This window comes from Lentibacter sp., from assembly GCF_965658795.1.
GTDB lineage: Bacteria > Pseudomonadota > Alphaproteobacteria > Rhodobacterales > Rhodobacteraceae > Lentibacter.
Window position 1 is genome coordinate 1 of record NZ_CBFHTG010000008.1, and the last position, 54,760, is coordinate 54,760.

The 54,760-nt window shown below is 58.5% G+C and carries 56 protein-coding genes and 1 riboswitch (1 of these 57 cut by a window edge); of the genes, 26 read left to right on the top strand and 30 right to left on the bottom strand.

The annotated features are described in order from the left end of the window. The first annotated feature begins 372 nt into the window (after positions 1-372). Positions 373-822: a hypothetical protein gene (locus ACTG3X_RS07420; RefSeq protein ID WP_439110615.1), complete on the top strand. Its 450-nt coding sequence runs from the start codon at positions 373-375 to the stop codon at positions 820-822. Between the two features lie 502 nt (positions 823-1,324). Here the strand turns inward: ACTG3X_RS07420 and ACTG3X_RS07425 are convergent. Beyond that, positions 1,325-2,770, bottom strand: coding sequence for an aldehyde dehydrogenase family protein (locus tag ACTG3X_RS07425; RefSeq protein ID WP_439110616.1), 1,446 nt, complete (start codon positions 2,768-2,770; stop codon positions 1,325-1,327). Positions 2,771-2,913: 143 nt separating this feature from the next. Here ACTG3X_RS07425 and ACTG3X_RS07430 point away from each other — a divergent pair, with 143 nt between their 5' ends. From ACTG3X_RS07430 to ACTG3X_RS07455, 6 genes are all read left to right on the top strand, one after another. After that, positions 2,914-3,567 carry a peroxiredoxin gene (locus ACTG3X_RS07430; protein ID WP_439110617.1) on the top strand — a complete coding sequence of 218 codons (654 nt, stop codon included), beginning with the start codon at positions 2,914-2,916 and terminating at the stop codon, positions 3,565-3,567. 121 nt (positions 3,568-3,688) lie between these two features. Further along, positions 3,689-4,108, top strand: a complete 420-nt coding sequence (locus ACTG3X_RS07435) for a hypothetical protein (protein WP_439110618.1) — start codon at positions 3,689-3,691, stop codon at positions 4,106-4,108. Beyond that, positions 4,105-4,722: a MotA/TolQ/ExbB proton channel family protein gene (locus ACTG3X_RS07440; RefSeq protein ID WP_439110619.1), complete on the top strand. Its 618-nt coding sequence runs from the start codon at positions 4,105-4,107 to the stop codon at positions 4,720-4,722. The genes ACTG3X_RS07435 and ACTG3X_RS07440 overlap by 4 nt, the downstream gene beginning before the upstream one ends. A 28-nt stretch (positions 4,723-4,750) precedes the next feature. Then, positions 4,751-5,077, top strand: coding sequence for a biopolymer transporter ExbD (locus ACTG3X_RS07445; RefSeq protein WP_439110620.1), 327 nt, complete (start codon positions 4,751-4,753; stop codon positions 5,075-5,077). Positions 5,078-5,080: 3 nt separating this feature from the next. Beyond that, positions 5,081-5,476, top strand: coding sequence for an ExbD/TolR family protein (locus ACTG3X_RS07450; RefSeq protein WP_439110621.1), 396 nt, complete (start codon positions 5,081-5,083; stop codon positions 5,474-5,476). Next, positions 5,473-6,258 (top strand): TonB family protein, encoded by a 786-nt coding sequence (locus ACTG3X_RS07455; protein ID WP_439110622.1) that lies wholly within the window; start codon positions 5,473-5,475, stop codon positions 6,256-6,258. The genes ACTG3X_RS07450 and ACTG3X_RS07455 overlap by 4 nt, the downstream gene beginning before the upstream one ends. Positions 6,259-6,314: 56 nt before the next feature. On the opposite strand, the gene aqpZ is transcribed toward ACTG3X_RS07455, so the two are convergent. Together aqpZ and pnp are read right to left on the bottom strand one after the other, a co-directional pair. Continuing rightward, complete coding sequence (aqpZ, locus tag ACTG3X_RS07460; RefSeq protein WP_439110623.1) at positions 6,315-7,010, bottom strand: aquaporin Z; 696 nt, start codon at positions 7,008-7,010, stop codon at positions 6,315-6,317. A 149-nt stretch (positions 7,011-7,159) separates the two neighbouring features. Continuing rightward, entirely contained in the window at positions 7,160-9,295 is a 2,136-nt protein-coding gene (gene pnp / locus ACTG3X_RS07465; protein ID WP_439110738.1) for a polyribonucleotide nucleotidyltransferase, read from the bottom strand. A gap of 273 nt (positions 9,296-9,568) precedes the next feature. Here pnp and ACTG3X_RS07470 point away from each other — a divergent pair, with 273 nt between their 5' ends. After that, the gene (locus tag ACTG3X_RS07470) at positions 9,569-10,261 is read left to right on the top strand and encodes an SGNH/GDSL hydrolase family protein (protein WP_439110624.1); all 693 of its coding nucleotides are present in this window, start codon (positions 9,569-9,571) and stop codon (positions 10,259-10,261) included. Positions 10,262-10,334: 73 nt separating this feature from the next. Here the strand turns inward: ACTG3X_RS07470 and rpsO are convergent, their stop codons facing one another. The 5 genes from rpsO to hemC form a co-directional block, all read right to left on the bottom strand. Next, a complete protein-coding gene (rpsO, locus tag ACTG3X_RS07475; RefSeq protein ID WP_439110625.1) occupies positions 10,335-10,604 on the bottom strand; it encodes a 30S ribosomal protein S15 in 270 nt (89 codons plus the stop codon). Between the two features lie 135 nt (positions 10,605-10,739). Continuing rightward, positions 10,740-11,702: a calcium-binding protein gene (locus tag ACTG3X_RS07480; protein ID WP_439110626.1), complete on the bottom strand. Its 963-nt coding sequence runs from the start codon at positions 11,700-11,702 to the stop codon at positions 10,740-10,742. Positions 11,703-11,777: 75 nt separating this feature from the next. After that, entirely contained in the window at positions 11,778-12,056 is a 279-nt protein-coding gene (locus ACTG3X_RS07485; protein ID WP_439110627.1) for a DUF5665 domain-containing protein, read from the bottom strand. A 15-nt stretch (positions 12,057-12,071) separates the two neighbouring features. Then, entirely contained in the window at positions 12,072-12,578 is a 507-nt protein-coding gene (locus ACTG3X_RS07490) for a DUF1643 domain-containing protein (RefSeq protein ID WP_439110628.1), read from the bottom strand. Continuing rightward, positions 12,575-13,537: a hydroxymethylbilane synthase gene (gene hemC, locus ACTG3X_RS07495; RefSeq protein ID WP_439110629.1), complete on the bottom strand. Its 963-nt coding sequence runs from the start codon at positions 13,535-13,537 to the stop codon at positions 12,575-12,577. The genes ACTG3X_RS07490 and hemC overlap by 4 nt, the downstream gene beginning before the upstream one ends. 98 nt (positions 13,538-13,635) lie before the next feature. On the opposite strand from hemC, the gene hemE reads away from it, so the two are divergent. Continuing rightward, entirely contained in the window at positions 13,636-14,670 is a 1,035-nt protein-coding gene (gene hemE, locus ACTG3X_RS07500; protein WP_439110630.1) for a uroporphyrinogen decarboxylase, read from the top strand. A gap of 53 nt (positions 14,671-14,723) precedes the next feature. Here the strand turns inward: hemE and ACTG3X_RS07505 are convergent, their stop codons facing one another. The 11 genes from ACTG3X_RS07505 to xdhA all read right to left on the bottom strand — a co-directional run bounded on the left by ACTG3X_RS07505 (position 14,724) and on the right by xdhA (position 27,451). Continuing rightward, the gene (locus ACTG3X_RS07505) at positions 14,724-15,767 is read right to left on the bottom strand and encodes a cytochrome-c peroxidase (protein ID WP_439110631.1); all 1,044 of its coding nucleotides are present in this window, start codon (positions 15,765-15,767) and stop codon (positions 14,724-14,726) included. Positions 15,768-15,870: 103 nt separating this feature from the next. Continuing rightward, positions 15,871-16,749, bottom strand: a complete 879-nt coding sequence (gene hemF / locus ACTG3X_RS07510) for an oxygen-dependent coproporphyrinogen oxidase (protein WP_439110632.1) — start codon at positions 16,747-16,749, stop codon at positions 15,871-15,873. 10 nt (positions 16,750-16,759) lie between these two features. Continuing rightward, entirely contained in the window at positions 16,760-17,563 is an 804-nt protein-coding gene (locus ACTG3X_RS07515; RefSeq protein ID WP_439110633.1) for an SDR family NAD(P)-dependent oxidoreductase, read from the bottom strand. Positions 17,564-17,622: 59 nt separating this feature from the next. Next, positions 17,623-18,618: a class I SAM-dependent methyltransferase gene (locus ACTG3X_RS07520; protein WP_439110634.1), complete on the bottom strand. Its 996-nt coding sequence runs from the start codon at positions 18,616-18,618 to the stop codon at positions 17,623-17,625. 31 nt (positions 18,619-18,649) lie between these two features. Next, entirely contained in the window at positions 18,650-18,967 is a 318-nt protein-coding gene (gene clpS, locus ACTG3X_RS07525; RefSeq protein ID WP_439110739.1) for an ATP-dependent Clp protease adapter ClpS, read from the bottom strand. Between the two features lie 163 nt (positions 18,968-19,130). Next, positions 19,131-20,837, bottom strand: a complete 1,707-nt coding sequence (ade, locus tag ACTG3X_RS07530) for an adenine deaminase (RefSeq protein ID WP_439110635.1) — start codon at positions 20,835-20,837, stop codon at positions 19,131-19,133. After that, positions 20,818-21,588: a hydroxypyruvate isomerase family protein gene (locus tag ACTG3X_RS07535; RefSeq protein ID WP_439110636.1), complete on the bottom strand. Its 771-nt coding sequence runs from the start codon at positions 21,586-21,588 to the stop codon at positions 20,818-20,820. The genes ade and ACTG3X_RS07535 overlap by 20 nt, the downstream gene beginning before the upstream one ends. 3 nt (positions 21,589-21,591) lie before the next feature. Further along, positions 21,592-22,887: a guanine deaminase gene (gene guaD / locus ACTG3X_RS07540; RefSeq protein WP_439110637.1), complete on the bottom strand. Its 1,296-nt coding sequence runs from the start codon at positions 22,885-22,887 to the stop codon at positions 21,592-21,594. Next, on the bottom strand, positions 22,884-23,699 hold the full coding sequence (xdhC, locus tag ACTG3X_RS07545) for a xanthine dehydrogenase accessory protein XdhC (protein WP_439110638.1): 816 nt from the start codon (positions 23,697-23,699) through the stop codon (positions 22,884-22,886). Before xdhC ends, guaD begins: the two co-directional genes overlap by 4 nt. Continuing rightward, entirely contained in the window at positions 23,696-25,990 is a 2,295-nt protein-coding gene (xdhB, locus tag ACTG3X_RS07550; protein ID WP_439110639.1) for a xanthine dehydrogenase molybdopterin binding subunit, read from the bottom strand. The genes xdhC and xdhB overlap by 4 nt, the downstream gene beginning before the upstream one ends. Then, positions 25,991-27,451 carry a xanthine dehydrogenase small subunit gene (xdhA, locus tag ACTG3X_RS07555; protein WP_439110640.1) on the bottom strand — a complete coding sequence of 487 codons (1,461 nt, stop codon included), beginning with the start codon at positions 27,449-27,451 and terminating at the stop codon, positions 25,991-25,993. It abuts the gene before it with no gap. A 150-nt stretch (positions 27,452-27,601) separates the two neighbouring features. Here xdhA and ACTG3X_RS07560 point away from each other — a divergent pair, with 150 nt between their 5' ends. Further along, positions 27,602-28,507: a LysR substrate-binding domain-containing protein gene (locus ACTG3X_RS07560; protein ID WP_439110641.1), complete on the top strand. Its 906-nt coding sequence runs from the start codon at positions 27,602-27,604 to the stop codon at positions 28,505-28,507. Here the strand turns inward: ACTG3X_RS07560 and cueR are convergent. Then, on the bottom strand, positions 28,504-28,887 hold the full coding sequence (gene cueR, locus ACTG3X_RS07565; RefSeq protein WP_439110642.1) for a Cu(I)-responsive transcriptional regulator: 384 nt from the start codon (positions 28,885-28,887) through the stop codon (positions 28,504-28,506). The two genes, ACTG3X_RS07560 and cueR, sit on opposite strands and share 4 nt — an antisense overlap. Before the next feature lie 73 nt (positions 28,888-28,960). Between cueR and ACTG3X_RS07570 the strand changes: the two genes are divergently transcribed. Then, complete coding sequence (locus tag ACTG3X_RS07570) at positions 28,961-29,392, top strand: c-type cytochrome (RefSeq protein ID WP_439110643.1); 432 nt, start codon at positions 28,961-28,963, stop codon at positions 29,390-29,392. Between the two features lie 3 nt (positions 29,393-29,395). Here ACTG3X_RS07570 and ACTG3X_RS07575 read toward each other — a convergent pair whose 3' ends face one another. From ACTG3X_RS07575 to dapD, 3 genes are all read right to left on the bottom strand, one after another. Next, the gene (locus ACTG3X_RS07575) at positions 29,396-30,394 is read right to left on the bottom strand and encodes a type I glyceraldehyde-3-phosphate dehydrogenase (protein ID WP_439110644.1); all 999 of its coding nucleotides are present in this window, start codon (positions 30,392-30,394) and stop codon (positions 29,396-29,398) included. 1 nt (position 30,395) lies between these two features. Continuing rightward, positions 30,396-30,770: a hypothetical protein gene (locus ACTG3X_RS07580; RefSeq protein WP_439110645.1), complete on the bottom strand. Its 375-nt coding sequence runs from the start codon at positions 30,768-30,770 to the stop codon at positions 30,396-30,398. Between the two features lie 314 nt (positions 30,771-31,084). Next, a complete protein-coding gene (gene dapD / locus ACTG3X_RS07585; protein WP_439110646.1) occupies positions 31,085-31,912 on the bottom strand; it encodes a 2,3,4,5-tetrahydropyridine-2,6-dicarboxylate N-succinyltransferase in 828 nt (275 codons plus the stop codon). A gap of 168 nt (positions 31,913-32,080) precedes the next feature. Between dapD and ilvD the strand changes: the two genes are divergently transcribed. Beyond that, positions 32,081-33,910: a dihydroxy-acid dehydratase gene (gene ilvD, locus ACTG3X_RS07590; RefSeq protein ID WP_439110647.1), complete on the top strand. Its 1,830-nt coding sequence runs from the start codon at positions 32,081-32,083 to the stop codon at positions 33,908-33,910. A gap of 100 nt (positions 33,911-34,010) precedes the next feature. Here the strand turns inward: ilvD and ACTG3X_RS07595 are convergent, their stop codons facing one another. Next, positions 34,011-34,700, bottom strand: a complete 690-nt coding sequence (locus tag ACTG3X_RS07595) for a GNAT family N-acetyltransferase (protein ID WP_439110648.1) — start codon at positions 34,698-34,700, stop codon at positions 34,011-34,013. Beyond that, complete coding sequence (locus ACTG3X_RS07600) at positions 34,693-36,081, bottom strand: aminotransferase family protein (protein ID WP_439110649.1); 1,389 nt, start codon at positions 36,079-36,081, stop codon at positions 34,693-34,695. Before ACTG3X_RS07600 ends, ACTG3X_RS07595 begins: the two co-directional genes overlap by 8 nt. A gap of 386 nt (positions 36,082-36,467) precedes the next feature. On the opposite strand from ACTG3X_RS07600, the gene ACTG3X_RS07605 reads away from it, so the two are divergent. The 3 genes from ACTG3X_RS07605 (at position 36,468) to ACTG3X_RS07615 (ending at position 39,648) form a co-directional block, all read left to right on the top strand. Next, the gene (locus ACTG3X_RS07605; RefSeq protein WP_439110650.1) at positions 36,468-37,466 is read left to right on the top strand and encodes a taurine ABC transporter substrate-binding protein; all 999 of its coding nucleotides are present in this window, start codon (positions 36,468-36,470) and stop codon (positions 37,464-37,466) included. A 107-nt stretch (positions 37,467-37,573) separates the two neighbouring features. Next, positions 37,574-38,383, top strand: a complete 810-nt coding sequence (locus ACTG3X_RS07610; protein ID WP_439110651.1) for an ATP-binding cassette domain-containing protein — start codon at positions 37,574-37,576, stop codon at positions 38,381-38,383. Then, a complete protein-coding gene (locus tag ACTG3X_RS07615) occupies positions 38,380-39,648 on the top strand; it encodes an ABC transporter permease (protein WP_439110652.1) in 1,269 nt (422 codons plus the stop codon). Before ACTG3X_RS07610 ends, ACTG3X_RS07615 begins: the two co-directional genes overlap by 4 nt. 105 nt (positions 39,649-39,753) lie before the next feature. Here ACTG3X_RS07615 and ACTG3X_RS07620 read toward each other — a convergent pair whose 3' ends face one another. Together ACTG3X_RS07620 and ACTG3X_RS07625 are read right to left on the bottom strand one after the other, a co-directional pair. Next, positions 39,754-40,608, bottom strand: coding sequence for a DUF481 domain-containing protein (locus ACTG3X_RS07620; protein WP_439110653.1), 855 nt, complete (start codon positions 40,606-40,608; stop codon positions 39,754-39,756). A 149-nt stretch (positions 40,609-40,757) separates the two neighbouring features. Then, entirely contained in the window at positions 40,758-41,672 is a 915-nt protein-coding gene (locus ACTG3X_RS07625; protein WP_439110654.1) for a LysR family transcriptional regulator, read from the bottom strand. A 172-nt stretch (positions 41,673-41,844) separates the two neighbouring features. Between ACTG3X_RS07625 and ACTG3X_RS07630 the strand changes: the two genes are divergently transcribed. The 3 genes from ACTG3X_RS07630 to ACTG3X_RS07640 are packed head-to-tail and all read left to right on the top strand — an operon-like array spanning position 41,845 to position 43,489. Further along, complete coding sequence (locus ACTG3X_RS07630) at positions 41,845-42,030, top strand: hypothetical protein (protein WP_439110655.1); 186 nt, start codon at positions 41,845-41,847, stop codon at positions 42,028-42,030. A 25-nt stretch (positions 42,031-42,055) separates the two neighbouring features. Beyond that, positions 42,056-42,214 (top strand): hypothetical protein, encoded by a 159-nt coding sequence (locus ACTG3X_RS07635; protein ID WP_439110656.1) that lies wholly within the window; start codon positions 42,056-42,058, stop codon positions 42,212-42,214. Positions 42,215-42,244: 30 nt separating this feature from the next. Then, complete coding sequence (locus ACTG3X_RS07640) at positions 42,245-43,489, top strand: glycerate kinase type-2 family protein (protein ID WP_439110657.1); 1,245 nt, start codon at positions 42,245-42,247, stop codon at positions 43,487-43,489. 53 nt (positions 43,490-43,542) lie between these two features. Here the strand turns inward: ACTG3X_RS07640 and ACTG3X_RS07645 are convergent, their stop codons facing one another. Continuing rightward, positions 43,543-44,034 (bottom strand): invasion associated locus B family protein, encoded by a 492-nt coding sequence (locus ACTG3X_RS07645; protein ID WP_439110740.1) that lies wholly within the window; start codon positions 44,032-44,034, stop codon positions 43,543-43,545. Positions 44,035-44,239: 205 nt separating this feature from the next. On the opposite strand from ACTG3X_RS07645, the gene ACTG3X_RS07650 reads away from it, so the two are divergent. Together ACTG3X_RS07650 and ACTG3X_RS07655 are read left to right on the top strand one after the other, a co-directional pair. Further along, complete coding sequence (locus tag ACTG3X_RS07650; RefSeq protein ID WP_439110658.1) at positions 44,240-45,238, top strand: asparaginase; 999 nt, start codon at positions 44,240-44,242, stop codon at positions 45,236-45,238. Between the two features lie 104 nt (positions 45,239-45,342). Further along, positions 45,343-45,501: riboswitch (FMN riboswitch) on the top strand. Between the two features lie 86 nt (positions 45,502-45,587). Further along, positions 45,588-46,043 (top strand): 6,7-dimethyl-8-ribityllumazine synthase, encoded by a 456-nt coding sequence (locus tag ACTG3X_RS07655; protein WP_439110659.1) that lies wholly within the window; start codon positions 45,588-45,590, stop codon positions 46,041-46,043. A gap of 71 nt (positions 46,044-46,114) precedes the next feature. On the opposite strand, the gene ACTG3X_RS07660 is transcribed toward ACTG3X_RS07655, so the two are convergent. Further along, positions 46,115-46,957 carry a TIGR00730 family Rossman fold protein gene (locus tag ACTG3X_RS07660; RefSeq protein WP_439110660.1) on the bottom strand — a complete coding sequence of 281 codons (843 nt, stop codon included), beginning with the start codon at positions 46,955-46,957 and terminating at the stop codon, positions 46,115-46,117. A 78-nt stretch (positions 46,958-47,035) separates the two neighbouring features. Between ACTG3X_RS07660 and ACTG3X_RS07665 the strand changes: the two genes are divergently transcribed. The 5 genes from ACTG3X_RS07665 to ACTG3X_RS07685 all read left to right on the top strand — a co-directional run bounded on the left by ACTG3X_RS07665 (position 47,036) and on the right by ACTG3X_RS07685 (position 53,455). After that, on the top strand, positions 47,036-47,956 hold the full coding sequence (locus ACTG3X_RS07665; protein ID WP_439110661.1) for a threonine/serine dehydratase: 921 nt from the start codon (positions 47,036-47,038) through the stop codon (positions 47,954-47,956). 48 nt (positions 47,957-48,004) lie between these two features. Beyond that, positions 48,005-49,468 (top strand): PLP-dependent aminotransferase family protein, encoded by a 1,464-nt coding sequence (locus tag ACTG3X_RS07670; protein ID WP_439110662.1) that lies wholly within the window; start codon positions 48,005-48,007, stop codon positions 49,466-49,468. A gap of 119 nt (positions 49,469-49,587) precedes the next feature. After that, entirely contained in the window at positions 49,588-51,363 is a 1,776-nt protein-coding gene (xsc, locus tag ACTG3X_RS07675) for a sulfoacetaldehyde acetyltransferase (protein ID WP_439110663.1), read from the top strand. 77 nt (positions 51,364-51,440) lie between these two features. Beyond that, positions 51,441-52,391, top strand: a complete 951-nt coding sequence (locus tag ACTG3X_RS07680) for a phosphate acyltransferase (RefSeq protein WP_439110664.1) — start codon at positions 51,441-51,443, stop codon at positions 52,389-52,391. Then, a complete protein-coding gene (locus ACTG3X_RS07685; protein WP_439110665.1) occupies positions 52,391-53,455 on the top strand; it encodes an acetate/propionate family kinase in 1,065 nt (354 codons plus the stop codon). The genes ACTG3X_RS07680 and ACTG3X_RS07685 overlap by 1 nt, the downstream gene beginning before the upstream one ends. 7 nt (positions 53,456-53,462) lie before the next feature. Here ACTG3X_RS07685 and ACTG3X_RS07690 read toward each other — a convergent pair whose 3' ends face one another. Next, positions 53,463-54,314, bottom strand: coding sequence for a phosphate acyltransferase (locus ACTG3X_RS07690; RefSeq protein WP_439110666.1), 852 nt, complete (start codon positions 54,312-54,314; stop codon positions 53,463-53,465). A 36-nt stretch (positions 54,315-54,350) separates the two neighbouring features. Here ACTG3X_RS07690 and ACTG3X_RS07695 point away from each other — a divergent pair, with 36 nt between their 5' ends. Further along, positions 54,351-54,760: the beginning of a citrate/2-methylcitrate synthase gene (locus ACTG3X_RS07695; protein ID WP_439110667.1), read on the top strand. Its footprint extends 724 nt past the window's final position; only the first 410 of its 1,134 coding nucleotides appear in the window; the start codon lies at positions 54,351-54,353; its stop codon lies beyond the right edge, outside the window.

Sequence of the window (54,760 nt, forward strand, 5' to 3'; positions counted from 1 at the left end):
CCCCGACGGCGGCAAAGGCATACGCGTCTTCGCCAAAGCGCCCTTCTAGCGGCCTGCACCTGACGCAAGTTTCCCAGCCTACCTCTGATACGCTCGTATCGTTTGAACGCAGAACCGAGTATCCGCCTTGCGCAGGAAGCGGTCTTTGCAAAGTTTGACCGTTGCGCCAAAGCGGTCATTGGGCGACAATGCAGCGAAAGTCGGCAGTGAGCCCAATGTGCATGATGCTGCGTTTTTCACCAATGGCTGCCTTTGCGTTTGATAAGAAAGAAGTGCTTACACCTAGCGGGGGTTCAGTCTGGGTTCAGGTGCCATAATTTGGCCTTCCTTGTCATTTATCTGAACGCAATGAAACGACGGAGGTGTAATGCGATGGAACAGACAATCGAAGAGCGACCAGCAAAATTTGGATTGGTTGGCTTCATGCTGGGTATTGCTAGCCTCGTCGTTATTCTCATACAACTTTCTGCATTTTTTGAGCCGCAAGAGAAGAGTAGCGGTTCGATTATTGGTGAGATAGCAGCGGACATAAAGCAATCAGCCGCACGTGCATTGACAGGGGATTCAGCCCCAGAGCCCACTCCGGCACCTCAAGATTACAGCCAGTTAGTCACAATTGCCGCGCTCTGCGTGGCAGGTCTAGCGGTCGTACTTGGCGGCATAGGACTATACAGAAATGAACCACATCGGCTTTCATATATGGCCGTTGGCATCGGCGTTTCAGCCTTTGTTATGCAGTATGTGTTCTGGATGGCGATCCTGATTTGCGGAGTGGCCTTGCTCATTAGTATTATTGGTAATCTCGACAGTATTTTCGGCTAGGCGCAGAAAAAGTCATCTACAAAACCGACCTTCGTCGTTCAGTACTTGATGTCCGCTTCGTCCGCATCGAGACCTTTCCGCTAGCCTAGCGCATGTGTCCGCTTTTGCCTTCCGCGCCGTGCCGCCACACGTCCGCCTCGGGCTGAAAGCGGTCATCTGACACTTCCTGTCACGATCGTTGCAACCCGGAGTCAGGGCCTGCTTTCACGCGGGCATTTTAGGTCAGGTGCAGAACACGAGAGCGTTTCCCGCTTTCCTTGAAACAAGGCATCGCCAATGTCGCGAGAACGTCGAAGGCGTGGCAGGGTTTTGGTGATCCAAAACAAACAGGACACACTTCAGAGCGCACGCAGCGTTAACCTGAGTCTGTTAACAGGTCTTAACGTTTGGGCGGTGCACAGGGGGTGCACGCTTTGTGCACGCATGTCACCCCCCGCTTTTTCGCCGCCAGAGCGTGGTTAACCACACCGCGCGCTGGCTTTGTTTTGAGGTCCGAAGCGGGTTAGCCCGCCTCGTTTGACCAGCCTGCAACGGCCTTCACTTCGAGGAAATCTTCCAGCCCCCAAGTGCCGCCTTCGCGGCCATTGCCTGACTGTTTCATCCCGCCAAAAGGCGCGCCTGCGCCACGGCTCTGACCGTTCATTTCCACCATGCCGGAGCGCAAGCTGCGCGCCATACGGTTGAGCCGCGCGCCGTCTTGTGTCTGCACATAATTGGTCAGGCCATAGACCGTGTCATTGGCCATTTGCACGGCCTCTTCCTCGGTCTCAAACGCCATGATCGACAGCACAGGCCCGAAGATTTCTTCGCGCGCGATTGTCATATCAGGGGTCACATCGGCAAAGACCGTCGGGCGCACATAATAGCCTTTGTTCAGCCCCTCTGGGCGGCCCGTGCCGCCCGCCACAAGGCGCGCGCCTTCATCGATCCCTGTCTGGATGAGATCCTGAATTTTGCCCCACTGCACCGCATTGACCACAGGCCCAATGTGGCGGCCTTCTTGGCTGGCGGGGCCAACCGAGACTTTGGCCGCAACTTCTGCAGCAGTTTCAACGGCTTGGTCATAGATCTCGCGCTGCACAAGCATACGGCTTGGCGCGTTGCAGCTCTGGCCTGTGTTGTTCATCATGTGCAAAACACCGCGCTTCACGGCCTTTTCATCGGCATCTGCAAAGACAAGATTTGCGCCCTTGCCGCCCAGCTCAAGGCTCACGCGCTTGAGCGTATCCGCCGCTGACTTGCTGATCAGCTTGCCCGCGCGTGACGAGCCTGTGAAGCTGACCATGTCGACATCTGCGTGGGCTGTCAGCTGGCTGCCAACGCCTGCGCCATCGCCGTTCACAAGGTTGAAAACGCCCGCAGGGAAGCCCGCTTCATGCATCATTTCGGCAAAGAGCATCGCATCAAGCGGTGTCTCTTCCGAGGGCTTGAGCACCATGGTGCAGCCCGCAATAGCCGCCGCGCCGACCTTGAGCGTGACCTGGTTCATCGGCCAGTTCCAAGGCGTAATCAGCGCCGCAACGCCGACCGCTTCATGGATGATACGGTCGTTTGGCGCATGGTCTCCCAAGGGGCCTTCAAACTCGAATGTCTTTGCTGCGCGGATGAAGTTCGAAAGGTGCCAGCTGCCCGCAGTCGCCTGTGAGCCTTTGGCCATATCAATCGGCGCCCCCATCTCTTGCGAGATAACCGCCCCCATCTCTTCACTGCGCGCCTGATACACCTCAAGCAGCTTTTCAACCTTGGCAATACGCTCTGCCACAGGCGTCGCCATCCAGCCCGGCAAGGCGGCTTTTGCAGCGGCAACCGCCGCGTCGCTATCGGCCTGACCACCCAATGAAATCACAGCGAAAGGCTCTTCTGTTGAAGGGTCGATGACGTGGTGGTCCTTGCCATCTTGCGGCTTGACCCACTGGCCGTTGATGTAAAAGTCGCGTTTCTCGATCATCTGAACTCTCCCAAGAATTTTGAGGCACTTTGTCACCCCGTCGCATTCGCTGCAAGTCACCCCTTACACTTGGACGCAACGTGAATATATACATTCGGAAAGTCGAATTTATCGACCGAGATTCACACATAAGGAGTTACGCTATGGGCCTTCGTATCAACGACATCGTTCCAAATTTCACCGCAAACACAGATCAGGGCGAGATCAAGTTTCACGACTGGATCGGTGACAGCTGGGCGATTCTCTTCTCGCACCCGAAAGATTTCACACCCGTTTGCACAACCGAGTTTGGCGCTGTGTCACAGCTTGGCGCAGAATGGGAAAAGCGCGGTTGCAAAGTGATTGGTCTTTCCGTTGACAGCGTCGAAGAGCACCACGGCTGGAAGAAAGACATCGAGAGCTATTCAAGCGCGAAAGCGGGCTTCCCCATCATCGCAGATGAAGACCTCGCCGTGTCAAAAGCCTTTGATATGCTGCCCTCAGAAGCCTACCTACCCGATGGCCGCACAGCCGCCGATAGCGCTTCAGTCCGCTCTGTCTTCATCATCGGCCCAGACAAGCAGCTCAAGCTGTCCATGACATACCCGATGAACGTGGGCCGCAACTTTGCCGAAGTTCTGCGCGCGCTCGACGGCCTGCAAATGGCCAACGGCAACGGCGTGGCAACACCCGCCGACTGGAACATCGGCGATGATGTCATCATCCCGACATCCGTGTCAGACGAAGATGCAAAAGCCAAGTTTGGCGCTTTTGAAACAGTCTTCCCCTACCTGCGCAAAACCGCAGCCCCCAAGTAAGACACAGCCTGCGCGCCGCCAACAACGCGGCGCGCAGCACCCCACCCGATTAAGTCTTTAAGCGCAGAGCCGTTTCGGGCACTCTCACAGCGATTCTTCCGAACCGTGATGTGAGACCAAGATGCGCACGCTCCTTTTCCTCGTAATGGCTCTGTCTGTAACAGTGGCGCAGGCCGATGAGGCCCCTGTCGGGGCGCACCTCGACATCGAACTGAACGCGGCCACACAGACAGATACAGGCTGCCAGCTGTCTTTTCTCATCATCAACGGCCACGACCAAGACATTGCCAAAGCGGTCTATGAAACTGTGCTTTTTGACACCGCAGGCGCGGTCGCCCAAATGACCCTTTTTGATATGGGCGAGTTGCCCGCAGCCCGCCCTCGCGTGCGCCAGTTCGTCCTGCCCAATACATCCTGCGACGCGCTCGGGAAGCTGCTGTTCAACGGCGCACAGATCTGCGAAGCCGAGAGCCTTTCGGCCAGCGCTTGCACAGCGGGCCTCACCCTTCGCAGCCGAACTGCGCTGGAGGTTATAGGATGACCACGCTGATGACATCGCTCAGCCAAATTGCCGCTTTGGGCGGCCCTGTTGTGCTCATACTGCTCGCTGTTTCGGTGCTTACACTCGCGCTCATGCTCTACAAGCTCTGGCAGTTTCGGGCGTCTTCGGTCGGGCGCCACCATGCACTGCGCCAAGCACTGATAGCTTGGGATGACGGCAACACAGCAAAGGCCCACGACACGCTTGCAACGTCAAAGAGCTACCTTGCCCCGCTCATCGCCGATGGCTTTGCCAGCGCCCCGCGCGCGCGGCTCACAGCCGAGGCCGAAGCACGCTTTGCAAAGCTCGAGAGCGGCTTTCGCGCCATGGACACTGTCGCGCAGCTTGCGCCGCTGCTGGGCCTCTTTGGCACAGTTCTGGGCATGATTGACGCCTTTCAATCTCTCCAATCAGCAGGAAGCCAGGTTGACCCGTCCCTACTCGCTGGCGGCATCTGGGTTGCCCTGCTGACAACAGCTGTTGGCCTCGCCGTTGCCATGCCCACCGCCGTTGCCTTGAGCTGGTTCGAAGCTCGGATGGACGTCGAGCGGGTATTTGCTGACATGGCCATCCAAACCATTTGCGCCCCAAAAACGCGCCCAGCTGATGCTTAGAGCCGTTCGCAGGCGCAGACGACTTTCGATGACATCCCTTATCGATGTTATCTTTCTGCTTTTGCTGTTCTTTATGTTGTCATCCACATTTTCGCGGTTTGCCGAGGTCGAGCTTTCGGCCTCTGGCGCAGGAAGCGCCAGCGCCGACACGCCGCCTCTTTTTGTACAGCTCAGCCCCGAAAGCCTCACGGTCAACGGCACGTCACAGAGCCTCGAAGGCCTCAGTTTGCCCGAAGGGGCAAGCCGCGTGCTGATTGCCCTGAAAGCCGACGTGACGGCCCAGAGGCTCACCGATCTGCTGGTCGCTCTGCGCGGCATTGGCGGGCTGTCGGTCACTGTGCTGACAGCGGGGTGAGATATGGCAAATCCGCTGCGCAAACCCAGGAGCCCCACCCGCCTCGAGCCCACAATCGCACTGATCAATATTGTCTTTCTCATGCTGATCTTCTTTCTGATCGCAGGCACAATAGCTGCGCCCCTCAGTTCGGATTTAAAGCTTGTCAACACCGCCGATCTGGACGGGGCCGAGCCGCCCGATGCGCTTGTCTTATCCTCTGAAGGCGCTCTGAGCTTTCAGGGAGACCCCATCAGCCCTGCTGAGTACGTTGCAGGCCTAAGCCAAGCAGAGCGCGCAACAGTCCGCCTTGTGCCTGACCGCGCCGCGGCGGCAGCAGACCTCGTGAGGATCGGCGCTGAACTGCGCAATGCAGGCGCTTTGTCGGTGCGCATCGTGACTGAAAGAGCCGTGCAATGATCGCATCATCCGTCACAGCAAAGGCGCTTACATTTGGTCTCGCTCTGGCGCTACATGGCGCAGTGCTGTGGGGGATATCCCGCCCTGCACAAGACGCCAAAACAGAGGGGGCCAGCGCCGCAATCGAAACGCGCTTGGGTGACAGCTTTGCCGACATGACAGCTGGTGTGCTCACACCAGTGCCCACGCAGACCGCAGCCATACAGCCCACACAGCAAATGAGCGCGGCCAAACCCGTAAGCGCCCTGCCCGCTGCACGCCCCACGGTACAGGCGGCACCCCCCAGCCAACCCGCAACGGCTCAAGCCCTTGCAGAGCCCAGCCCGGCGCAGTCACTCCGCCCCGCAGCAAGACCCAAGTCTGTTGAAGCGAAGGCCCCACCTAAGGCTAAGCCAAAACCCGCGAAACCAAAAACAAGCGCTAAAAAAACCACTGTCAAAGGCGCAAGTGACGGCAAAGCAAAAGCCGCCGTAAAACAGAAGTCGACGGGAAGCGCCGCGACAAAGGCAAAGGGCAATGCGGCAGCACAGAACTATCCCGGCCGCGTCATGCGTAAAATCTCCCGCGTGCCCAAGCCGCGTGTTGGCTCAACCGGGACTGCAACGGTTCGCTTCACCATCGCCGCAAATGGCGGGCTCGCCTCAGCCTCTATCGCCCGTAGCTCGGGCGTAGCATCACTTGATCGCGCGGCGCTAAAGGTCATCCAGCGCGCGGCCCCCTTTCCAAAGCCCCCAACAGGTGCGCAGCGTAGCTTTACGCTTAAGATCAAGGGGGCACCCTAGCGAAAACGGCCACACCCCGTGAGGGCGCGGCCGTTTGCCTGTTTGTTTAAGGGCGCCTATTTCTCGGCGTCGAGCAAACCTGACTTAAACATCAAGCCCGCAGCCAACGCCCCGAGAATAGGCGCTACGATAAAGAGCCAAAGCTGGCTGATCGCCCCAGCCCCTGCAAAGAGGGCCGGGCCAATGGACCGGGCCGGGTTGACCGAAACACCTGTAATCTTGATCCCCACAAGGTGGATCACCACCAGCGTTATGCCGATGGCCAATCCTGCCATAGACGAGGGCGCACCTGCGCCTGTGGCTCCAAGGATCACAACAACAAAAAGAAACGTGGCCACAAGCTCAAACAAGAAGGCAGACGCCATAGCGTATTCGCCAAGGTAGCCCGCGCCCCAGCCGTTTTGGCCAAGCCCGTTCGCAGCGACTGTATAGTCAGCCTTGCCTGTCGCAATGATCATGAGAACCAGCGCCGCAACACTCGCGCCGCATATCTGTGCAATAATGTACTGCACAGCCTCAGCCATCTTCATACGCCCAGCCGCGACAGCTCCAAGCGAAACCGCAGGATTGATATGGCAACCAGACACTGGCCCAATGCCGTAAGCCATCCCGATAAGCGCAAAACCGAAAGCAAGCGAAATACCCGCCAGCCCGATGCCCGTTGTGCCATCAGCACCCGCAATCACGGCGGCGCCACACCCGAACAAAACAAGTGTAAACGTGCCAATAAACTCAGCTGTCATTTTTTTCATGGGTCTGTTCCCTCCCGAACTCATAACCAACAAAAAAACGATGCTGTAACCCACTTCATTAAAAACGGGGAAAATTGGGCATCTCGCACCCTAAACGAAAAAAGCCCCGGCATTCACGCCGGGGCTTTCCTCTTAGTCGTGTGAGGAAATTACTCTTCTGACTTTTCTTCTGGCGCGATTTCTTCACCAGTTGTCTGATCAACCATCTTCATGGCGAGACGCACTTTGCCGCGATCGTCAAAGCCCAAGAGCTTCACTTTCACATCCTGGCCTTCTTTCAGAACATCTGAAGGGTGGTTCAGGCGACGATTTTCGATTTGCGAAACATGCACAAGGCCGTCGCGCTTACCGAAGAAGTTCACAAACGCGCCGAAGTCGACGATTTTGACAACTTTGCCGTCATAGATCTGGCCTTCTTCAGGCTCTGCCACGATCGAGTGGATCATGTCATAGGCCTTCTTGATGGCCTCGCCGTTTGGCGATGCGATCTTGATGATGCCTTCGTCGTTGATATCGACTTTAGCGCCTGAAACTTCAACGATCTCACGGATGACTTTGCCGCCCGAGCCAATCACTTCACGGATTTTGTCCGTTGGGATCTGCATGGTCTCGATACGTGGTGCGTGGATCGAGAAATCCTGCGCGCCATCAATCGACTTGTTCATCTCTTCAAGGATATGAAGGCGGCCCGCTTTCGCTTGGTCGAGGGCTTTTTCCATAATCTCTTGTGTGATGCCGGCAACCTTGATGTCCATCTGCAACGAGGTGATGCCTTCGGCAGTACCCGCTACTTTGAAGTCCATATCGCCGAGGTGATCTTCGTCACCCAAGATATCGGTGAGAACCGCATAGGAACCGTCATCTTCAAGGATGAGACCCATAGCAACACCGGCAACAGCCGCTTTAAGCGGAACACCCGCGTCCATCATGGACAAGGAGCCACCACAAACAGACGCCATTGAAGACGAACCGTTTGACTCAGTGATCTCAGAAACGAGGCGCACTGTGTAAGGGAAGTCTGTCGGCGCAGGCAAAACAGCCTGAAGCGCACGCCAAGCCAGCTTACCATGGCCGATTTCGCGGCGTCCGGGAGGGCCCACGCGGCCAGCTTCACCAACCGAATAGGGAGGGAAGTTGTAGTGCAGCAGGAAGTTTGATTTGAAGTTGCCGTGCAGCGCGTCGATGAACTGTTCGTCATCGCCCGTGCCGAGTGTTGTGACAACAAGACCTTGCGTCTCACCACGTGTGAAAAGCGCTGAGCCGTGTGTACGTGGCAGAAGGCCTGTTTCGCAAACAATCGGGCGCACTGTGTCGAGGGCACGGCCATCGATACGCTTGCCTGTTTTGACAACGTCACCACGCAGAATGCCAGCTTCAAGCTTCTTGAGAGCCGAACCAAGGTTCGCATCTGCAAGCTGCTCGTCTGTCAACGCGTCAGTGATCACTGTGCGCGCAGCAGAAACGGCGGCTGTGCGCTCTTGCTTGTCTGTCAAAGCAAAGGCTGCACGCATGGCTGTTTCGCCAGCAGCTTTCACCGCTTCGTAAAGCTCGGTGTACTCTGGGGGCTGGAAGTCAAACGGCTCTTTGGCCGCTGATTCCGCCAGGTCGATGATCAAGTCGATCACAGGCTGGATCTGCTCGTGAGCAAATTTCACCGCGCCGAGCATTTCCGCTTCGGTCAGCTCATAAGCTTCTGACTCAACCATCATCACGGCGTCTTTTGTACCCGCAACAACAAGGTCAAGACGCTGCTCTGGGTTCATGCGCAGGTCTTGCATGTCGTCAACCGTTGGGTTGAGCACATACTCGCCTTCTGTGTAACCCACACGGCAAGCCGCGATTGGGCCCATGAACGGTGCGCCAGAGATCGTCAGAGCCGCTGAGGCCGCGATCATCGCAACCATGTCAGGGTCATTGACGAGGTCGTGGCTAAGCACGGTACACATCACCAGAACTTCGTTTTTGAAACCAGGAACAAACAGCGGGCGGATCGGACGGTCGATCAGGCGGGCTGTCAGTGTTTCTTTTTCAGTCGGGCGTGCTTCACGCTTGAAAAAGCCGCCAGGCACTTTGCCGGCCGCATAGTATTTCTCTTGGTAGTGAACCGTCAGCGGGAAAAAGTCTTGGCCCGGCTTTGGTTGCTTGGCGAATGTCACGTTGGCCATGACAGATGTTTCGCCGAGTGTTGCGATGACGGAGCCATCGGCTTGGCGGGCAACTTTGCCCGTTTCGAGCGTAAGCGTTTCTTCGCCCCACTCCATGGTCTTCTTCGTAATGTTGAACATTTTCGTTTCCTGTGTCGGAGCGCTCACGGGCGTATCCCGTGTCTCCTGTTTGAATGGCGGCCCCATTGCCGCCGACCCCTTTGGTATCCTAATTGAAGCGCTGGGGTCGTGGCGCCACGTCTCAGATGAGCCGCCCTTACAGGAGTTTTGCGCCTATTGAAAGCGTTTTAGCAGATCAGCCTTTGTTCCAAGCCGTGCAATTATGCTCATCAGATGGTGGCAAATATTTTAAAATCGCTTAGAGTTTGCAGGGTCTTTTTAGTTAGGTTTGTGATGGTTCGGTTCTGCATTTCTGTTATCGCGTTTATCTTGCTCAGCGGCCTGCCGGGCCTTGCACAGGCAGATAAACCCAAAATCCTCGCCATCGGCGACAGCCTTATGGCTTGGCACAGGGGGGAAGACCTTTCTATCGCCGACAAGCTGGCGGAAGAGCTTGGTGAACCTGTGCTCAACCGTGCTATTTCTGGCGCGCGGATCATCTACGGCCTACCCGTCACTGGCGCGATGGGGCTACGCATCTCAAGCCAGTTCCGCGAGCGTGAACGCTACGACTGGGTGATCGTAACAGGCGGTGGCAACGACTTTATGTTCGGATGCGGCTGTGGGAAATGTGAGCGCCGAATGGACCGAATGCTGACCGATGACACCATGCGCGGAGATGTCGTGAGCCTGATTGCCCAGATCCGCAAGACCGGCGCACGCGTGATTTATCTGGGCTACCTTCGCAGCCCCGGCACAGGTTCTCCCATCGAAAGCTGCAAGAATGAGGGCGACACCTTCGAAGCAAGGCTTGCCAGGCTTGCCAGCCGGGACAAGGGGGTCTTCTTCCACTCCATCGCAGATCTTGTACCGTCCGGCGACCGCAGCTTTCACAGCGTCGACATGATCCACCCGTCCAAGAAGGCCAGCGCCATCATTGGCGCTCAAATCGCCGAGATCATCAAAAGCGCTGATCGAACCCGCTAGTCAAAACACAGGGCCCAAAAGAAAACCGCGCCCCAGTGGGACGCGGTCTCTTACTCTGGCGCTGGCGAGCGTCTTAGCGACGGATGCCGAGCTTTTTGATGAGGTCCTGATAACGGGCCTCTTCTTTGCCACGCAGAAAGTCGAGCAGCTTACGGCGCTGTGCAACCATCTTGAGAAGACCACGGCGGCCGTGGTTGTCTTTTTTGTGGGTCTTGAAATGCTCTGTAAGCGTCGTGATCCGCGATGTCAGGATAGCAACCTGAACTTCGGGTGAGCCTGTATCGCCTTCTTTGGTGGCGAACTCTTTCATGACGCGGGCTTTTTCTTCAACAGTGATCGACATCGGGATCTCCTTTGTATTTAAGGGTTCGGGCACGAGCCGGGATGTCGTCCAGCAAGGTCCATAGGATATGCAAAGCCGCAAAACAGCTTAGCAAGAGCGCCGTATAGGCGGATTCTGTCATGTTGGAAAGACTTTTCAGACAACGCCAGCCTCCGCAGGGCTGGCCCACAGCCCACCAAACAGTAAAGCAGCATCACTTTCAGCCATAATGGATAGATCACTCAGCATGATCTCCATATCCGACGTCACCGCAGCAATCAGTTCTCCATTCATCTGAACATGCGTGACCGTTGGATCCAGTGCATCCGTCAAAAGGCGGATTTCAGGGTCATCGTCCCCTGCAAGAGCATCATCAAAGACAATGATCAACCGATCCTCCAAGACGTTAAAGTCTGTAATTTGGGCTTCCTCGTCCTCAGCAATCCAATCTCCGATAAAGATCGTGTCCGCGCCAGTGCCAGACGTGACAACATCAAGACCGCCTGCAACGACTTCGTCGTCGCCGCCTCCACCGTTCAGATAATCCTGTTCTGCCGCGCTTGGCTCTCGGCCATCCAACAGGTCATCACCCCAACCACCAAACAGGGTGTCGAGCCCGAGGCCACCAATCAATGTGTCGTTACCAAGCCCACCGTGCAGAGCATCGTCACCCTCATCGCCCCAGAGCAGATCGTCGCCAGCGCCACCGTATACTGTGTCCGCACCTGCGCCGCCAGACAGCGTATCGCTGTCAGAATGCCCAAAAAGAGAATCATCACCCGCGTCCCCGCGCAAGACATCATCGCCGGTTTCCCCATGAACGGTGTCCGCGCCACGACCACCGCTAACGAGGTCATCGCCCTCCCAGCCATGCAACTCATCGTCTCCATCACCACCGTCGATGGTATCAGCGCCCGCATAGCCATTGATTTGATCTGCGCTATCGGTGCCCGAAATAGCCTCGTCATCACTATCACCAGACAAAATAACACCAACATCAGGGTCACCCGGTGGCACGACAGCCCCGAAAACATCTTCGTCTTCCTCGCTGCCATCAAAGCCCAAGAAGACTGTCGCGCCGACCAGCGCCATACCCATTAAACCAGCCAGTAACATCATGACCGCACTCCACACAAAACCTCACCGATATGGCCCGAAAAACGCACCATACCCAAAAGTATAGGCACAAAGCCGTTAACGGCGGCTTTGGATTTCCTGAACAATTTGCGAGGCCCAATCGCCTATCACGGGAATGAACTCGATCTGTGAGGCCCACCACACAACCATCGAAACGAGAAGCGAAGCCCCAAGCACAGAGCCCAGCCCAAAGGCCAACCCGCGCATCAGCTGAAAGCCCAGCAAGCGCCACATCGAGCTGTGGATGCGCACAAATCGATGGGTGTTAAGACGTTCAAGCTCTTGCGTCAGGCGCTCAACTGCATGTTTCATCTCGATGTCAGACTGCTCGCCCATCCCATACCCCTTTTTTCAAAACCACCGCTCTGGCTGCTGTGTATAGGCAATATAAAGGGGATGTTTTGGGTGGCCAGCCTTTGTGAGCCCAAGGTGAAAAACTGGGCGACCCGTTTCACGCAACAAAGCCTCAACAACCTGGCCGCGCTGCAAATGTTCGCCGTGTGCGCCCCATGCTGCGATAATCTGATCTGCCCACGCACAGCTTTCCAGAATGACAGCATCATTTTCAACGCCAACCGGCTCTTTCGCAGCACGCATTTTTTTGGGGTCAGTGTCGCGCCATGCGAAAATATTGGTCACACGAAAACCGCCAAATCCGAGCGCACGTGCACGCCGTTCGCAGCGCTCCACTGTCGGGTCGTTTTGCACCTCGGTCGCAGTCGACGGGTTGAGCATCAGGAAAAGAGCTTTTCTAGCCTCAGGCTCCCACACACGGGTGAGCGAATAGCGGTATTGCTCACAGTCGGAATAGACAGCCGTCGATGGCGCGTCTCCCTTGGTGTGCGTACGCGTGATCATGCACGCCAGTCAAAGAAGCCTTTGCCCGCCCGCTCCAGGAGCTTTGCTGCCATCTCGCGCCCAAGCGCAGCCCCGTCTTCAACGGGCGCAGTCGCATCCTCGTTCAAGGCTTCGCTTCCATCCGGGCGCAGCACCTCGCCACGCAGGCGCAGCGTGGCCCCGTCAAGCTCGGCAAGGCCCGCAATCGGCGTTTCACAAGACCCGTCAAGCGCAGCCAGAAAAGCCCGTTCCGCCGCAAGCCGCTGGCCTGTCGGCGTATGATGGATGGCTGCCAGCATATCGGCCACACGAGAATCATCTCCACGCCGCTCGATACCGATCGCCCCTTGCGCCACGGCGGGCAACATATCTGTCACCTCAACCGGAGTCGCAGGCACTTGGCCAATCATGCCCAAGCGCGTAAGCCCTGCCATCGCCAGAAACGTTGCATCCGCCACGCCATCTTCCAGCTTTTTGAGCCGCGTCTGCACGTTGCCGCGAAACTCGGCCAGCATCAGGTCGGGGCGCTTCACCGCCAGTTGCGCGCGGCGGCGCAGACTTGAGCTGCCCATCACAGCCCCCGCAGGCACATCAGCCAAGGATTTGTATTTAAGGCACACAAACGCATCGCGTACATCTTCGCGCGGCAGATATGTATCCAGCAAAAGCCCGCTGGGCTGCAATGTCGGCATATCCTTCATCGAGTGCACCGCGATGTCGATGCTACCGTCCAGCAGCTGCTCTTCGATTTCTTTGGTAAACAGCCCCTTGCCGCCAAGTTCCTTCAACGGCTTGTCCTTGGCGATAAGCGCCGCATCGTCGCCCGTTGTTTTAATCACGACAATCTCAAAGGCCTCATGCGCCAGATCAAAGGCAGCCGCCAAACGTGCGCGGGTTTCATAGGCCTGTGCAAGAGCCAGCGGCGAACCGCGTGTGCCAATCTTGAGGGGCGCGTCGGGGGTGGGAAGAGCTTTTACCATACCCCCTGTTAGACGCGGCGCTTTGTCCTTTCAAGCGGCTCTTGCTTGACATCGCGCCGCAGCCAAGGGACGAACGACCAACCCAAGAGGAGTTTGACATGGCCGAGCAAAAGAAAATCCTGCGCGCTTTGGCGGGCGAAACGCTTGAAACGCCCCCAATCTGGATGATGCGCCAAGCTGGGCGCTATCTTCCTGAGTACCGCGCAACACGCGCAGAGGCCGGTGATTTTCTTTCACTTTGCTATAATTCCGAGCTGGCTTGCGAGGTTACCTTGCAGCCGATCCGCCGCTACGGCTTTGATGCTTCGATTCTCTTCGCCGACATTCTGCTGGTGCCGCAAGCTCTTGGCGCGGACCTCTGGTTTGTGACAGGAGAAGGCCCACGCCTCTCCACCATCACAGATAAGGCCGGCTTTGACGCCCTCAAGCCTGCAGATGCGATCCATGAACACCTCGCACCAATCTATGAAACGGTGCGCTTGCTCAGCCGCGAGCTTCCTGCCGAAACGACCCTTATCGGCTTTGCTGGCGCGCCCTGGACTGTCGCGACCTACATGATCGCGGGTCGAGGCACACCCGACCAAGGGCCAGCCCATGCTCTCAAAGATGGCAACCGCGATGTGTTTGAGGCGCTTTTGGAGCGTATCACGGATGCGACCATTCTCTATCTCTCCGAGCAAATCAAAGCTGGCGCCGAAGTTGTTAAGATCTTTGACAGCTGGGCAGGCTCGCTCAAAGGCGATGACTTTGTGAACTATGCCATCAAGCCAGCGGCGCGTATCACCGCAGCGCTTAAAGCAATGCACCCCGACACACCCATCATCGCCTTCCCGCGTGGCGCAGGCGAGCGCTATGTCGGCCTGCATGAAGCCATCGGAGCTGATTGTATTGCGCTGGATGATGGCGTTACCGCCGAATGGGCCGCAGCCAACGTTCAAACAGGCGGCTGTGTCCAAGGGAACCTCAAGTCCTCCCACATGGTCACAGGCGGAGACGACCTCGTGCGCGAAACCCGCAAAATTGTGGAGGCCCTCAAGAACGGCCCCCACATCTTCAACCTCGGCCACGGCATCACACCTGATGCAGACCCTGAGAATGTCCAACTGATGATTGACACGGTCAGAGGCGCATAAACCTAAAGACCTTGATGAATGAAAAGGGCCAGCGCATCGCTGGCCCTTTTTTGTTATTTCACCTCGCCGGTGGGCCTTGGTGTTTCCGCAGTTTCTGCTGGCAAAACAGGATACACCACTTCAGGCATCTCACCCGTCAAGCTGACGAGAAATGCAGTGATCTTGTCTGCCTCGTCGTCAGTCAGATCTTCACCAAGCTGACTTTCTCCCATGATTTGCACAGCGGTTTTCAAATCCCATACAAGGCCAGAGTGAAAGTAAGGCGCAGTCTGGTCGATGTTGCGCAAAGGCGATGCGCGGAAGACATATTCATCGTCTGCCGTTTCGGTGACGGCAAAGCGCCCCTTGTCATCCGGCGGCAAAATATCGGCTCCAGGTTTCTCGATCAGTCCGAAGGGATAGTAGCCATTGCCGCCAAGGTTGATCCCGTTGTGGCAAGAGGCGCAGCCCTTCTCGATAAAGAGCTCAAGCCCCGCTGTTTGCACATCGGTCATCGCCGCATCATCGCCGTTTAGCCAAGCATCAAAAGGTGCCGGGGTGATCAGGGTTGCCTCATAGGCCTCGATTGCCTTGGCGAAGTTGTCAAACGTCACAGGGTCTGCTTCCGCAGGGAAAGACGCTTGGAACCAGTCCACATATTGCGGCATCGAGTTCAGTGTCGCGATCACATTCTGAGGCGTATTGGCCATTTCGACGCCCGCTTGCACCGGCCCTTTGGCTTGCTCTGCCAAGTCAGGTGCGCGCCCGTCCCAGAACTGCGCTTCGTTGAAAACCGAATTCAGAACAGTGGGCGAGTTGCGCGGCCCCTTTTGCCAGCCATGCCCAATCGACGTTGGCATGTTGTCATCACCGCCAGTGGCGAGATTGTGGCAGGAGTTGCAAGAAAAAACGCCCGAGGCTGACATGCGCGGATCAAAAAACAGCGCCTTGCCCAAGTCTATCTTCGCGGGTGTAATTGGATTGTCTTTCACCGCAGGGATCGTTGAAGGCAGCGGCGCGAACAGATCCAGCGCTTCGTTGCGCAGCTCACTGGCCAGAGCCGCGCTGCCTGAGGCAAGCGCCAATGCGGTGGTCGATGTTAATAGGAAATGTCTCATGCTTGAATAGGCCTCCATAGGGTTGAAAGCAGAGTTAAGTTTGAGCGCGTTTCCTTATGTCACAGTTATATTCCGAATCACGGATGTAACGATATGACCTAGGTCAAATCCACTTCGCCAAAGGCGGCAAGCTCATCAAAACAGCGTTGGCATCATGCCCTGTTTCAAGGCCAAATTTGGTGCCGCGATCATAGACAAGGTTGTACTCCGCATAGAGCCCTCGGTGCACCAACTGCTGATCTTTCTCCGCCTCACCCCAAGGCTGGCTCATCCGCTTCTCGGTGAGCGGCACAAACGCGGGTAGAAACGCACGGCCAATATCTTGAATGAAGCCAAAATCAGCCTCCCAATCCCCCGTGTTGTGATCATCAAGGAAAATTCCGCCCACGCCACGCGCACGCTTGCGATGTGGAATATAGAAATACTCGTCAGCCCATTCTTTCAGGCGCGGATAGATATCGCTTCCGTGCCTGTCACAATGGTCTTTCTGAACCGCGTGAAAATGGGCCGTGTCCTCGGAATATTCGATGCAAGGATTGAGATCGGAGCCCCCCCCAAACCACCAGCCATGCGGCGTCCAGAACATGCGTGTGTTCATATGGACAGCGGGGCTGTGCGGGTTTTGCATATGCGCAACAAGGCTAATGCCAGAGGCCCAGAAGCGTGGGTCATCAGCCATGCCTGCCAGACCTTTGCGCGCGGCCATCGCCGCTTGTGCGCGGCTGCCAAGCGTGCCGTAAACGGTGGAAATATTCACACCGACTTTCTCGAACACACGCCCCCCGCGCATCACAGACATAAGCCCACCACCCGCATCCGCGCCATCATCTGAAGCGCGTGTGGTTTCTGTCACCTCAAAGCGGCCAGCAGGCGCTTCGCCGCCAAAACTGTCTTCAAGCCCCTCAAAGGCTGCCACAATGTCGTTGCGCAGTTCGCGAAACCAGCCGCTTGCGCGCGCCTTTTCATCTGTCATGTTGCTCATCGTATGCTCCTTAGTGGGCCGGGGCCGTGACCGGATCAAGCAGAGTGCGACCGCCGTCGACCGTTAGCACCTGCCCCGTCATAAAACTCGCACCATCCGAGGCCAAAAACTGCACAGCTTCGGCAAGCTCGGTGGGGCTGGCGATGCGCCCCATGGGCGTACCCTTTTCAATCACCGCCCTGAAATCGGGGTGATCCTTGAGATGCTCTTGCAGGCTTGCACTCATCACCGAACCCATGGCCACCGCATTGACCCTGATCCGATCAGGTGCAAGCGCAACCGCCAAGGAGCGTGTCATCTGCTCCAAAGCCGCGTTGGAAATGGACAGTGCCATCAACTGCGGGTGAGCACGACGCGACAGTATAGAAGACAAGTTGATGATAGAGCCCGCTGGCCCCTCGCCATTGTCATCCTTGGATTGCTTGATCATCCGCTTGGCAATCAGCTGGCTCAGGCGCAGCGAAGCCATCAAATTTTGCTCTAGCGCCATTTCGACAGCGTCGTCATCAGGGTTCAACGGATCAGACGCGACAACCTGCCGCGATGCATTCACCAAAATATCGACGCGATCAAAGGCATCAATCGTTGCAGACAGCAGGTTGGCCAAGGTCAGCTTCTCACGCAAGTCGCCCGCAAACGCGCGGATCGGGCTGTCTTCCTCTTGGGTGCCAACCTCTTTTGTCAGCGCCTCGTCGTCCATATCCGCGAACATTACATTCGCACCTTTATCGACAAAGTGCCGAGCAATCGCGAGGCCAACGCCGTTGGCAGCCCCCGTCACAATCGCTGTTTTTCCAGTCACTGAAAGCGACATATTGCGCTCCTCTCATCGAATCTCAAAGCCGAAGCTGGCCGAAGTGGTAGCGCAAAACGTCAGCGCTTGCGAGACGGCTTTGCGGCATGAATAAGCTTGAAGCGGCTGTTGCCACCCTCAAGCTCCTCTACAAAACCGAACCGTGCCCGCAGAACCTCCTCATACGGCAGGTGGCGGTTGGCCACCATATAGAGGTGCCCAACGCCCTTCAGAGCAGCCGCCGCCGATGTGATAAAGGCTTGCCCCAACTCGGGAACACCCTTGCGCCCGGTGTGGAACGGCGGGTTCATCACAACGGTATCGAGTGAAGCACGCGGCTGCCAGCGCGTCGCATCGGCCCAATGGAACTGTGCGCGCGTATCCGTAATGTTTTGCTTTGCACAGTTCAGCGCAGCACGGCTCGCCTCGACAAGATGCAGCGTTTCAATCGCTTGACGCTCCAAAATCGTACGCGAGAGATAGCCCCAACCTGCGCCGAGGTCAGCCACTTCTTTCCCAAGCTTCTCAGGCAAAACCGCCGCCAACAGGCGTGAGCCCTCATCTGCCTTTTCTGCCGAGAAAACACCGGGAACAGTGAAGAAACCATCGGTGTTCTCACCGCCTTTGCCTGCGTCCAACCAGTCATCAACAACTGCTGGAGATGTGAGTTGGCAGGTGAAAATCTTGCCGTGTGCCTTGCTGTAGGCTGCAGAGCAGTCGCCACGCTTGCGCAGCTCTTTGAAATGGCTGTCAATGCCATCGGTCTTGACACCATCGACAATAAATTGCCCGCCCGTCAGCCCTGCGGCCTGCGCAAAAAGCACACGCCCCTCAAGCCGCCCACGCGGAACAAACACAATAACCGCTGCCGCTGTTTCTGGCAGGCTGGACAGCACCGTATAACCTTGCGCCTCATAAGAGTTGGCAGACGCCACATCATCACACACGAGCAAAAGGCGCTCGGCAGGCAAACCTGCGAGGCTTTGCCCCGAGGCGCCCAAAACAACAATTTCGCCAACCTCAGGCAGGCTCACATGCCCCGCCTCAAGCGCGAGCGACAACCGCGTATCCATCATGTCTCAAATCCCTTCAGGGCGAGGCTGTGCCTCACTCCTTTTCCATCGTGCATTGCAGCGGGTGCTGGTGTTGGCGCGCAAGATCCATCACCTGCGTCACCTTTGTCTCGGCAATCTCATGGGAGAAAACACCCACAACCGCAAGCCCGCGCTTATGCACTGTCAGCATAATCTCAAACGCCTGGGCATGATCCATGCCAAAGAAGCGCTCCAGAACATGCACCACAAATTCCATCGGTGTGTAATCATCGTTCAGAAGCATGACCTTATAGAGCGGTGGCCGCTTCGTCTGAGGCTTCACCTTAGTGATGACCGAGCTGTCGCCCTCGTCATCCCTATCGTCGCCCATTCGAATGATCACACTCTCTTGCATCAGCCCTGACATTTCATGCTTCATACATTCTGCTCTATATAACGCTTGAGGCCGCGCTGAAAAGAGGGTCAGCAAAACTCTCTGCAAATGGCAGTGTGTCTTGCGCGCGCCTGGCTCGCAGAATGTTTGCGCACGTACCTTACCCAATAATCTCAAAACGGTTCACATCCACCAGCCCGCGGTCTGTGATTTTGAGGTTCGGGATAACAGGTAGCGCCAGAAACGCGAGTTGCAGGAAAGGCTCATGCAGCTGAACCTCAAGGCTCGCTGCCGCCGCACGCAGCGGGATAAGCTGTTCGCGCACTGCCTCAAAGCTCTCAAGGCTCATAAGGCCCGCCAATGGCAACGCCAGCTCAGCCAGTATCTCTCCGTTTTCAACAACAACAAATCCACCCTCAATCTCGCCCAGGCGATTGGCCGCCAGCGCCATATCGTCATAGCTGGCGCCCACAACGGCGATATTGTGGTGATCATGGCAGACAGTCGAAGCAATCGCCCCGCGCTTGAGCCCGAACCCGCGTACAAAGCCCGTGGCAATGTTCCCGTTCTTACCATGCCGCTCAATAACGGCAATCTTGACAAGATCACGCGCCACATCGGGCCTCTTGTCACCGTCAACGATCGGGATCTCTTCGTGAAGGTGTTCCGTGATGATCTTGCCTTCAATGATCCCGATCACATCTGTGTCCGTGCGGTTGCCACCCGTACGAAAGGCTTCTGCCGTAACACGTGGAGCCTTCACCGACGCCCGCCCAACGGGGCTGACACTGCGGCGTGCCGCAAAAGCGGTATCGCCCACATATACGCCCGCGGCCCAAACCATTTGTGCATCACAGGCTTCAAGGCTCTTCACAGCCACAATATCAGCGCGTTTCCCCGGCGCAATCTGGCCACGATCTTTGAGGCCAAAGGCCTCCGCTGCCGAAAGGCTCGCAGCACGATACACCGCACGCGGGCTACAGCCACGCTCAATGAGCCTGCGGATCATGTAGTCCAGATGGCCCTGCTCGGCGATATCCAGCGGATTTCGGTCGTCTGTACAGAGGCACATGTAAGGCGATGTAAAATCATCCAGCAACTCTGCCAGCGCTTCCAAGTCCTTGCTCACAGATCCCTCGCGGATCAACACACGCAGCCCTTTTTGAAGCTTCTCGCGCGCTTCTTCAGCACTCGTGGCTTCATGCTCAGTGCGAATACCTGCACTCACATAGGCGTTCAGATCGGTCCCGGACAAAAGCGGTGCATGCCCGTCGATGTGCTGGCCCGCAAAAAGCTTGAGCTTGGCCATGATCCCCGCATCGCGGTGAATAACACCAGGGTAGTTCATAACCTCGGCCAAACCACTCACCTGCGGATGCCCCATAAGCGGCTTCAAATCCTCCGCCTCGATACGCGCACCAGCGGTTTCCATTTCGGTTGATGGCACACAGGAGCTGAGGTTCACCCGCAAATCCATGAGCAGACACTCGGCCGCATCTAGAAAATACTGCAGTCCTTTGACGCCAATCACGTTGGCGATCTCATGGGGATCGCAAATCGCCGTGGTCACACCACGAGGCGTCACGCATCGGTCAAATTCGAATGGTGTGACAAGAGAGCTTTCCACATGCAAGTGCGTGTCAATGAAGCCGGGAACAAGCTTAAGACCCGTTACATCAATGATCTCTGCCGCCTCATGCGCAGCTCCGATGCCAGCGATCACGCCCTGAAATATCGCCACATCGCCCGCAATGAGCGCGCCTGTCACCACATCAAAAACCTCGCCACCGCGCAAAACAGTATCGGCAGGCCGCTCCCCGCGAGCAACGGCAATAAGTTCTTCTAGCTCAGGTTTCACGTGCCGCATTCTGCGCCTCTCCGAGCCAGCCCAGGCCCTCAATTGTTGTGCCGCGCGGATGATACTCGCAGCCTACCCAGCCTGCATAGCCCGCCGCATCAAGTGCTGCAAACATGGCGCCAAATCCAACAGGCTCATGGCGCTCCGGCACGCCTGCAATTTGGATATGCGCTGTGACGGGGAGTACCTCCGGCAGGCTTGTAAGGGCGTCGCCATGGGTACGCTGGTGATGGTAAATATCCCACTGTAGCGCGACATTTTCGTGATCAATCCTGCCCAAGATCTCCAGCGCTTGATCGGTCTGGCTAAGAAAATAACCAGGCATGTCAAAACCATTGATCGGCTCGATCATCACCAAACAGTCAAGCTGCGCCAGCCTGTCTGCTGCGCGACGTATATTGCTGATATAACCAGCCTCCGCCCGCACTCCCTCGGCAAGACCCGCCATGCAATGCACCCGTTTCGCCCCCAGTGCCTGCACATAGCGCGCAGCGGTCTCAAGCCCCGCGCTAAATTCGGCTTCGCCGCCAAGCAAGGCGGCAATCCCACGCGACCCGGCCTCCCAATCCCCCGGAGGCAAATTGAAGACAGAAAGCTCTAACGCATTCTCATCAAGCTTCCGTGCCAGCATGTCAGGCGCATAGGCATAGGGAAATAGAAACTCTACCGCGTTAAACCCTGCTGCGCGCGCCGCTGCAAAGCGCTCCTCAAACGGCAGTTCCGTAAACATCATCGAAAGGTTCGCAGAAAAATGCGGCATGTCTCAGATATCCTTTTGCGCGACGCCTCCAACATATGTCTGCGCGACAGAACGATCATCGCCCATGATCATCAAAAGGAAAAGCTCTTCTGCCAGCGTTTCGATGCGATCGGCGCGTAAGCGCATTTCAGGTGTGGCACGCGCATTGAGCACCACCATGTCGGCCGCAGTTCCCGCCTCAAGCGTGCCAATCTCGCCTTCAAGGCCAAGCACTTCGGCATTGCCGCGTGTGACCCAGTCAAAGGCCTCAAAAGGGTGCATCTGTTGGCCACGCAGCTGTAAAACCTTGTACCCCTCATTGAGCGTCTGTAACATCGAGTAAGATGTGCCGCCCCCGATATCAGTGGCAATCCCACCCCGAATGCCACGCGCCCGCAAGCCTGCATCATCATACAGCCCTGAGCCCAGAAAGAGGTTGGAGGTCGGGCAAAAGACTGGCTTCGCCCCTGTCTCGACCAAGGCATCAATCTCGCGTGGTTCAAGATGAATAGCATGGCCCAACAGGGCACGCTTGCTCAGAAGCCCGTAGTGCTCATAAATGCCGACATAGTCAGGTGCATCCGGGTAAAGCTCCCGCGCGCGGGCAATCTCACTCACGTTTTCACTGACATGAGTCTGCATGTAGCAGTCGGGATGCTTAGCGCATAAAGCGCCCGCCGCCTCAAGCTGCGCGGGTGTCGAGGTCAGTGCAAAACGCGGGGTAATCGCGTAGTGCAGCCGTGCTTTGCCGTGCCAACGCTCAATCAGCGCAAGACTCTCGTCATAGCCTTGTTGTGCTGTATCGAGCAGTGCCTCAGGCGCGTGACAATCCATCATCACCTTACCACCGATCATGCACATCCCGCGCCGCTCGGCCTCGGAAAACATCGCATCCACACTCGCCGCATGAACCGATCCATACGCGACACCCGTGGTCGTGCCGTTGTTCAGCAACCCATCATAGAAGCCTTTGGCCATCGCCTCACAATGCGCAATGTCAGCAAAACGCTGCTCTTCAACAAACGTGTATGTGTTCAACCAGTCGAGCAAATCCTTGCCCCAACTCGCCAAAACCTGCACCTGCGGAAAGTGCAAATGCGTATCAATGAAGCCGGGCATAATCAGGTGATCACGGTGGTCAACAACCTCTGCCCCAACAGCTGCACTGCGCAGCTGGTCCGCTGGGCCGACCGCAACGATCCGCCCGTCCTTAACATGGACCGCACCGGCCTCATGAAAAAGGAACGCGCGCGCATCATCCGCACCTTCAGGGCGCCGATGAAAGCTCAGAACCCGCCCTAGAAATAACGTCTCGCTCATGCCTTACCTCTAACACTCTGTCGGTTAACGGCATCTTGAAAAGCAGCAAGCCGCGCCATCACTTCGGCCACAACAAATGCCGCGATCACCTCTGGCCGCCGATCCCCCTTATGGGCTGCCGCCATTGGGCAGACAAGCTGGTCTACTTCCCCAACCGTCCAGCTCTCGAACTTGGCGCGCTTTGTCTTTGAGCCAATCATCCCAACATAGGCGGCATCTCCGCGTGCCAGAGCCTCTGACGTCAGCAAGAAATCCAAACTGTGCTCATGCGTCGCCACGATATAGGCAGCACCCGCCCTCGCGCCACGCAGCGTAAGTTCGGGCAGAGGTGTGCACAGCTGCTCAACGCCCTCGGGAGCGTGCGCGAGCTCTTCGGCGCGGCTATCCACCAGTATCGCGCGCACAGGCAAAGGCGCAAAGGCATAGGCCAAGGCACGGCCAATATGCCCTGATCCCAGAATCAGAACTTCAGGCAAAGCCGCCATACGCGCTGCCTCCTGTGCCAGAAGTTGAGCCTTCTCTGCCTGATCAATCACGCGCAGATCCAGCTGTACGTGCCCGCCACAGCACTGCCCGATCTCAGGCCCAAGTGGCACGTTCATCTGCCGCGAGCATTCCGCCGAACGGGCCAATGCGCGTGCCTCGTCTATCGCCATGTACTCAAGCTGGCCCCCACCAACGGTCCCCCAAAGCGCGGTCTCTGCAACGAGCATAAATGCCCCCACCTCACGCGGGGAAGAGCCACGCACGTTTGATATCCGCACCGCCACAATCGGCTGAGCCAGCTCAAGGAATTCGGCCAAACCGCTCATTTTTTCAGCCTCTCGACCGCCATCAGAACGCGCTCTGGCGTTGCAGGCGCGTCAAGCCTTGGACACTCGGCATAGTCCGCAACCGAGGCCACGGCGTGGCCTATCGCTTCAAAGACTGAAATCCCCAACATAAACGGGGGCTCACCCACGGCTTTGCTCCGCTTGATCGTACGCTTGGGGTTCTCGCTCCACTCGGCAAGCCTCACGTTGAACGCGCGCGGCTTGTCGCTTGCCAGCGGAATTTTGTAAGTGCTCGGTGCATGGGTGCGCAGCGCGCCTTTGTCGTCCCACCAAAGTTCTTCGGTGGTCAGCCACCCCATCCCCTGAATAAACGCACCCTCCACTTGCCCGCGGTCAATCGCAGGATTGAGGGAGCGCCCCACATCATGCAACACATCCGCCCGTGTCACACGGTACTCGCCTGTGAGCGTATCGATTTCCACCTCAGAGCACGACGCCCCATAGGCAAAGTAGAAAAACGGCTGGCCCTTGCCCGTTGCCCGATCCCAGTGGATTTCGGGCGTCTTGTAGAAGCCTGCCGCTGAAAGCTGCACACGGTCCATATAGGCCCCCGCGATAAACTCCTTAAACGCAAACACCCTGTCGCCAACAGAAACCTGACCGTCTGCAAACTCCAGCGCCACCTCACCCCATTTTTCGCGCGCATACTCCGTCAGCCGCGCCTTGATCTGCTCGCAAGCATCAAGGGCTGCCATACCGTTGAGATCAGTCCCGGAAGAGGCTGCCGTCGCGCTCGTGTTGGGCACTTTGTCTGTCGCAGTCGACGTGATCTTAACAGCCTCAAGCGCAACACCAAAAGCTTCAGCCACAATCTGCGCAACCTTGGTGTTTAGCCCTTGGCCCATCTCTGTGCCACCATGATTGATCATCAAGGAGCCGTCTTTATAAACGTGTAGCAAAGCTCCAGCCTGATTATACCAGGTTGCCGTAAAGCTGATGCCAAACTTTACAGGCGTCAGCGCGATCCCGCGGCGGATGATCCCGCCTTTGGCGTTATGGACGATGATATCTGCACGCCGCTTGCGATAGTCAGACGTCTCTTCAAGCTCGCCAACCAACCGCTCCAGAATATTGTCTTCAACAGTCTGATGGTAAGGCGTCACGTTGCGTTCGCCGATACCGTAAAAATTGGCCTTGCGGATATCGAGAGGGTCTTTGCCAAGCTTATAGGCGATCTCTTCAATCATCCTCTCGGCCACAATCACCCCTTGCGGCCCGCCAAAGCCCCGAAAGGCCGTGTTGCTCACAGTGTTGGTTTTCATGGGGCGTGAACTGATGCGCACATGCGGGTAAAAGTAAGCATTGTCCGCATGAAAGAGCGCGCGGTCCGTCACTGGCCCCGAAAGATCTGCCGCAAAGCCACAGCGCGCCGCCCACTGGCCCTCAACCGCTTCAATACGCCCGTCGGCGTCAAATCCCACGTCATAGTCCGCAACAAAATCATGTCGCTTACCCGTCGCCGTCATATCTTGGTCGCGGTCAGGGCGGATTTTGACAGGGCGGTTCCATTTCTTCGCCGCCATCGCCGCGACGGCCGCAAAGAGATTCATCTGGCTTTCCTTGCCGCCAAAGCCACCGCCCATGCGCCGCACCTTCACCACAACAGAGTGCGCCGCCACGCCCAGAACCTGCGCCACAATCACCTGCGCCTCGGTTGGATGCTGGGTTGAGGCATAAATCACCACGTCGTCATCTTCAGCAGGCATCGCAAACGAGATATGCCCCTCCAGATACATGTGATCCTGCCCACCAATCGCCATGCGGCCCTTGATATGATGCGCAGCCTCCTCAAAGCCTGCTTTCACATCCCCACGCTGAAGTGTCATGGGCGCGGTCACATCAGGGTAGCCTGCTGCAATCGCCTCAAGCGGCTCCAGTACATGCGGCAACGCATCAATCTCGACCCGCGCCAGCTCGGCGGCCCGCCGCGCGATATCGCGGCTCTCGGCAATCACGGCAAAAAGCGGTTGGCCATGAAACTCCACAGTCGTGTCAGGGAAAACAGGCTCATCCCCTGCATGCACAGCAGACACATCATTGATCCCGGGGATATCCGCAGCCGTGAGTACTCCCACAACTCCTTCGCACGCCAGAACAGCGCTCAGATCAAGCGCCCTGATCGTGCCATGTGCCACTTTGGAGCAGCCAAGATAGGCGTGCAGCGTACCAATCGGCTCAGGGATATCGTCCGTATAATCAGCCCGCCCCGTCACTTGCTTGATGGCCGAGTCGTGCTTGGCGTCTGTGCCCGTATGTCCGAACTTGCTCATCTATACAGCCTCCAGCTTGGCCACCTGGCCCGCACCCTGCTCAGCCCAGAAGCGGCGGAAAAGGTTGCCCGCCACAAGGCTGCGATACTCGGCTGTCGCGCGCCAGTCACTGAGGGGCGCAAAGTCCTCGGCCACAGCCTCTGCCGCCGCCTCAAAGCTCGCCTCTACAAATGGTTGCCCCAAAAGCGCAGCTTCTGCCTTTGCTGCGCGTTTGGGCGTGGCTGCCATTCCGCCAAAAGCGATCCGCGCCTCAGCGATCATCCCGCTTTCAACCCGCACAGCAAAACCAGCAGCCACAGCTGTAATGTCTTCATCGCGCCGTTTTGAAACCTTATAGGCCGCATGATACATCCCTGCCTGCGCAAGCGGCAGTTCGACAGCCTCGACAAACTCGCCAGCTCGCAAATCCTGCTTGCCGTAGTCGATGAAGAACTCTTCCAGCGGCAGCGCCCGCACGCCCTCGGCACTGCGCAAATGCAGCGTAGCCCCTAAGGCGATAAAGACAGGTGGCGTGTCACCAATCGGCGAGCCATTGGCAATATTGCCACCCACCGTCCCCATATTGCGCACTTGCCAGCCCGCAATCCGCCTCCAGTAAGGCAAAAGATGCGGGAAGGCGCGGGCCAGTGCGACCTCGGCTTCGCTATAGCTCGCCCCGGCCCCAATTCTGAGCGATGACCCTGTTGCGACAATCTGCCGAAGCTCTGTCAAATGCCCGATAAAGACCGCTGGCGTAATGGGCTTCATCATCTTGGTCACCCAGAGGCCCACATCCGTCGCACCAGCAACAATTGTTGCCTCGGGGTGTTCAGCCAAAACATCAGCCAAATCCGCCACGCTCGCAGGCAAGATGGCGCGGTCACCAGCTTTTGCCACATCCACACGCGCGCCATCAGCCAGCGCTTCAAGTCGCGTTGTCACATCCGCGCGCTCAAGCGCCAGCGGATCCGCCTCGGGCTTGCCAAGCTCTGCTGCCGCCCGCGCCGCCTTGAAGATTGGCTCATAGCCTGTGCAACGGCACAGGTTGCCCTGCAAGGCTGTCTCGATCTCGGCATCACTTGGCGCAGCGACTTCCATCCACAATGCATAGAGCGACATCACAATCCCAGGCGTACAGAAGCCACACTGGCTCCCGTGCGCGTCCACCATCGCTTGTTGAACAGGGTGCAATCCACCGCCCGCACCGCGCAAGTGCTCAATCGTCACCACGTGGCAGCCATCAAGGCTCGCCAGAAAACGGATGCAGGCATTCACCGCCTCATAGCGCAAGCCATCCTGTGTCAGGCGTCCGACAAGCACAGTACAAGCGCCGCAGTCGCCCTCTGCGCACCCTTCTTTTGTACCCGTCAGGCGCCGCGCGATGCGCAGGTAGTCCAACAACGTTTCCTGTGCACCCACCTCAGGCAGACAAACAGCTTCGCCGTTTAACAAAAATCTGATTTCATGGCGCACCTTGCCCATAGCCTTGTCTCCGCGCTGAATTTAGGCGTCAGCCTACGCCCCTTCCGCTTTCAACGATACCGCGGGTTTGGCTAGACACTTTCAACAAAAATTATAAAATAAATTGTAACGCTATGCACCATACTACCCCAAGCAAAAAGGGAGGGCACCATGCCCTATGTCGAGAGTATCAAGGTATTTTGCCGCGTGGTCGAGCTCGGCTCCATCACATCAGGAGGGCGCGACCTGCGGCTCACACCCGCCGTTGCGTCAAACCGCATCAAAGAGCTTGAGAAACGGCTTGGTGCACGGCTGTTTGACCGCACCACACGAAAGCTGCGCACAACAGAGGCAGGTAAGCTCTTTTATGACCACGCCCGCAAGGTCATCGACACGCTCGATGATGCAGAGGCCGCGCTCGCGGGGTTCTCCGGGCAGCCACGGGGCGCATTGCGCGTGTCAGCCCCGCTCGGAGTGGGGCAGCGTCTGCTTGCTCCCCTCGTGCCCACCTTTGCAGCTGCCCACCCGGATGTGCAGGTGCAACTGCGCTTGTCTGATCGTAAGGTCGACCTCTTGGAAGACCGCCTCGACATTGGCTTCATGCTTGGCAATCCTCCAGACAGTAACTTCAAGCAACGCAAACTTGCAGATTGCCCCCGCGCTCTTGTGGCAACGCCTGAGTATCTCGTGAAATACGGCACACCAAAGACCCCTCAAGAGCTTATGCAGCACAACTGCCTTTTGCTCCGCTACCCCCACTCGCCCGAATACTTCTGGACACTCGGCACCGCAGACGGCCCGCTCAAACTCAATGTTATGGGCCGCTTTGACGCCGACAGCTCGGATATTCTCACCGATTGGGCGCTCGCGGGTCATGGCATCGCAAACAAACCCCGCTTTGAAGTCGCAGCTCATCTCGCATCTGGCGCGCTCGTCGAAGTCCTACCCGAAACACCGCCCATGCCGACCAGCTTTCTGTGCCTCTACCCGCACCGCAAACTACAAGATCCGAAAGTGCGCCTGTTCATCGACCACGTTGCCGAGGCTCTCAAACCGCAGCTCAAGGCAATGACCTAACTCAAATAATCAATGATGGGGCAGTCTGGCCTGTCATCGCCGCAACAGGCACCCACAAGGTGCTCCAGCTCGTCCTGCAGCTTCTGAAGCTCACGCTGCTTGGCGCGAATTTCCTCCAGCCGCTCGCTCGCGATTTGCTTCACTTCCGAGCTACACCTGTCAGAGTCCTGATACAGCCCCAAAAGCTCGCGACACTGGGCAATCGAAAACCCAAAAGCGCGTGACCGCCCCACAAATGACAGCTTGCGCAAACTGGCTTCATCATAATCCCGATAGCCCGCCGCCGTGCGCGCCGCAGGCTCTACAAGGCCAATGTCGGCATAATATCGCACAGTCTTGACCGGCAGGCCTGCCGCCTGAGCCGCTTTTGAAATATTCATCAGAGTTCTCGCTTGACCTTCCCGCTACAGGAACCTGCATACACGACTTCAGAAACGCGCGAAAGAACACTGGATGCAAAAGCAAACACTCTTGACCGGAGCGGTTGTCGCTCTCGCAGCCTTTGCAGGCTACCACTATCTGGAACCAGCCCCAACGGCACAAAGGCCCGCTGCCACCGCTGGCTCAGCGCTGGTTGCGGTAAACCTGCCCGATACCTTCACAGCCAAGGGCCAAATGGGCAAAACTGCGTTTGAAGCCAAATGCGCCATTTGCCACGGAACCAATGCCGCAGGCAATATTGAGGCGGCTCCGCCCCTCGTGCACAAAATCTACGAACCAAGCCACCATGGAGACGAGAGTTTTCAGCGCGCTGCGGCACTTGGCGTGCAAGCGCACCACTGGCGCTTTGGCAATATGCCGCCCGTAGAAGGCATCACCCGCGCAGAAGTCGACACAATCATCGCCTACATTCGTGAATTGCAACGCGCCAATGGAATTTTTTAGCGTCTAGCGGCGTACCATCAAAGCAGCCATGTCCAGCATGCGGCTCGAAAAGCCCCACTCATTGTCATACCAGCCAAAGACGCGCAGCAAGCCACCCACCGAAACGCTGGTCTCGCGACCGGACATGATAATACTTTCAGGCCGCCCGCGCAGATCGGTCGAGACAAGCGGCGCGGTAATGTAGCCGAACAGCGGGCTCCCCAGCGCCGCCTCTTTGAGTGCAGCGTTCACATCGGCAACTTCAGCAGGTCTGGCCAACTGCAACGCCAGATCAATCGCCGAGACACTCGCCGTTGGCACACGCACGGCCCGCGCCTCGATCCGCCCTGCAAGCTTGGGTAGCACGACATCAATCAGCTTGGCAGCGCTTGTTGTGGTTGGCACCATCGACAGGCCCGCCGCACGGCTGCGCACAAGGTCGCCCCTCGGCTTGTCTATCGTCGGCTGACTTCCCGTATAGCAATGAACGGTCGTCATATGTCCGCTCTCAACACCCCAGCGCGCATCCAGCAAGCGCAGGAGCGGGGCCAAAGCATTGGTGGTACAGCTGGCATTCGAAACAATCTTGTGCGCGCCAAGTTCCGCCTCGTTCGCGCCCAAGACTATCGTCTTGTCCGCCGCCTCCGATGGCCCCGAAATCAGGACTGCCTTTGCCCCCGCCTCAAGCCCGCGTTCGGCAACGGCACGGTTGCCTGCGGCCCCGGTACACTCAAGCAACACATCAACGCCGCTCAAGTCCAGCGCACGAATATCGCTCTCGCCATAAAACGGGTACGTGGCATCATCCACATCAAGGCGTTGCGCCACATGGCTGACCTGCCCGGGGAATGGCCCGAAAATGCTGTCATAGGCAAAAAGGTAGGCACAGCTCTCGAGTGGCGCGATATCGTTGATCAGCACCACCTCGAAATCACCGGCCCGCGCGCCATGCAGCATCCGCAAGATAGAGCGGCCAATACGCCCAAATCCGTTGATCGCTATTCTGACGGGCCGCTGGCTCATCTCAGTGCTCGCTCTCGCTCTTGTAGCCTTGCCCCTCGAAGTGCGGCTCCATCTGGGCAACAATCACCGAGTTTTCAGCCAAGGCCCGCGCCATCAGGTCACGCTCTTCCTCGGGGATCTCGTGGCCCAGCTCTTCGCGCTCTTCCAACGTGCCGTAGCCCGTCACATCAAGAGGGGCGGTATCGGCCTGTTTCAGAATGGCAACAGTTTCGCGCACGGCCTCTTCCTCGTCCACACCGCTGGCATAGATCATCAGCGACGCGCCCGTAGCCCCCTTGGGCAGCCCGTCGCCTTCCTTGCGGCCAATCTCCACAAGCAGTGTATAGACCTGCTGTGGTTTCTTGGCTTTCTTCTTCTTTTCCGTCGTCTCGGCCATAGCCCGGCTCCCTCGCTCAGTTGCTCGCAGGCTTGTCGAAACGCGTGCAGCAAGTCAACCCGCCCCGTTTCTGCCAAACGGGCCAAGAAGGCCTTTGCAGGCCATATCTGGCTGGCCTCAAATCTGCAAAAGGCCACGCGGCGGCAATTAAGAGCCTCTCACGCAATCCCCTGCGCTTGAAGCCACATCACCAAAACAATAGCAGCCATCAGGATACCTGACCGAACCATATTCAAACCTCCTCTTGTGAAGGCTCAAACGCAAAACGCGGCAACTTCCGTCGCCGCGTTTGTAAAAATATCTTGGCCAGTGGTTCAGTCGCGCAGCAACTCGTTGATCGAGGTCTTTGAGCGCGTACGCTCATCCACCCGCTTCACGATCACAGCGCAGTAAAGGTTCACACCGTTCTTGCTTGGCATCGAGCCCGCCACAACAACAGACCCCGCAGGCACTTCGCCATACATCACTTCGCCTGTCTCACGGTCCAAAATCTTGGTGGACTGGCCAATGAAAACACCCATGCCCAGCACAGAGCCTTCACGAACAATGCAGCCTTCCACAACTTCCGAGCGCGCGCCGATAAAGCAGTTGTCCTCAATGATCGTCGGGCCCGCCTGCATCGGTTCCAGAACACCGCCAATGCCCACACCACCAGACAGGTGCACGTTCTTGCCGATCTGCGCGCAGGAGCCAACAGTCGCCCATGTGTCAACCATGGTTCCGCTGTCGACATAGGCGCCGATGTTCACGAAAGATGGCATCAAAACAACACCAGGCGCGATATAGGCCGACTTGCGCACAACACAGTTTGGCACAGCGCGGAAACCAGCAGTCTTCCAGTCATCCGCTTTCCAGCCTGCAAACTTGCTATCGACCTTATCCCACCAGCCGCCGGCTTGCGGGCCACCGTCGTGGATTTCCATGTCCTTGATGCGGAAACCCAAAAGCACAGCTTTCTTAGCCCACTGGTTCACATGCCAGCTGCCGTCATCCTGTTTTTCAGCCACGCGAAGCTTTCCGCTATCCAGCGCATTCAGCGTATCTTCGATCGCATCACGCGCCTCACCTGTTGTGTTTGGTGTGATGGCGTCGCGCGCCTCCCATGCAGCCTCGATGGCCACTTCCAACTGTGCGTTTGACATATGTGTCTCCCCAAATCGCGTGTACAAATATCTTGCTCTCCCTTTAGCGGCCTTCGGCCAGCCGCGCAATCGCTTCGCCTTGTGGCGAAACAGCACCCAAGGCACAGCACTCTTGCCTTCCCCGCCCCTGTATGCACATTGCCTCACAGATAAATTCAGGAGGTTTTCATGCCAGTTCTTCGTTCACGCACCAGCACCCATGGCCGCAATATGGCCGGCGCACGCGGCCTCTGGCGCGCAACAGGCATGACAGACGACGACTTCGGCAAGCCCATCGTCGCCATCGTCAACTCCTTCACCCAGTTTGTGCCCGGCCACGTGCACCTGAAAGACCTGGGCCAGCTCGTCGCGCGCGAAGTCGAAAAGGCAGGCGGTGTTGCCAAAGAGTTCAACACAATCGCCGTAGATGACGGCATCGCGATGGGCCATGACGGCATGCTCTACTCGCTCCCCAGCCGCGAAATCATCGCCGACAGCGCCGAATATATGGTCAACGCCCACTGCGCGGACGCGATGGTTTGCATTTCAAATTGCGACAAGATCACCCCGGGCATGCTTATGGCCGCCATGCGCCTCAACATCCCCTGTGTCTTCGTTTCAGGTGGGCCGATGGAAGCGGGTAAAGTGATCTGGGATGGCGAAGAAAAAGCCATCGACCTTGTCGACGCCATGGTCGCCGCAGCCGACGAAAACATGAGCGACGAGCAAGTCGATGCTATCGAGCGCTCCGCTTGCCCCACATGTGGCTCCTGCTCGGGCATGTTCACCGCCAACTCGATGAACTGCCTCACAGAAGCGCTTGGCCTCTCGCTTCCGGGCAACGGCTCTGTGCTTGCTACCCACGCTGACCGCGAAGCGCTCTTCCGTGAAGCAGGCCATCGCGTGGTCGATCTTTGCAAACGGTTCTACGAGGGCAACGACCACTCTGTCCTGCCCCGCAATATCGCCAGCTTCAAAGCCTTTGAAAACGCCATGACCCTAGATATCTCAATGGGTGGCTCGACCAATACAGTTCTGCACCTGCTGGCCGCAGCCCACGAAGGCGAGATCGACTTCACCATGCAAGACATCGACAGGCTCAGCCGCAATGTCCCTTGCCTGTGTAAAGTCGCCCCCGCCAAAGATGATGTGCACATGGAAGACGTGCACCGCGCCGGCGGCATCATGGCCATTCTGGGCGAACTGGATCGCGCGGGCCTCATCCACCGTGATCTGCCCACAGTCCATTCGCCTACCATGGCCGACGCTCTGGCAAAATACGACATTGCTCAAAGCACCGACGCAGCCGTGCACGAATTCTATCGCGCCGCGCCGGGCGGTGTTCCGACACAAGTCGCCTTCTCCCAAAGCCGCCGCTACCCCGATCTTGATCTGGACCGCGAAGCAGGTGTCATCCGCACAAAAGAGCACGCCTTCAGCCAGGATGGTGGCCTCGCTGTGCTCTTTGGAAACCTCGCCGAAGACGGCTGCATCGTCAAAACAGCGGGCGTGGATGACAGCATCCTGAAGTTCTCTGGCCCCGCTTATGTCTGCGAGAGCCAAGACCAGGCTGTGAGCGATATTCTCACAGGCAAGGTTAAAGCAGGCGATGTTGTCGTGATCCGCTACGAAGGCCCGCGCGGTGGCCCGGGTATGCAAGAAATGCTCTACCCGACGAGCTACCTCAAATCAAAAGGCCTCGGCGCAGCCTGTGCTCTTCTGACAGACGGGCGCTTCTCGGGCGGCACATCAGGCCTTTCTATCGGTCACGTCTCCCCGGAAGCGGCTGAAGGTGGCCTCATAGGTCTTGTAGAAAAAGGCGATCTTATCGAGATCGACATTCCTAACCGTGGCATCAACCTCGCCGTGGATGAAGCAACACTGGCCGAGCGCCGCGCCGCACAAGACGCCAAAGGCTGGCAGCCTGTGACACCGCGCAAACGCAAGGTCACAACCGCGCTCAAAGCCTACGCCTCCATGACAACCTCCGCCGCAAAAGGCGCCGTGCGACAGCTCTAATCAGAGCCCTCTCCCCCAGAGTATTTAGAAATAACACAGGGGGAGAGGGCCAAGTTCGCGCTGCCACTCTTGGACTAAAGCAGCAAAGCCAACTCCAGCCTTACAATGACGTCTTCTGCCGCCCTTGTGCGTCAAAGTTTTCGGCCTCAAGCCAGCGCTCAAACCGCGCTTTCAGAACAGGCCACTCACTGTCCAGAATGGACAGCCAAGCCGTATCCCGATTGCGGCCCTTATAAACAACAGCCTGCCGGAATATGCCTTCAAAGGTAAACCCAAGTCGCTTGGCCGCCGCAATCGACGGCGCATTCAGCGCATCGCACTTCCACTCGTAGCGGCGATAGCCCAGTGCTTCAAAAACATAGCGCATCATCAGATACATCACTTCGGTGCTCACAGCCGTGCGCTGCATCAAAGGCGAGAAATGAATAAACCCCACCTCAACCACCCCGTTCGCAGGGTCGATCCTGAGAAATGTTGCATGGCCCACCGCACGGCCTTCAGCGTTCAAAACTGTGTAATAAAGCGGGTCAATACTGGCCTCGGCCCCACGCAAAAAGGTCAAAAAATCAGCCTCGGTTGCATATGGTCCAATCGGCAGATAGGTCCAGTTCGCCCCGCTCGTATCCGCTGAAAATGCCTGCCAAAGCTCGGCCCCATGTGCCTCAACATCCAAAGGCACAAGGCTGCAATAGCGGCCAGCAAGCCTGATGGCTTCAGGTCTAGGCCGTGGCAGATCTTGCGCAACAGGCCAGCCAATAGGCTGACCTGCTTCATTCAGCCGCTCAGCCAAAGACAGCCGTCAAAGCGCCATCAACAGCCGCAGTGATCTCGTCAATATCATCCGGAGTCGAAATCAGAGCAGGCGAGAAACAGAGCGTGTTGTTAAAGCCAGGGATCGAGCGGTTCGTCGCGCCGATAATCACATTGCGCTTGCCGCATTCCGCCACAACCTGTGCCACCAGCTTTTCCGCCACAGGCTCTTTGCTGCCACGGTCCGCCACCAGCTCCGCACCACAGAAGAGGCCAAGCCCCCGCACGTCGCCAATAACCTTATGGCGCTCAGAAAGCTCCCACAGGTTCGCAACCATGCGCTCACCCATCTTCGTGGTGTTCTCCAGGAGACCCTCATCTTCGATGATGCGGAAACACTCCAGCGCCGCCGCAGGCCCCGCCGTGCAGCCACCAAAAGTGCTGATATCACGGAAGTAGTTGAGCGGGTCCGTGTCATCATCTTTGAACATCTCAAAGACACGTTCGTTTGTCACACAGCAGGCAATCGCGGCATAGCCCGAGGCCACACCCTTGGCCATCGTCACAAAGTCAGGCTCAACGCCGTAGTGCTGATAGCCGAACCATTCGGTGCCCGTACGGCCAACACCACAGACCACTTCATCAATGTGCAGCAGAATGTCATACTTGCGGCACAGCTCCTGAATAAGTGGCCAGTAACCTTCAGGCGCAGGGATAACACCACCGCCCGCCGTCACAGGCTCAAGGCAGAGTGCGCCGATCGTGTCGGCTCCTTCAGCCAGAATAACATCTTCAATCGCCTTCACTGACGCGGCCGCATAGGCCTCGCCTGTCAGATCCCACTGAGCGCGATATTCCATGCAGTGTGGCACACGCACGAACCCGGGCGCAAAGGGGCCATATTGCGCATTGCGCTCGTCTTGGCCGCCGGCCGACATCGTCGCCAAAGTCGAGCCATGATAGTCGCGGTCGCGGTACAGAATTTTGTATTTCTTCCCGCCATGCCGCTTATGGCTGATCTGGCGCACCATCTTGAAAGCCTTTTCATTGGCCTCAGACCCCGAATTCGTCTGATACACACGGGTCATGCCCGGCATTTTGCTGATCAGCTTTTCAGCAAACAAAGCCCCGGGCACCGAACCTGCCGAGCCCGCAAAATAAGGCAGCTTGATCAACTGGTCGCGCACCGCATTGGCAATGCTCTCACGGCCGTAGCCGACGTTAACAGTCCAGACACCGCCCGACACACCATCAAGCCACTCTTTGCCATGCTGGTCCCAAACCCGCATCCCCTTACCTTCAATGATAATCCGCGGCTCGCCCGTCTCATATGGCTTGTGCTGCGTCAGGTGGTGCCACACATGCGCGCGGTCCGCGTCAACAACATGGCTGATATCGTTAGGAGTAAGGTTGCCGTCCATGGTCAGAAGCCTCCGTGCGGGCGCAGGCGCGAGCCTGATGATTTGATCAAATTATATGCCTAAGAAAAGCGCTATTTCGCCTGAGTCTGATAGGTCCAGTCGATTTGGTCTTATAAGGCCAAATTTCAAAGGCGGCTCAAACACGCTTTTGCGCTCAGGCCACAAATACAGCGGCTTCTTTCAACAAAGAAGCCAGAAAATGCTTTTCACAAAACCTAAACAAGCCCTCAAAATCAAAAATTAACCGTTGAACGGAATCGCCAATTGCGCACTCATGATTCCAAGGGTGCGGCGTGCGGTCTGCGCGCCCCCCAGACAAAGCCCAAATCCGGACTAAACCGGAGGGCCGCGCCTTAAAGGCGTGTCACACCAACGGGAGTTACTCCATGTCAGTCAAAAAACACCTTTTGTCCGCCGTCGCCGCCACCGCGATGTTTGCGGGCAGCCAAGCCTCGGCTCTTGAAGAAATCACAGTTGCGTTCTTCCAGGAGTGGCCCATGCCGTTCCAGCATCACAAGGTGATGGGCGCATATGAAGAAGAAATGGGCGTCAAAATCAATTGGCGCGCGTTTGGCTCAGGCACAGAAATGAGCGCCGCAATGGCCTCGGGTGATGTTCACCTTTCAGTCAGCCAAGGCCTGCCGCCCTTCGTTGTGGCAACATCAAGTGGTCAGGATCTCCAGATCATCGACGTGGCCGTCAGCTACGCAGACAATGACAACTGTGTTGTCGCCGAAGCGCTCGAAATCGACAAGACAAACGCCTCCGAACTTGCAGGCAAGAAAGTGGCCGTACCGCTGGGCACAGCCGCTCACTATGGCTTCCTCAAGCAGATGAGCCACTTCGGCGTTGATGTCGGCTCCATGGAAGTCGTCAACATGAACCCGCCCGAAGGCGCAGCTGCGATCGCACAAGGCGCGGTTGATATGTTCTGCGGCTGGGGCGGCTCGCTGCGCCGCGCGCTTGAGCATGGCAACGTGCTGATCACGGGCGATGAGAAAACAGAGCTCGGCATCCTTGTGTTTGATGTAACATCCGCACCAGCTGGCTTTGTGGCTGAAAACGGTGATCTTGTCGCAAAGTTCCTCAAAGTGACAGCCGATGCCAACGCAATGTGGGCCGATGAGGCAAACCACGCGGCGATGCTTCCGGTTATCGCCAAAGACGCGGGCATGGATGAAACCGCCACGATGGAAACCATCTCGACCTTCACCTTCCCAACGGTTGAGGCACAGCTTGGCGCAGGCTGGCTGGGTGGCAATGCGCAAACCTTCATGAAAGGCGTCGCAGATGTCTTCCTTGAAGCTGGCAGCATCGACGCCACGCTCGACACCTACGAAAACACTGTCAACACAGGCCCACTGCAATCCGCCAAGGGCATGTAAGACACGTCGGCACGCTGTCGTTATCGCAGCGTGCCGATCCTCGTTCTCACACGAGCACATTTTGCCAACACAAAAGCAACAGGGGCTTGAGGCTCCGGAAGGCGGGCATGTCTACACTTTCAATCGACAAAATCTCCATGCGCTTTGACCTGCCAAATGGCAGCCATGTGCAGGCGCTCAAGGATATTTCCCTTGAGATCAAATCAGGCGAGCTCATGAGCGTTCTCGGCCCTTCGGGCTGCGGGAAGACGACGCTTCTGAACATCGTCGCAGGCTTTCTGGCCCCGACAGAGGGCAGCATGACACTCAACAACCACCTCATCAAAGGCCCCGACGCCGAACGCGGCATGGTCTTTCAGCAGGGCGCGCTGTTTGAGTGGATGAGCGTACGCGAAAACGTCAGCTTCGGCCCCCGTATGAAGGGCCAGCGCGAAGCCGAATGGCGCGACACCGTTGACCACTTGCTCGATATCGTCGGCTTGCGGGACTTCAAGGAAAAGTCTGTCTTTGAACTTTCAGGCGGGATGCAACAGCGCGTCGCTCTGGCGCGCTGCCTCGCCAACGACCCTGACGTGATCCTGATGGATGAGCCCCTCGGCGCTCTCGACGCGCTCACCCGCGAGAAGATGCAGGGCCTCGTGCTCAAGCTGTGGAAAGAGACCGGCAAAACCATCATCCTGATCACCCACTCGGTTGAAGAGGCGCTTTTGCTGGGCGAGCGCCTGCTCGTTCTTGCGCCGCGCCCCGGGCGCATTCACCGGGAATACCGCCTGCCATTTGCAGATATGGGCGTAGGCCAAGACCTGCGCGAGGTGAAAAAGCACCCGGAGTTTGGTGAAAAGCGCGAAGAAATCCTGAGCATGATCTGGGACATGGAAGAAGAGATCATGGGCACTTCAGCGGAGGCAAGCGCATGATTATTCTCCTTATTTATATTGCGATATTCACGCTTGGCTTTCTGCTTGTGCGCCACGGCATCAAGCGGCTTATGCACACGAGGGCCGACTTTACCTCCCTCAAAACAGTCACCTTCGGTGACGAAAGCGCCGTGCGCCCCGACCGTTGGGCCAGCGTTATTTCGGTTCTGACAATCTTTCTGCTCTGGGGCGCGTTCACTGGCTCAAAGTGGGCGCCCATCCACGCGCCAGCGCCCTTCATCGGCGACACAGAGTTGACCTACACCCTCGATGACGGCACCGGCAAAACAGACGACGCAACCATCACCCTACGTGTCCACAAGTTTGGAGAAGACCCCGCCTCCCTTGAGGTTGACCCCGGCACAGGCTTTGCCAAAAACGATGCCGAAACCGTATCGGCAGGGCGCACCAAGACCGTTCTCTTTGACAAAAACGACGACGCCAAGCGCCGCGACGGTGCCAAAGTAGTCGCAATCGATGGGGTGCCGATCGCGATCGGCGCGCCCGTCACCGTCACCGCAGGCCGCGTCGCGCTGACAGACAAAGGCGCAATCCAGATCACCCCGCCAACGGGCATGCAGATGGAGCCGATATGGCTGCCGCCCCCCGAAAAAGTCGTGTCTCGCTTTATCGAGATCAGCACCGAAGGCTACCAAGGCTTCACCCTATGGGAGCACTTGGGCTATTCGCTCTTCCGTGTCATCGTCGGCTTTGTGCTTGGCGCTCTTGTCGGCATCCCGCTTGGCTACGCCATGGGCCTGTCCAACTGGTTCCGGGGCTGGTTTGACCCGATTGTGGAGTTCATGCGCCCTGTGCCACCCCTCGCGCTCATCCCGCTGGTGATCATCTGGGCAGGGATCGGCGAGGTCGGCAAAATCATCCTGCTCTTCCTTGCCGCCCTCTGGATCATGGCCATCGCCGCGCGCGCAGGTGTGTCAGGGGTCAATATCACCAAGGTTCACGCCGCCTACTCCCTCGGCGCATCCAAGTTCCAGCTTATGCGCCACGTGATTGTCCCGAACAGCTTGCCCGAGATCTTTACAGGCGCGCGCGTTGCGATGGGCGTGTGCTGGGGAACAGTTGTTGCGGCAGAACTTGTCGCCGCTGAAAAAGGCGCAGGCATGATGATCATGGTCGCCTCACGCTTTCAGCTGACAGATATTGTGATCATGGGCATCATTCTGATCGGGATCATCGGCTACGGCATCGACATCCTGATGCGGATCGGCGAGCGCTACCTTGTCCCGTGGAAGGGCCGCTCTTAACGCTCCCCCCGCATAAACAAAAAGCGCCCGCATCTGGCGGGCGCTTTCCGTTTGAGACCCCTGCAACACACCGAGGGAACAGTGCAGCAGGGGAACCCGTTAGACTTAGAAGCTCAACACAAGCGAAACGCCGATTGTGTTGTCTGTCGACTTCAGGCCACCGGCAGGTGCCGAATTATAGTCGGTGCGGTAGCTGAGGCGTGTTGACAGCGTGTCTGTCATCTTGAAGTTCAGACCCGCGTCATTTGACACAATAGTGTTGGCGCTTGAGCCAAGCACATCTGTGTCCATGGTAAACGACATGGTCTGGTTAAACGCATAGTAGTAGCGCGACGAGACAATGAACCCGAGCTCTGTGTCACTGGCACCTGTGATGTCGCTGACATAGCGCGCACCCGGGCCAGCCTGAACACGCCATGTGGTCTGCTCGGTGTTGACAAAGCGGTAGCCGAAGCCTGCGCCAAGGAACGCGTCTTTCTCGTCACCCGCCAAAGGCGCACCCGCAGCATCGGTCAGGAAGCCATCGTACTCATAGCGCGCAAGACCAAAGGCATAGGCTTTGTCGTTGAAGTAGCGGCTGCCCTCATAAGTCGCAAAAAGCGTCTCTTCGCTCTTCGCACCGTTTGATTCGCCATATTCAATCGCAAAGCCCAACTGGTGGTTCCAGTCGCCAACGCCGTAGCTGACACGGCCAGCGCCAGAGACTTCACCTGTGTCAGTGTTACCTGATGCACCTGAAGCCGACAGCGCAAAAGAGCCGCGCCAGCCTTGCACAACGCCTGTTGGGCCAAAGCGCTCGTTGTCATTTGCGCGGTCCAGATCGTCCTGCGCCGCTTCGGTGATATCATCAATCTGGTCGTTGAGGTCTTCAATGCCGGTCAACGCGCTCTGCGCCAAAAGGGGTGAGGCCATCAGAAGCGCCAATGAAGATACGGCCGCCAGTTTAAATGTCTTGTTCATGGGTCATTCCTTTCCCAATTCGAGGTTTCAGCCCGTGGCGGAATTGCCAAAGGCCAGAAGCATCTCTGCTGGGATTGGTATAAAACCCGAGATTTCGTGAGTGAAATTCAGATTATTTATGCTTGAAACGAGTATTTAGCATTTGTAATTCAATGCCCGCCGTCATCCTCGTAATCTTCCATGTTGCCGATGTGGCCCACGTCAATTTCCTGTTCAATTTCAGCCGCTTGCACGACGCCTGCCAAAGCCGCTTTTGCGCGCATCGCGATATCTTCATCCAGATCATCGCGCCAAACCACCCACGAAGGGTACTCAAACCGCGGCGCATCGGCCACAATATGCAAAATCCCTGCGTCAACGCGGCGCTTCACAGCCCGCGCCGGCAGGTAAGCAACACCGCGCCTGTTCGCAATAAAGTCGGCCGCCAGCGACCCAAGGCCCAGCGTCAGCCCCGAATTGGTAAGATGTGGCAGCGCAATCGCGTGGGCATGGGTGAACTCTGGCCCCCAGTCCACAAAGGCATACCCCTCGGGACTGTGCACATCAGCCCCCGCATAAGACGCAACCATGATCAGCTCGTCTTCAAGCGCCTTCTCCACAACCAGCCCCGGCCGAAGCTGTGGCGTATAAAGAAGTGCAGCCTGCACGACCCCTTCCACAAGAAACCGTGTGATACGGTCGGTCATCCCAAGTTCTGTACGAATGCTCAGCTCGGGCATCTCCCGTTGCAGCGCGTCAATCCAACGAAAGCCCAAGCGCGGCCAGAGCGAGTACTGCCCACCAATCGAGAGCGCCTTTGAGTAGCCTTCAGGGATGGCAATCTGTTGGCGCGCCTCTTCCCAGATTTTGAGCAAGCTCAGCGCATAGCGCTCAAACTGCTCACCCGCTGGCGTCAGCAAAGCGCCCGCCTTAGAGCGAATAAACAGCGGGTGCCCCAAGCTCTCCTCCAGCCGCTGGATGCGGAGGCTAACGGCTGATTGCGTCACATAAAGCCTGTCACAGGCGGCCACAAACGAGCCTGTGTTTGCCACTTCGACAAAGGTTTTGATGAGGGTGATATCCATTGGCCAAACATTCCAAATACTCGTTACATTCATAATTCTTATTCGTTTTTCTGTTGTCTGGCCATGGCCTATAGCTCTGCAAGACAAAGTCGGGTGCTGCATGGCGACCCCCAGGACCCCACCAGGCGCAGCGCTTGGCTTTGTCACCCACCCCCGACATGGAGTTTTACCAATGACCAAAGTTATAATTTCAACTCTCCTCGTAGCCACAGTCGCTCTCTCGGGCTGCTCGACCAACCAAGTCATCGACAACACAGTCGGGGCCGCTGGCTTTGTCACCAAAACCGCCGTCAAAGGCGCTGTTGGCGCGGGGAAATTCGCAGCCAAATCCGTACGCGGCTCATCCACCGAAGAGTGATACAGCCCCGAAACAGGAGAGTGACATGACATATAAAATATTCATTGGTGCCATCATCGGAGCCGCTGCGGCGGCGGCTGCGCTATCTGTTTTCCTCGACATTCCCTTCGAAAATGAAAGTACATGCGCTCAAAAAAGGGCCTGCCAGCCAGCGAAGGTGACCACAGCGCCAATCACCAGTTGATCCGCCCGCGCGCGTCGCTAAGTTGGCGGCATGGACACGCGCGCACAAAGCTTTCTCACCTCTCTTTTCAATGCGGCCATTGCCGCCGCCGACCCGCTCAAAGCGCTCGCGGCGGCTCTGCCTGCGCCGCCCAAGGGTCGCACCGTTGTCATCGGCGCTGGCAAGGGCGCGGCCCAAATGGCCCAAGCCCTTGAGCAGCTTTGGCCAACACCCCTGACAGGCACAGTTGTAACCCGCTACGGCTTTGCCGCACCCACAGACCACATCAGAGTGCTGGAAGCCGCACACCCTGTCCCCGACGCGGCGGGCCTTGCCGCCACAGATGCGCTCTTCGCCGAGATAACCGACCTGACAGAAGACGACCTCGTAATCGCTCTTATCTGCGGCGGCGGCTCTTCGCTTCTGGCCGCGCCGGCAGAGGGCCTCACCCTTGAAGACGAGCAAGCGCTGAACGAAGCTTTGCTGGCCTCGGGTGCACCCATCGGCGCAATGAATGCGATCCGCAAGATGACAAGCCGCGCCAAAGGCGGCCGCCTCGCCGCAGCCACTCGCGCGCGTGTGGTCAGCCTTGTTGTCTCCGATGTTCCGGGAGATGATCCGGCTCAGGTGGCCTCTGGCCCCACGGTTCCTTGCCGCTCGGGCCGCGCCGAGGCGCTCGCAGCCGTCGCCACATACAAGATTGCCCTTCCCGCGCGCATCGCCAGCTTTCTCGCCACAGCGCCCGCGCCGCCTGCCCCTGCAGACCCTGCCTTTGCTGGCAACGACGTCTGCGTGGTTGCCTCGGCAGCCCGGTCGCTCACAGCCGCCGCCGATCTCGCCAAAGCACAGGGCTGGCCCGTTCAGATCCTCGGCGATGACCTTGAAGGCGAAGCGCGTGAGCTGGGTGCCGCGCACGCGGCCCGCGCGCTGGGCAGTACGGCGCCCCGCCTCATCCTCTCTGGCGGCGAAACAACCGTAACTCTGAAATCAAAGGGGCGCGGCGGGCGCAACTCCGAGTACCTGCTTTCCTTTGCCCTCGGCATTGAGGGCGCGGCCAATATCAACGCGCTCGCCGCCGACACCGACGGCATTGACGGCTCGGAAGACAACGCAGGCGCTTTTGCCACAGGCCAAACAGCTGCCGCCATGCGCGCCGCAGGCGCTGACCCAGCGCATCACTTGGCAGCCAATGACGCCTACACAGCCTTCGCAAAAGCAGGCGCGCTTTTTGAAACAGGGCCAACAGGCACCAACGTCAACGACTTTCGCGCCATTCTTGTCGGCTGGCCGACATAGAAAAAGGCGCAAGCCACGCTCACGCCTTTTGCCAGATCAATCTCTGTTAAAGCTTAGTTGCAGCGCGTCTCTGCATCTTCCACAGCAGCGGTGAAGCCTGACAGCGAGAAGCTGTCTTTGGTGATCGTGCCACGCGACGAGCGTGCCGTCAGCACAGCGCTGGAACCGCGCTTCATAGCCGTCACAATCTTGCTGTCATCCGCAGCCGACGCCGCCCAAGCCCACTCGCCCTCTGTAAACAGATCAAAGCTGGAGCCATCGATCAGCATGTTCACTGTCGAGCCTGGCGCAAAAGGGTAGCCGCCTGTAAAGGCCAGCTGGCTTTTCACATTTGCCGTAGGGCGAAAGAACGTCATCAACAGAATTTCACCGCGCCGAACCGCCACAACGCGGCCATCCTTGGTGTTGACTGTTTCTGCCGGAGCACTGACGGCCCAGCATTCCTTCGGGTTGCTGTCTTCAAACACAGCCCAGGCTGTTTTGGTCGCCACTTGGTTCGTGCTTGTCTGTTGTGCATCAGCGCTTGCTGAGCCTACAAAAACCATTGCGGCACATGCCATCGTTTGCGCAAATCGTAATACCATATTGTCCAGCCTCCAGCTGTCCGTTGCCTCAATTCCGTTTGACCCGCGGCTTTTGCCATTTTTATGTTCGGGCCGTTTTCCACTCGACATTGCTACATTACCCTGAAAACTGCCACATACGAAAGAGGAATTGGCGGAAAATCGCACAAGTTTTCGGGAGAACAACATGAACGCACCTGTACCAATGGCCGAAATCTGGCGCGGCCCCTTTCTGGAAAGTGTCCATATGGGCCACGCTGTCATCTGCGGCGAAGGCGGAGAAATCATCGAAAGCTGGGGCGATCCAACGGCTGTTGTGCTGCCACGCTCATCTTCGAAAATGCTTCAGGCGCTGCCCCTCGTTGAAAGCGGCGCAGCCGATGCCTTCGGCCTCACAGGCGAACAGCTCGCGCTGTCTTGCGCCTCCCACCAAGGCGCGCCCATGCACACAGACCGCGTGCAAGCCTGGCTCAAAGAGCTGGGCCTTGGCGACAGTGATCTGAACTGCGGCCCCCAAGCCCCGCGCGACGACAGAGACCTGATCATAATGCACAAAACCGATAGCTCCCCCTGCCGCTATCACAACAACTGCTCAGGCAAACACGCAGGGTTTCTCACCCTCAGCCAGCATCTCAAATCCACCGATCCAATCTATGTTGCCCCGTCCCATCCTGTGCAGCAGGCCTGCCTTGCCGCCTTCGAGGAGCTGACCGAAGAGACAAGCCCCGGCTTTGGGATCGACGGCTGCTCAGCCCCCAACCACGCCGCAACCCTGCATGGTATAGCCCGCGCCATGGCCTTCTTTGCCAGCGCAACCGATGGCGGCAACACTCGCCAAAAAGCCGCCGCCCGCTTGCGCGACGCCATGCGCACCTACCCCGAGCTTGTCGCGGGTGACGGGCGTGCCTGCACCGAGCTCATGCGCGCCATGGATGGCCGCGTTACGCTCAAAACAGGTGCTGAAGCTTTCTTCATCGGCATTGTTCCCGAGAAGAAGATCGGCATCGCCCTCAAGATCGTTGACGGATCGACCCGCGGTGCCGAATGCGCCATCGCCGCGATCCTTGTGCGCCTCGGCCTGCTTGACGCAAACCACCCCGCCACGCTCAAGCGCCTGAACGCTCCGATCCTCAACTTCGCAGGCGAGCACACAGGCGAAATCCGCGCCGGATCAGCCTTCGCTTAAGCAGTCTCTTTTCGTCAGGCGCCAAATACTTTGGGGGCAAATTGGCCAACAGCCAAGAGGGGGCAAAGCCCCCTTCCCCCGCCTGCAATTCTGTGCAAGTCTCGCCCCGTTCTCAGGGCGGGGTGCAATTCCCCACCGGCGGTAAGCCTGCGCTTCACAGCAAGGGTAAGCCCGCGAGCGCCTCGCATCTCACGATGCTTGGGTCAGCAGATCTGGTGCAACTCCAGAGCCGACGGTCACAGTCCGGATGGGAGAGAATAGCAAAAGCGGCGCGGGTCTTGGCCCGCAAGCGCGCTGCTGTCCCTTTTTATGCTCTGGGCACGTGTCTAAAGTCAAAAAGGAGAGAGCCATGACACCGACACTGCCCCAAACGACAGAAGCCCGCTACGCCTTCATCAAGGCCAGCTGGCACGCCAATATCGTTACGCGTGCCTATGATGGCTTCACCCAGATCATCCCGCCAGAGCTGGTTGATGTCTTCGATGTGCCAGGTGCCTTCGAGATGCCCCTGCTCGCCCGCGATTTGGCCGCCTCTGGCCGCTACGGCGCTGTGGTGGCGGCTGCCCTCGTGGTGGATGGCGGCATCTACCGCCACGAATTTGTTGCGCAAGCTGTGGTCGATGGCCTCATGCGCGCGGGCCTTGATACGGGGGTGCCTGTGCTCAGCGTCTCGCTCACGCCACACCAGTTTCAAGAAACACCCCACCACATGGAAATCTTCTCGGAGCACTTTGTTCAAAAGGGCCGCGAAGCCGCCCAAGCCGCTCTGATGATCAGCAAGACACGCCAAGCGCTCGCCGCCTAGGTTTGAGCGGGGGCCGAGGCGTCAGCCGAGGCCCCCCTTAGCGATGCGGGCGCAAGCCCGCAGCGCAACCCTTACCGCCCCGGAATATCTTCCCGCGCCGCGGCTGGCTCCCAGTTTTCGATGATCTCCACAGCCTCTTCCGCCGTGTCTACAAAGCGAAAGAGGTCCAGATCTTCGGGCGAAATTGTCCCCGCATCCGCCAGCGCATCCCAGTTCACGATCTTGTGCCAGAACTCTTTTCCAAACAGCAAAAACGGTATCCGCTTCATCCGCCCCGTCTGGATGAGCGTGAGCGATTCAAACATCTCGTCCAGCGTCCCGAACCCGCCAGGAAAGACACAAACCGCATTGGCCCGCATCAGGAAGTGCATCTTGCGAATGGCAAAGTAATGAAAGTTAAAGCACAGCCCGGGTGTAACATATTCGTTCGGGGCCTGCTCATGGGGCAACACGATGTTGAGGCCAATAGAGTGCCCTCCCGCATCGATAGCGCCACGGTTCCCCGCCTCCATCACACCAGGCCCGCCGCCTGTCACGATAACGTTCTCGCGCCCGTAGCTCTCCATCGACTTTTCGGTCATCAGTCGCGCAAACTTGCGCGCCTCGTCATAAAAGCTCGAAAGGTCGGCCAGCGTCTTGGTACGCGCCGTATCTTTCTTGGCAGGCTCAGGGATACGCGCGCCCCCAAACAGCACAATCGTGCTTTCAATGCCCTTTTCATTCAAGATCATCTCCGGCTTGAGCAGCTCCAGCTGCAAGCGCACAGGGCGCAGCTCGTCGCGGCACATAAAATCTTCATCCGCAAAAGCCAGCCGGTAGGCTGGCGCGCGGGTCTGCGGCGTGTCGGGGATCTGCTCGGCTGTGTCTCGGTCGGTGTGCGCATCCCGAAAGGGGCTCATGCGGTCTTCACTCATATACTCATTCCCTGCTTGAACGTTTAGCCAAGGCCTATAGGGTTCGCGTATTAAAGGCCAGTTACGGAGACGTGAGAAATGGATTTCAAACCGCTGATCAGCGCGGCTGCCGCGCGCATCGCCCCACACATCCAGCGCACGCCCGTTTTGGCCACCACAGGCTTCGGGCTGCCCTATGAGATCGAGCTCAAGCTTGAGCAGTTGCAACACACAGGTAATTTCAAGGCACGCGGTGCGTTCAACACGCTTCTGTCTGGCCCTGTACCACAAGCAGGCGTCGTCGCCGCCTCAGGCGGCAACCACGGTGCTGCGGTGGCCTATGCCGCGCAAGTTCTTGGCCACAGCGCGCATATCTTTGTCCCCGAAATGGCAGGCCCTGCCAAAATCGCCCTGATCAAACGCACAGGTGCCGCGCTCACCGTGGTGAAAGGCGAATACGCCAACGCCGCCGAAGCAGCGGCCGTATATGAGGCGGCATCAGGGGCCATGCAAATTCACCCCTACGATGCGCCAGCCACAGTGGCAGGCCAAGGCACCTGTATGGCCGAGTGGGAAGAGCAGGGCCTCATGGCCGACACCGTGCTCATCGCCGTGGGTGGCGGTGGCCTGATCGCAGGCGCGCTCGGCTGGCTCGCTGGCGCGCGCAAGGTTGTGGCGGTAGAGCCCGAAACCTCTTGCGCCCTGCACTCAGCGCTGGCCCATGGCGCACCCTGCGATGTCAATGTCTCAGGCGTTGCCGCCAATGCCCTTGGCGCACGCAAAGTAGGCCAAATCTGCTTTGACCTTGCTCAAGACCATGGCTTGCAAAGCGTGCTGGTTGCTGACGCAGCAATCACCAAGGCGCAGCAGGCGCTCTGGCAAGAACGCCGCCTGCTGGTTGAGCCTGCGGGTGCGGCGGCCCTCGCAGCCCTCATGAGCGGGGCCTATACCCCGGCCAAAGGCGAGCGCGTCGCGGTGCTTCTCTGCGGCGCAAATATCGCGCCCGACCCTCTCGGCTAACGTAAGTCCAGATTGCAAGCCGCTTCAGTCCAGCCTAAGCTGGCGCTTATGGCGATTTCGGTAGAAACCTTCTTTCTTGATCCTGACGCGCAAGGCACGCTGCAAGCGCAGATTCAGCAGATGATTGCCGAGGGGATTCTCTCTGGCCGCCTGCGCAAAAGCGAGAAGCTGCCCTCAACTCGCAAGCTCGCTGGGCACCTGCGCGTCAGCCGCATCACAGTGACACTCGCCTATACCGAGCTTTTGGCAAACGACTACCTCAGCTCCAAGGGGCGCTCAGGCTATTTCGTCTCCGACAATGCGCCCGAGCCACCCAGCTTTCCGCCCCGCCCGGAGGCTGAAGAGGCGCTTGATTGGTCGCGCGCCATCGGCCAGCGCTTTTCGGGCGGCACGTTGCACACCAAGCCGCGCGACTGGGCGCGCTTTCGCTATCCCTTCATCTACGGCCAAACCGACCCGACCTTATTTGACCACGCCAACTGGCGGCTCTGCGCGCTGCAGGCTTTGGGCCAGAAAGACTTCGAGCCGCTGACATCCGACTACTATGATCAGGATGATCCGGAGCTGATCGAGTTCATCGCCCGCCACACGCTCCCAAGGCGCGGCATCCTTGCGGAGCCAGAAGAAATCCTTGTGACCATGGGCGCCCAAAACGCGCTGTGGCTCGCCACACAGGTTTTGCTCACACAGCGCCGCACAGCCGCCTTCGAGGAGCCGTGCTATCCCTCTCTGCGCACCATTCTCAACCAGTCCCGCTGCCACCTCGCGCCAGTGGGCGTTGACGGTGAAGGCTTGATACACAGTGAAATTCCGCCAGAAACCGATGTGATCTTTGCCACCCCCAGCCACCAATGCCCCACCACAGCAACCATGCCACTGGCGCGCCGCCGTGCCCTGCTTGAGAAAGCGCGTGAGGTAAACGCCGTCATCGTCGAAGACGACTACGAGTTTGAAATGTCCTTTGATGGCGCGCCCTCGCCTGCCCTCAAATCGCTCGATGGTGATGGCCGCGTCGTCTATGTCGGCAGCTTCTCCAAATCGCTCTTTCCGGGGTTGCGGCTGGGCTATCTTGTCGGCTCGCGCCCCTTTATCCGCGAGGCCCGCGCGCTGCGCGCCTCTGTTCTGCGCCATGTGCCGGGCCACATCCAGCGCACAGCCGCCTACTTTCTGCGCCTTGGCCATTATGACGCCCTCATCCGCCGCATGTCGGGTGTGTTGTCCGAGCGCCGCCGCGTCATGAGCGAGGCCATGGCGCTGCACGGTCTCGAGGTCGCAGGCCAAAGCGGCACTGGTGGCTCCGCCTTCTGGATGCGCGCGCCCGAAGGTGTGGACACCACTGCGCTCGCCGCAGAGCTGCGCGCGCGCTCTGTCCTCATCGAGCCGGGCGCACCGTTTTTTGACGAAGCCACCGCCCCGCAAAACTTCTACCGCCTCGGCTACAGCTCAATCCCCGCCAACAAGATCCCCGAAGGGGTGCGGCTCATCGGCGAAGCGCTGCGCAACTGGCCTTAGGCGCGCCCTCAAGCTGGCCCTAACCCGATCCGCGCCACACCCGTAATTTCATATCCAACCGTCAGGTGGCACCTGCCACCTGATTCTGCCCCTCATTGCGACCTTTTCGGAGAAAACACATGCAAATGACCACAGAAGAAGCCTTCGTCAAAGTCCTCCAGCGCCACGGCATCGAACATGCCTTCGGCATTATCGGATCGGCCATGATGCCCATCTCCGACCTCTTTCCCAAAGCGGGCATCCAGTTCTGGGACTGTGCCCACGAAGGCTCCGCAGGCATGATGAGCGACGGCTACACCCGCGCCACAGGCAAAATGAGCATGATGATCGCCCAGAACGGCCCGGGCATCACCAATTTCGTCACCGCCGTGAAAACAGCCTATTGGAACCACACACCCCTCCTTCTCGTCACCCCCCAAGCCGCCAACAAAACCATCGGCCAGGGCGGCTTTCAGGAAGTCGAGCAGATGAAACTCTTTGAAGACATGGTCGCCTATCAGGAAGAGGTGCGCGACCCCTCCCGCGTGGTCGAGGTTCTCACCCGCGTCATCGCTCAGGCCAAGCGCCTCTGCGGCCCTGCCCAGATCAACATCCCCCGTGATTTCTGGACACAGGTGATTGATGTCGAGATCGCAGATCCGATCGAATTCGAGCGCTCACCCGGCGGCACAAACTCTGTTACCGAAGCTGCAGCACTTCTCAGCGCCGCCAAAAACCCGGTCATCCTCAATGGCGCAGGCGTTGTTCTGTCCCAAGGCGGCATTGCGGCCAGCCAAGCTCTTGCAGAGCGCCTCGATGCGCCCGTTTGCGTAGGCTATCAGCACAATGACGCTTTCCCGGGAAGCCACCCGCTCTTTGCTGGCCCGCTGGGGTACAACGGCTCGAAAGCGGGCATGGAGCTGATCAGCGAAGCCGATGTGGTGCTCTGCCTCGGCACCCGCCTCAACCCCTTTTCCACCTTGCCGGGCTACGGCATGGATTACTGGCCCGCGGATGCCAAAATCATTCAGGTTGATATCAACCCTGATCGCATCGGCCTTACCAAAAAAGTATCTGTCGGCATCGTCGGGGATGCGGCCATGGTGGCCAATGGCATCCTAGGCCAGCTTGCCGGCACAGCGGGCGACGAAGGCCGCGAGGCCCGCAAAGCCAAGATCGCCGAGACAAAGTCACGCTGGGCGCAGCAGCTCTCCTCGATGGACCACGAAGATGACGACCCGGGCACAAACTGGAACGCGCGCGCGCGCACCGACAAGCCCGATTGGATGAGCCCCCGCATGGCGTGGCGCGCGATCCAGTCGGCGCTGCCAGCAGACGCCATCATCAGCTCCGATATCGGCAACAACTGCGCCATCGGCAACGCTTACCCGTCGTTCAACGAGGGCCGCAAATACCTCGCCCCCGGCCTCTTCGGCCCCTGCGGCTATGGCCTGCCTGCCATCGTCGGGGCCAAAATCGGCTGCCCCGATGTGCCTGTCGTGGGCTTCGCAGGCGACGGTGCTTTCGGCATCGCCGTCAACGAGCTGACGGCCATTGGCCGTGGCGAGTGGCCTGCGGTCACGCAAGTGGTGTTCCGCAACTACCAGTGGGGCGCAGAAAAGCGTAACAGCACGCTCTGGTTTGAGGACAACTTCGTCGGCACAGAGCTAGACACCCAAGTCAGCTACGCAGGCATCGCCAACGCTTGCGGCCTCAAGGGCGTTGTCGCCAAAACACAAGACGAGCTGACCGCCGCGCTCGCGCAGGCCATGGAAGACCAGAAAAACGGCATCACCACATTGATTGAGGCGATGATCAACCAAGAGCTGGGCGAGCCCTTCCGCCGCGACGCGATGAAAAAACCCGTTGCCGTCGCAGGGATTTCGGCCAGTGACATGGTCGCCCAAAAGGTCTGATGACGGTGGCACATGCCACAGACTTGTGATGTGCTCGCCCCATACTCGCGGTGAGCACATCCAAGAAAGGCACTCCCATGACCGAAGCCTACCCTTTCCTGTCAAAGATCAAGCCAAGCGCGCCCGCGCGCTTGCTCACCCAGGCCCGCGCCCTACCCACACCGCGCGTCGCGCTTGTCAATGCAGGGGCTGTCACGCCTCTTCTGGGCATCCGTGAAGCCGCCGAAGCAGGTCTGGCCGAACCCGTCCTGATTGGCGACACCGCCAAAATCCGCGCCGCCGCCGAAGAGATCGGCTATGACATCGCGGCCCTACGCATCCTCCATGCGCCCCACGCCGAAGCCAGCGCCAAGGCTGCCGAGCTTGCCTGCGCAGGCGAGGTCGACTCGATCATGAAGGGGCAGGTGCACACCTCGACCTTTCTCAAAGGCCTCTTGCCGTCCAAGGCGGGCCTGCGCGATGCAGGCACCCGCTGTGGCCACGTCTTTCACATCACCGCCCCCGGCAGTGACCGCCCCCTTCTGCTCACCGATGCCGCGCTCAACGTAAACCCCAGCATCGAGACACGCCAAGCCTGCCTCACCCACGCTGTGACACTGGCCCAAACCCTCGGCATCACGCGCCCCAAAGCGGCGCTTCTGGCGCCGTCCGAAGATGCAACGCCCTCTATCGCCAACACGATGGAAAGCGCCGCCATAGCCGCCTGGGCGCGCGCCAACCTGACCGAAGCAGACGTGGCAGGCCCCATCGCCATGGATCTGATCCTCTCCAAACGTGCCGCCGAGGTGAAAGGCTACACAAGCCCAGTCGCGGGTGATGCAGATATCATCGTCACCCCCAACATCACCACAGGCAACGCGCTCTTCAAGCTCATGGTGCTGGGGATGGGCTGCTGCGCAGGCGGGCTTGTGCTCGGCGCGCGCGTGCCCATCCTGCTCACCTCCCGCTCTCAGGAAGCCGCCGCGCGCCTCGCGTCCGCCGCCCTCGGGGTCATTGCCGCACACCAAGCCAAAGAGGCTGCGCGCTGATGCTCCTCGTCCTCAACACAGGCTCCTCCTCCATCAAACTCGCGCTCTTTAACGCAGCGCTTGATCTGGTGGTTGATGGCACAGTCACAGGCGTTGGCGGCGCGGGCCACATGGCGCTTGGCGAGAACAAACAAGATGTCACAACAGACAATCACACAGAGGCGCTCGACTGCCTGCTTGCAGGCCTGACAGCCCGCGGCATTGCGCTCAGCGAGATCACAGGTGCTGCGCACCGTGTGGTTCACGGAGGGCGCAGCCTTGTCGCGCCCACGCGGATCACCCCCAAGACATTGGCCCGGATCGAAGCGATGATCCCTCTCGCGCCCCTGCACAATCCGCCTGCGCTGGCGGGCATGGCGGCTGTCACCGCGCGGCTGCCGCACCTGCCCCAGTTCGCCAGCTTTGACACCGCCTTTCACGCAGGCCAGCCCGATGTTGCCACGGCCTACGCCCTGCCCCGCGCAGAGCGTGACAAAGGCATCCGCCGCTACGGCTTTCATGGCCTCAGCTACGCAGGCATGGTGCGCCAGCTCGGGGCCAATCTGCCCCCGCGCCTGCTCGCCCTGCACCTTGGCGCAGGCGTCAGCCTCTGCGCCATAAAAGATGGCCGCTCCATCGCCACCTCAATGGGCTACTCGCCGCTCTCTGGCCCCACAATGGCCACCCGCACAGGCGATATTGATGGCATGGCCGTCTTGCGCCTCGCGCAAGACCACGGCTTTGATGGCGCAGCCACGCTGCTCAACAAAGAGAGCGGGCTGCTCGGCCTTTCAGGCACCAGCGCCGATATGCGCGCGCTGCTGGCAGACACCTCTCCAGAGGCCACCTTCGCAGTAGAGCATTTTATCTATTCCATCGTGCATCAGGCCGGCGGGCTGATTGCTGCCCTTGAAGGGGTTGATGCCATCGCCTTCACAGGCGGCATCGGAGAAAACTCAGCCCCCATTCGCGAGCGCATCATGGCGCGTCTCGCGTGGCTTGGCGAAAAGCCCATTCACATCGTGCCTGCCGATGAAGAGCGCCAGATCGCAATTGACGCCATGGCCCTCATCTCCGCCACATGATGCCGCCTCAGCTCATAGCGCAGCATACGGCCGTGGCCGCCACAATATCAGCCACAGTTGCGCCGCGGCTCAAGTCGCAGACAGGCTTGTCAAAGCCCTGCAAAAAAGGCCCCAGCGCCTGCGCACCCCCCAGCTCCTGGCAAAGCTTATACGCGATATTGCCAGCATCGAGCGACGGGAAGACAAGCACATTGGCCGCCCCGGCCCCCATGCCTTTCTTTTCTGCAATCGCCGCATTGAGCGCGGCATCTGCCTGCACAGGCCCAAGAAAGCCCGCAAGCTCCGCCGCCGCGCGCACGCGCTCCACGCTCTCGCCTGCCCCGCTTGTACCGGTCGAAAACGACAACATCGCCACATCGGCCCGCCCCAAAAGCGCCGTGGCCGTCGCCGCCGACGCGCGGGCAATATCGGCCAGCTCTTCCACACTCGGCGCAACATTCACCGCACAATCCGCAAAGATAAGGTCGCGCCCGTCAGGAAACAGCATCACAAAAAACGACGAGGCCGTAGCAACACCTGCAGCTGGCCCAATGGCCATGCCCGCCGCCTCGATCACCCGCCGCGTCGGGCTGTCAGCGCCTGCAACCATGGCATCAGCCTCGCCCGCAGCCACCATCGCTGCCGCGCGGTACAAAGGCTTGGCCAGCAAGCGCCGCGCCATCGCCTCTTTCATGCCCCGCGCCGCAACAAGCGCCGCCACCTGCGCCTCGCTCACCGCGCCCAAGGCCAGCGGCTCACACAGCCCCTCTGCCGCAAGCTGCGCCATGGCCTCCGCCACCCGCGCATCTTCCGCCTCGGGAAACACCACGCGCCGTGGCCGCGCTTTGGCCGCAGCATATATTTTTTCTAAAAATTCCATGTATGCCTCTGTATACTTCCCTCAAAGGAGCCAGCTATGAGCACAGACGTCAAGATCAACCGCGGTCTGAAAGGTATCTATTTCGAGCGCTCGGGCGTCAGCCACATTGATGGCGCGGCAGGTGAGCTCAGCTACCGTGGCTACTCCATCCACGATCTCGCCACCAAATCCACCTTTGAAGAGGTTTGCTATCTGCTCATGTTTGGCGAGCTCCCCGATGCGGCAGAGCTGGCCGCTTTTGACGCCCGCCTCAAAGCCGCGCGCATTTTGCCCGGCGGCATTTACGACATCATCCGCAGCACAGCAGAAGGCCACCCGATGGACGTTCTGCGCACCGCCGTTTCGGCCCTTGCCGCGCTGGAACCACAGAGCCAGAACGTGGGCGAAGAGGCTTTCATCGACAATGGCATCCGCCTCACAGCGCAAGTGCCCATGATCATCGCCGC

Coding starts and splice junctions, on each gene's coding strand:
- ACTG3X_RS07420 (WP_439110615.1), top strand. CDS start 373: ATGGAACAGACAATCGAAGAGCGACCAGCAAAATTTGGATTGGTTGGC.
- ACTG3X_RS07425 (WP_439110616.1), bottom strand. CDS start 2,770: ATGATCGAGAAACGCGACTTTTACATCAACGGCCAGTGGGTCAAGCCG.
- ACTG3X_RS07430 (WP_439110617.1), top strand. CDS start 2,914: ATGGGCCTTCGTATCAACGACATCGTTCCAAATTTCACCGCAAACACA.
- ACTG3X_RS07435 (WP_439110618.1), top strand. CDS start 3,689: ATGCGCACGCTCCTTTTCCTCGTAATGGCTCTGTCTGTAACAGTGGCG.
- ACTG3X_RS07440 (WP_439110619.1), top strand. CDS start 4,105: ATGACCACGCTGATGACATCGCTCAGCCAAATTGCCGCTTTGGGCGGC.
- ACTG3X_RS07445 (WP_439110620.1), top strand. CDS start 4,751: ATGACATCCCTTATCGATGTTATCTTTCTGCTTTTGCTGTTCTTTATG.
- ACTG3X_RS07450 (WP_439110621.1), top strand. CDS start 5,081: ATGGCAAATCCGCTGCGCAAACCCAGGAGCCCCACCCGCCTCGAGCCC.
- ACTG3X_RS07455 (WP_439110622.1), top strand. CDS start 5,473: ATGATCGCATCATCCGTCACAGCAAAGGCGCTTACATTTGGTCTCGCT.
- aqpZ (WP_439110623.1), bottom strand. CDS start 7,010: ATGAAAAAAATGACAGCTGAGTTTATTGGCACGTTTACACTTGTTTTG.
- pnp (WP_439110738.1), bottom strand. CDS start 9,295: ATGTTCAACATTACGAAGAAGACCATGGAGTGGGGCGAAGAAACGCTT.
- ACTG3X_RS07470 (WP_439110624.1), top strand. CDS start 9,569: ATGGTTCGGTTCTGCATTTCTGTTATCGCGTTTATCTTGCTCAGCGGC.
- rpsO (WP_439110625.1), bottom strand. CDS start 10,604: ATGTCGATCACTGTTGAAGAAAAAGCCCGCGTCATGAAAGAGTTCGCC.
- ACTG3X_RS07480 (WP_439110626.1), bottom strand. CDS start 11,702: ATGATGTTACTGGCTGGTTTAATGGGTATGGCGCTGGTCGGCGCGACA.
- ACTG3X_RS07485 (WP_439110627.1), bottom strand. CDS start 12,056: ATGGGCGAGCAGTCTGACATCGAGATGAAACATGCAGTTGAGCGCCTG.
- ACTG3X_RS07490 (WP_439110628.1), bottom strand. CDS start 12,578: ATGATCACGCGTACGCACACCAAGGGAGACGCGCCATCGACGGCTGTC.
- hemC (WP_439110629.1), bottom strand. CDS start 13,537: ATGGTAAAAGCTCTTCCCACCCCCGACGCGCCCCTCAAGATTGGCACA.
- hemE (WP_439110630.1), top strand. CDS start 13,636: ATGGCCGAGCAAAAGAAAATCCTGCGCGCTTTGGCGGGCGAAACGCTT.
- ACTG3X_RS07505 (WP_439110631.1), bottom strand. CDS start 15,767: ATGAGACATTTCCTATTAACATCGACCACCGCATTGGCGCTTGCCTCA.
- hemF (WP_439110632.1), bottom strand. CDS start 16,749: ATGAGCAACATGACAGATGAAAAGGCGCGCGCAAGCGGCTGGTTTCGC.
- ACTG3X_RS07515 (WP_439110633.1), bottom strand. CDS start 17,563: ATGTCGCTTTCAGTGACTGGAAAAACAGCGATTGTGACGGGGGCTGCC.
- ACTG3X_RS07520 (WP_439110634.1), bottom strand. CDS start 18,618: ATGATGGATACGCGGTTGTCGCTCGCGCTTGAGGCGGGGCATGTGAGC.
- clpS (WP_439110739.1), bottom strand. CDS start 18,967: ATGGGCGACGATAGGGATGACGAGGGCGACAGCTCGGTCATCACTAAG.
- ade (WP_439110635.1), bottom strand. CDS start 20,837: ATGCGGCACGTGAAACCTGAGCTAGAAGAACTTATTGCCGTTGCTCGC.
- ACTG3X_RS07535 (WP_439110636.1), bottom strand. CDS start 21,588: ATGCCGCATTTTTCTGCGAACCTTTCGATGATGTTTACGGAACTGCCG.
- guaD (WP_439110637.1), bottom strand. CDS start 22,887: ATGAGCGAGACGTTATTTCTAGGGCGGGTTCTGAGCTTTCATCGGCGC.
- xdhC (WP_439110638.1), bottom strand. CDS start 23,699: ATGAGCGGTTTGGCCGAATTCCTTGAGCTGGCTCAGCCGATTGTGGCG.
- xdhB (WP_439110639.1), bottom strand. CDS start 25,990: ATGAGCAAGTTCGGACATACGGGCACAGACGCCAAGCACGACTCGGCC.
- xdhA (WP_439110640.1), bottom strand. CDS start 27,451: ATGGGCAAGGTGCGCCATGAAATCAGATTTTTGTTAAACGGCGAAGCT.
- ACTG3X_RS07560 (WP_439110641.1), top strand. CDS start 27,602: ATGCCCTATGTCGAGAGTATCAAGGTATTTTGCCGCGTGGTCGAGCTC.
- cueR (WP_439110642.1), bottom strand. CDS start 28,887: ATGAATATTTCAAAAGCGGCTCAGGCGGCAGGCCTGCCGGTCAAGACT.
- ACTG3X_RS07570 (WP_439110643.1), top strand. CDS start 28,961: ATGCAAAAGCAAACACTCTTGACCGGAGCGGTTGTCGCTCTCGCAGCC.
- ACTG3X_RS07575 (WP_439110644.1), bottom strand. CDS start 30,394: ATGAGCCAGCGGCCCGTCAGAATAGCGATCAACGGATTTGGGCGTATT.
- ACTG3X_RS07580 (WP_439110645.1), bottom strand. CDS start 30,770: ATGGCCGAGACGACGGAAAAGAAGAAGAAAGCCAAGAAACCACAGCAG.
- dapD (WP_439110646.1), bottom strand. CDS start 31,912: ATGTCAAACGCACAGTTGGAAGTGGCCATCGAGGCTGCATGGGAGGCG.
- ilvD (WP_439110647.1), top strand. CDS start 32,081: ATGCCAGTTCTTCGTTCACGCACCAGCACCCATGGCCGCAATATGGCC.
- ACTG3X_RS07600 (WP_439110649.1), bottom strand. CDS start 36,081: ATGGACGGCAACCTTACTCCTAACGATATCAGCCATGTTGTTGACGCG.
- ACTG3X_RS07605 (WP_439110650.1), top strand. CDS start 36,468: ATGTCAGTCAAAAAACACCTTTTGTCCGCCGTCGCCGCCACCGCGATG.
- ACTG3X_RS07610 (WP_439110651.1), top strand. CDS start 37,574: ATGTCTACACTTTCAATCGACAAAATCTCCATGCGCTTTGACCTGCCA.
- ACTG3X_RS07615 (WP_439110652.1), top strand. CDS start 38,380: ATGATTATTCTCCTTATTTATATTGCGATATTCACGCTTGGCTTTCTG.
- ACTG3X_RS07620 (WP_439110653.1), bottom strand. CDS start 40,608: ATGAACAAGACATTTAAACTGGCGGCCGTATCTTCATTGGCGCTTCTG.
- ACTG3X_RS07625 (WP_439110654.1), bottom strand. CDS start 41,672: ATGGATATCACCCTCATCAAAACCTTTGTCGAAGTGGCAAACACAGGC.
- ACTG3X_RS07630 (WP_439110655.1), top strand. CDS start 41,845: ATGACCAAAGTTATAATTTCAACTCTCCTCGTAGCCACAGTCGCTCTC.
- ACTG3X_RS07635 (WP_439110656.1), top strand. CDS start 42,056: ATGACATATAAAATATTCATTGGTGCCATCATCGGAGCCGCTGCGGCG.
- ACTG3X_RS07640 (WP_439110657.1), top strand. CDS start 42,245: ATGGACACGCGCGCACAAAGCTTTCTCACCTCTCTTTTCAATGCGGCC.
- ACTG3X_RS07645 (WP_439110740.1), bottom strand. CDS start 44,034: ATGGTTTTTGTAGGCTCAGCAAGCGCTGATGCACAACAGACAAGCACG.
- ACTG3X_RS07650 (WP_439110658.1), top strand. CDS start 44,240: ATGAACGCACCTGTACCAATGGCCGAAATCTGGCGCGGCCCCTTTCTG.
- ACTG3X_RS07655 (WP_439110659.1), top strand. CDS start 45,588: ATGACACCGACACTGCCCCAAACGACAGAAGCCCGCTACGCCTTCATC.
- ACTG3X_RS07660 (WP_439110660.1), bottom strand. CDS start 46,957: ATGAGTGAAGACCGCATGAGCCCCTTTCGGGATGCGCACACCGACCGA.
- ACTG3X_RS07665 (WP_439110661.1), top strand. CDS start 47,036: ATGGATTTCAAACCGCTGATCAGCGCGGCTGCCGCGCGCATCGCCCCA.
- ACTG3X_RS07670 (WP_439110662.1), top strand. CDS start 48,005: ATGGCGATTTCGGTAGAAACCTTCTTTCTTGATCCTGACGCGCAAGGC.
- xsc (WP_439110663.1), top strand. CDS start 49,588: ATGCAAATGACCACAGAAGAAGCCTTCGTCAAAGTCCTCCAGCGCCAC.
- ACTG3X_RS07680 (WP_439110664.1), top strand. CDS start 51,441: ATGACCGAAGCCTACCCTTTCCTGTCAAAGATCAAGCCAAGCGCGCCC.
- ACTG3X_RS07685 (WP_439110665.1), top strand. CDS start 52,391: ATGCTCCTCGTCCTCAACACAGGCTCCTCCTCCATCAAACTCGCGCTC.
- ACTG3X_RS07690 (WP_439110666.1), bottom strand. CDS start 54,314: ATGGAATTTTTAGAAAAAATATATGCTGCGGCCAAAGCGCGGCCACGG.